Raw genomic sequence first — 51325 nt, 5'->3', positions numbered from 1 at the left:
ATGCAGGCCTGCAAGATTTGAACACTTGTAGGTCTGGACCAAAAACGATTTTTTCTAAATTAATATATAAACCATATAAAAAAAATAAACGCCATGGAGGAAAATTTAATAAGCAGAGGAACTGCAAGTAATATAACTTTTGTAACGAATACTCTTTTTGATATTTTAGGTATTGCCTTAATTGTAATAATGATTATTATTCTGATTAAGCTTTACGGTAAAGTCATTAAACTGATTGAGCAAAATTTTATGAGTTAGTTTGCTTTATTTTAAATAAAAATCCCCAATTATTTTTGTAATTGGGGATGAGTTATATTACTATTGAAATTAATAAGAAATATGCCTTATTTTTTGAATACAACGATATCCTGGTATTCTATTTTGTCAGTATTTCTTATTTCATCTTTCCAAAATCCATCTATGATGTTGGTAATTTGAAGATTGGATGCTTTGGCCATTTCGTGTAGCTTTTGTTTAGAAATAGCAATATTTCCGGACTTTACTTTTTCGTTCATCAGTCTGTAACCATCAGCTTTGAAAGGAAACCCAAACCTTTGCGCATTTGTGATATAATCTTCATCTGTATCATCATATAAGAAAAAGGTGGATAAACAAAGTCCGTCTTTGGTCAGTGTTTTTTGTATCTCTTTTAAATAATTTTGTATTTCGGTTATTCCCATATGGGTAAATACAGAAAATGAAAATATCTTATCAAAGGAATTTTCAGGGTAAGGGAAAATAAAGTCTTCTGCCGCATTTCCTGAGCTATTGTATAGATCGTTATGAAGCGGAATATAGGTAAAATTAAAATTAGAATGCTTTTTTTTAAATTTTGAGTTACACCAATCGATGCCTTCTTTAACGACATCAAAACCTTCATATTTTCCATCTTTATCTAAGTATTGGGTCAAAGAGATGGCAGTACGCCCAATGCCGCAGCCAATGTCTAAAATGGCATCTGACGGAACCAATCCGGTTTCATTTTTGAGTATTTCCAGCTGGTGATTGCTTTGAGAAATAAAATTTTGGGCACTTGCGGGAGATCCTGTAAATATTTTGCCTCTGGGAGGAACGAATTCATGGGTTTTACCTGTAAAGGCATCTAATAAGTCTTGTGGATAATAATACAATCTTCTTACTGTATATCTTTGCTTTGAAGATAAACCGTACCAGATTTTTCGTAAGATTCTGTTTTTATTCATGAGGGGCAAGTAAAAATTTATTTTTTAATCGATGCAAATTAACAACTTATTATTTTAGGAAAGCTCAGGCAATGGTAAAGATTTTGTCTTTTAGTGCCTATCTATTCCAATAAAAAAAACCTCAATTATTTTTACATAATTGAGGTTTTTAAACTTATTTATTTTGAAAATTATTCATTAACGATAACCCATTCGCCAGAAGCTAACATGCTTTCCGCTTTTTTGTATTTCATCGTTTCTGATTTTCCACTCATCACGTGTTTTATTGTTACATTGTCATTACGGTTAATCTTTGGCTGGTCTCGAACAATCGTTTCAGTCACGTGACGCTGTTGAGTTTGTCCGGCTTCATGATTACGTTCTGCAATTTCGTCGCTGTTTAAAACGTCTTCTTTGCTTTCTGTATATTTTTCTTTTGTACGAACTTCTTTTGCTTCTTGAATATTGTTGTTTTGCTGTGGCAAATCACCTTTAAGCAAGAAAGAAATGACTTCTTTATTGATGTTGTCAATCATCGTTTTAAACAAATTGAAAGCTTCAAATTTGTAGATAAGTAATGGATCTTTTTGTTCGTGAACGGCTAATTGAACAGATTGTTTCAATTCATCCATTTTACGTAAGTGTTTTTTCCAAGCTTCATCAACGATAGCTAATGTGATGTTTTTTTCGAAATCAGCTATTAATTGTTTTCCTTGGCTTTCGTAAGCACGTTTCAAATCAGTTACTACATTCAGCGACTTAATTCCATCCGAGAAAGGAACAATAATACGCTCAAAATGATTTCCTGGATTTTCGTATACATTGCGAATGATAGGGAAAGCATCTTCTGCATTTCGCTCAATTTTTTCATTGTAATGCTGTAAAGCCGCTTTGTATATTTTTCCGGTTAATTCGATTTCAGTCAATTTTGAAAATTCTGACTCAGTTACCGGAGAAGTGATAGATAAATTACGGATTAATTCGAATTCGAAATTTTTGTAATCGTTTGTTAATTTATTTTTATCGACAATTACTTCACAAGTGTCATACATCATGTTGGCAATATCCAGTTTCAGACGTTCACCATGTAAAGCGTGACGACGGCGTTTGTATACTACTTCACGTTGCGCGTTCATAACATCATCATATTCTAATAAACGTTTACGAACACCAAAGTTATTTTCTTCTACTTTTTTCTGAGCACGCTCGATAGATTTGGTCATCATAGAATGCTGAATTACTTCGCCTTCTTTCAATCCCATTCTGTCCATTACTTTTGCAACTCTTTCAGAACCGAATAAACGCATTAGGTTATCTTCCAGCGATACATAAAATTGAGAACTACCCGGATCACCCTGACGACCTGCACGACCACGTAACTGGCGGTCAACACGACGTGAATCATGGCGTTCAGTACCAATAATGGCTAAACCACCGGCTGCTTTTACTTCTGGAGTCAATTTAATATCGGTACCACGACCAGCCATATTGGTTGCAATCGTTACAACGCCTGGTTTACCTGCTTCTTCAACGATTTGTGCCTCTTGCTTGTGCATTTTGGCATTCAATACGTTGTGGGGAATGTTTCTCATTTTCAACATTCGGCTTAATAATTCAGAGATTTCTACTGAAGTTGTTCCGATAAGTACCGGTCTCCCTGCTTGAGAAAGTTCAACAACGTCTTCGATAACCGCATTGAATTTTTCACGAACAGAACGATAAATCAAATCTTCTCTGTCAACACGTGAAATACCTCTGTTAGTTGGGATTTCAACAACATCTAATTTGTAAATTTCCCAAAACTCACCAGCTTCTGTAGTTGCCGTTCCGGTCATACCAGCTAATTTGCTGTACATACGGAAGTAATTTTGTAATGTTACAGTAGCATAAGTTTGGGTTGCATCTTCAATTTTTACATTTTCTTTAGCTTCAATTGCCTGGTGTAATCCGTCAGAATAACGACGGCCATCCATGATACGACCAGTTTGCTCGTCAACAATCATGACTTTATTTTCCATAATCACATATTCGGTATCTTTTTCGAATAATGTGTAAGCTTTTAAAAGTTGTGTCAGGGTATGAATACGCTCGCTTTTTACACTGAAATCCTGGAATAAAAGTTCTTTTTGTTCCGCTTCTTCTTCTTTAGAAAGGTTTAGTTTTTCTATTCGGGCAATTTCAGTTCCGATGTCCGGTAAAACGAAGAAAGTATCATTGGTGTCTTTCGACATCGTCTGAATTCCGCTTTCGGTTAATTCTACCTGATTGTTTTTCTCTTCAATAACAAAATACAAAGCTTCATCTACTTTTGGCATTTCACGGTTGTTATCTGCCATGTATTGATTTTCGGTTTTTTGAAGTAATTGTTTAACGCCTTCTTCCGATAAAAACTTGATTAATGCTTTGTTTTTAGGCAATGCTCTGTAAGCTCTCAATAATTGGAAACCACCTTCTTTAGTGTTTCCTTCTTTAATTAAGCGTTTTGCTTCTGCTAAGAAACCGTTAGCCAACTGGCGTTGCATATTTACCAGATTGTCAATTTTAGGTTTTAATTCGTTAAATTCATGACGGTCACCATCAGTTACCTGACCTGAGATGATTAATGGAGTTCTCGCATCATCAATTAATACAGAATCGACCTCATCGACAATAGCGAAGTTGTGCTTTCTTTGAACCAAATCGCTTGGAGAATGGGACATATTATCACGAAGATAATCAAAACCGAATTCATTATTTGTACCATACGTAATATCCGCTTCATACGCTTTTCTGCGTTCGTCAGAGTTTGGCTGGTGTAAATCGATACAGTCTACTGTTAATCCGTGAAATTCGAATAAAGGTGCTTTCCAGGCGCTATCACGTTTTGCCAAGTAGTCATTTACAGTTACAAGGTGCACACCGTTTCCGGTCAAAGCGTTTAAGTACAATGGAAGTGTAGCAACCAATGTTTTTCCTTCCCCTGTCTGCATTTCGGAAATTTTACCTTGGTGCAGTACGATACCGCCTATTAATTGGACATCATAATGAATCATATCCCAGGTAATTTCTTTACCTGCAGCATTCCAAGAATTGGCCCAAACAGCAGAATCACCCACTATGTTGATATAAGATTTCGAAGCAGAAAGCTCTCTGTCTTTCGGTGTAGCTGAAACGGTAACTTGAGTATTTTCTTTAAAACGTTTTGCAGTTTCTTTAACGACAGCAAAAGCTTCAGGAAGTATTTCATTTAGTGTTTTTTCAGAAATCTCATAGGCTTCTTTCTCAAGCGCATCAATCTGTACATAAATGTCTTCGCGGGCATCGATATCCTGAATGGCTTCCACTTCCAGTTTTAAACTTTCAATTTGAGCATCTTTTTCAGCGCGTGCCTGCTTAATTTTTTGTTTGAATTCGGTTGTCTTTGCTCTTAATTCATCATGTGATAATGAACTTAAGTTACTTTCAAATGCTTTTATTTTGGTGATAAGCGGCTGAATGGCTTTGACATCTTTTTGTGATTTGTCGCCTACAAATGCTTTTAGTATACTGTTTATGAAACTCATAATAATTTTGTTTAAAAAATGGGTGTTAAATTAACCAAAAAAAAAGTCTCGATAGAGACTTTTTAGCAGGTTTTATTTCTAATATTCATCCTCGTTCCAAAGGTAATCTTCGTCAGTTGGATAATCTGGCCAAATTTCTTCCATTGATTCGTAAATTTCTCCTTCGTCTTCAATAGATTGTAGGTTTTCTACCACTTCAAGTGGAGCACCTGTTCTTATGGCGTAGTCGATCAATTCGTCTTTGGTAGCAGGCCAAGGTGCATCGCTTAAATATGATGCTAATTCTAATGTCCAATACATCTTGTTGAATTTTAATTTAATGCAAAAATAATTTTTCTACTGAAAAAATCAAGTTTTTTTTGATTTATTTTTAGGTAAAGTTAAGAACGTCTTTTTAAGTGCTCGCTTTTTAGTCATAATAACCAGTTTCTGAACACTTAAAAACTGGAATCGGTTACTTTCTGGGTATCCATTGTACTTCTTCGGCACGTAAATCATTCGTCAACTTCCGTGCCAATACAAAAAGATAGTCAGAAAGTCGGTTCAGGTACTTAATTACAAGCTCATCTGTAGGCTCCATGTCATTTAAATGGACGGCTAAACGTTCGGCACGACGGCAGACACAGCGGGCTATATGACAATATGACACTGTTGTATGGCCGCCTGGCAAAACGAAATGTGTCATTTGCGGTAACGATTCTTCCATAGTGTCGATTTCGTTTTCTAGAAATTCGATATCAGATTCCACAATACCAAGGTTTTGCAATCTTGGCTGGCCGTTTTTTAAAGTTTCTTTCTCAGGAGGAGTCGCTAGAATGGCACCAACAGTAAATAATCTGTCCTGAACTTCAATGAGGACATTTTTGTATAATGTATTTATTTCCTGATCTCGGATTAACCCGATGTAAGAGTTTAATTCGTCAACGGTTCCGTAACTTTCAATACGAATATGATGTTTTGGTACCCGGGTTCCGCCAAAAAGGGCAGTAGTTCCTTTGTCTCCGGTTTTAGTATATACTTTCATTATGTGGTTTGTTTATACGATGATTTGAAATCTAAGTACAAATTTACTTTATTAATTCTAATATTGATTTAACAAATCTTTCCTGTGAGCCATCACTTAAGTTAAAATACAAATCGGGTTCAATGCATTCGATTTCCATTAAATGCAATTCGTTTTCGATAATGATTCCGTCTACTCTGGCGTACAAAAGGTTTCCGTCGAATTGATTTACTATTTTTTGAGCCGCTTCGATTAATTCCGAAGAAGGTTGTGTCAGCGTGTATTCTCCGCCAAATTGACTTTGAACTCTAAAATCGCCTTCAATTGGTTTTTTATTGATACAGTGAGAGAATTTTTTATTAAAAAAGATAAATGATGTTTCCCCTAATGTTTGAATTTCCGGCATAAATTGCTGCAATAAGAGTTCTTTTTCAGAAGCAATAGATTGGTATTCATCATTTATTTCTGCAATAGTATCAAGTCCAAAAACGGTAGTTTGATACGCTCCTCCTGAAAAAGCAGGTTTTATAACGGCTTTTGTCCAATCAGAAGGGATTATGTCTGGAAGATTAAGATTGGTTGTTTTATCAATGAAAATTGTCGGAATAATGAGGATGCCGTTTTCCTTCATTTCACGCAAGTAAAATTTGTGTTTGTTTTCTTTGATGACTTCGATTGAATTTAAGGTTTTAACGCCTAATTTTTCAATACGGTCAAGCCAAAGATTGAATTCGGATTCTTTTTCGAAGTAATCCCAGGTATTGCGGAAGATTAAATAATCGAAATCAGTCCAATTAATCTTTTTATCATCCCAAATCACTGCTTTTGCAGCAATATTGTATTTTGCCAGTTCAGGAATTAGGAGTTGATCTGCAGAAGTTAATTCTGGTAAATTCTCGCAGGTAAGTAGGGCAATATTCATTCTTATTTTATTTGTGCGTATGGGTTATCCGATTGACATTCCGAAAAAAGCGTAAAAATTAAGAAAGGTATCAGATTAACTATTTTGAAGTATCACTTTCAATTATACCGTCACGCAGTCGGATTATTCTGTGTGCATGTGATGCAATATCTTCTTCGTGTGTAACAAGAATAACAGTGTTTCCGTTACTGTGGATTTCTCCGAAGAGTTTCATGATTTCTTCAGAAGTTTTACTGTCTAAATTTCCAGTAGGTTCATCAGCAAGAATAATAGATGGTTTATTAACCAATGCTCTTGCGATGGCTACACGCTGGCGTTGCCCGCCTGAAAGTTGATTAGGCTGGTGATCCATCCTGTCGTCAAGGCCTACTTGTGTCAGGACTTCTTCAGCCCTGGTTTTTCTATCGTTTTTGGAATAACCGGCATAAATCATCGGTAAAGCTACATTGTCTAATGCTGTTGTTCTTGGTAAAAGATTGAACGTTTGAAATACAAACCCGATTTCTTTATTTCTGATTTCGGCTAGTTCATTGTCAATCATTTGGCTAACGTCTTTTCCATTCAAAATATATTGACCGGAAGTAGGCGTGTCCAAGCAGCCTAAAAGATTCATCAATGTAGATTTTCCGGAACCGGAAGGCCCCATTAATGCAACATACTCTCCTTTATTGATCTGTAAATCTATTCCTTTAAGAACGTTAATTGTTTCGCTGCCAAGAATAAAATCTCTCTTGATATTGGTTATTCTGATTAATGAATTTGACATTTTAAGAAATTTATGTTGTTCCGGATTAGTATAACTAAAAGAGATATTGTTACACATATATTACTGAAATTGGAATTGTATGTAATTATGGAATTGATTTGGCAGTTATATTTTGAATTGGAGAAGGACAAACGTTCGTTAAAACAAGCTTTTGGTATTTCAGTAGAATGGAGTATATAGCAATAAAAAAAGCCCTTAAAAGTAATTTACCTTTAAGGGCTTTAAATTTATAAGAAATATTAAGGGTTTTGTTCGAATGACTGATCTACATTAGGTAGAGCTTCTCTAACATTTATAGCACCTCCGTTAGATCCTATAACAAAAGCTACGAAATGAAGATTAGCAGCATTAGTTACGTTAGTAGGCAATGTAAGAGTGAAATTCTTAGTTATTGTCTGACCTGTAGTTGTTCCGGTTAGAGCATCTCCATTGATACTAGTCAGTGCTTCTCTTAAAACATTGTCATGCTCGAAATTTGAAATAGTACTGGTTCCTCCGTAAAAAGAAGTATAATTTGTCTGATTGTAAACTAAATTATCTTCAACTAAATATACAACCAATTTAGTATTTGTAAGATCTTTAGCAAATTTGATTTTAACGTCAAGATTGATATTTCCGCCAGATACAGTTGAGTTCATAGCTATTCCTAATCCGGCATTATTTCTAGATAAGTTTTTTGCCTGATTGATGTGCGTATTTTCAGGATATACCCATTCTACAGTTCTATCTAGCATTCCTGTAGGATAACCTTGAATTTCTATTGGTAAAGATCCAGTATATCTCATTGGTTCTGAGGCAGATCCTCCGTGAATAGCAACAGCAACAGATTTTGTTGTAGCTGTTTTTACAGCTTCAATACTATAAGCTACTCTTGGGCACCAACCACACCATGTTCCAGTATAATCTTCGATTAAAACGTTTTTCTGAAACATTCCAGGTATTGGGTCATCGTTTACAGCAGGAGTGCTGCTTCCTTCAGATGGAGCATCATCTTTACTGCATGATGCAACTAGTAAAACAAGGGTCAGGGCAAAAAAATGCGATGTAATTTTTTTCATAATTAATTTAAATTAGTGTGTTTTTCGAGGTTTATTATGCAAATAAATACTTTTTTTTTAAATTATGCATAATTTATCTCATAATAAATTAAAAAAATGATTTTATTTGCGAAAAAAATTAAATATGAAAAACCTTTACTTCCTGGCCTTATTAATTGGCTTCAATCTGTCTGCGCAAGAACTGCCAAATCTTAACCTTCTGAATTTAGAAGGAAAATCGGTTTCTTTAAAAAATGATTTTATGGAGAAAGATAAAATCTATGTTTTCTCTTTTTGGGCAACATGGTGCGGACCATGTATAAACGAATTGGAAGAGATGAATGAGCTGCAGGAAGAATGGAAAAAAGAGATCAACATTGAAATTATAGCCGTTTCTATTGATGATTCGCGTACGCAAAAAAGAGTAAAGCCATTGGTTAAAGGAAAAGAGTGGAATTATAATGTATTGTTAGATACCAATCAGGATTTTAAAAGAGCAATGTCTATTGTAAACCCGCCTTATACAATTGTTGTGAAAAACGGAAAAATTGTACATATTCAAAATGGCTATGTTCCCGGAAATGAGAAAGATTTATATGAAAAAATTAAAACATTATAAATCTTAAAACTATGAAAAAAAGTTTGACAATACTTTTGGTATTAGCTTCCACAGTATTTTATGCCCAGGAAGAAGAGAAAAAGGATTACGGCAGAGTATTTGGTGGTTTCGAATCAAATTCCCAATGGTATCTTAACGATAAAGAATTACATACAACGCATCCGGAAGATCCTTTCCGATCCAATAATTACCTGTTTTTAAATTACAATTATAAAAAATGGACCGTTGGAATTCAAGGAGAATCGTATGAACCAAATGCCCTTTTAAACTATAACCCCGAATATAAAGGAACAAATGTGTCTACTTATTTTGTTCAATATAAATCGGATAAAATCGATGTTACTGCAGGATATTTTTACGAGCAGTTCGGAAGCGGATTAGTTCTCAGAAGTTGGGAAGACAGAGCGTTGGGGATCAATAATGCATTAAGAGGAGGAAGGGTTATATACACTCCTGTAAGTTATTTATCTTTTACGGGATTATATGGCCGTCAAAAAAGCGGTTTTAATGTGTCTGATAGTGATATATTTGGTTTCAACTCTGAAATCGGAATTTCTGATATTCTAAAAATGGAGTCTTCAGATTTGACTTTAGGATTAAGTTATGTTGGAAGAAATGAAAAAACAGCAATTGTAGATCCTAATTTTTCTGAATTGACAAATGTGTATTCAGGAAGAATTAATTTCACCCACAATGCCTTTTATATCTCAACAGAGTTTGATTATAAATCAGATGACGCCATTGTAGAGGTTCAAAAAATTGAAAATGATTTTATCAAACCGGGAACTGCATTGCTTGTTAATGTTGGATATTCCCAAAAAGGGTTTGGAATAGACGGTAGTTTCAGAAGAATGGAGAATATGAGTTTTTTCTCGGAAAGAACCGCAAAAGGGAACTTGTACAATGATAAGATTATAAATTTTATTCCCAGCTTAACGAAACAGCATCATAACAGCTTGGCTAATATCTATGTTTATCAGGCTCAGCCTTCCGTTTCTTTGCCGGATGAAAGTATATTGAAATCGGGCGAAATAGGAGGTCAGATTGATTTGTTTTATAATTTTAAGAAAGAGTCAGCTTTAGGAGGTAAAACCGGAACTAAAGTGTCTGTTAATATGTCAAATTGGTTCGGGTTAGACGGGAAATACTCTGTTTCAGATCCGAGAGATTATCAGACTGATTTCCTTGCTTTCGGAAAAAAATATTTTTCAGATTATAACATCGAAATCGATAAGAAAATCAATGATAAATGGCATACCATTTTTACTTACATCAACCAATATTACAATAAGAAATTTGTGGAAGAAACCAGTGGTTTAGTAAAAACAAACATAATTTCTGCAGAAGCAACATATAAATTTATGGAAGCTAAATCCATCCGTGTTTTAGGTGAACATCTATGGGCTGACAGCGATAAGAAAAACTGGGCAGCTTCGACAATAGAATTCAATGCAAGCAAGAAATGGTCTTTTTATTGTTCGGATTTATATAATTATGGCAACCTTGATAAAGAGAAGAGAAACCATTATTATAATGTTGGAGCGGCTTTTAGAAAAAATGCGACAAGAGTTTCATTAAATTACGGCAGACAAAGAGGCGGTTTATTGTGTGTAGGCGGAGTTTGCAGGTTTGTTCCTGAAAGCACCGGACTTTCATTGTCTTTGAACACTTCCTTTTAATTAAAATTATTGCATAACGGAACGGAATCCGAAAGGATATTACGAACGGATTATAAAATGTTCTTTTTTCTGTTCGGTTCTGAAGAATACAAAACCCCATTGAAACGTGTCAATCGTAATCGTTACTTTGGGGTTTTCTTTTATACCTTCCCAAGCATTTTCCATGTCTTCAGACCAATGAATATCATCAAAAATCCAAACGGAATCATTGGTAATTGTTGGCAATAAAAGCTCGAAATAATCCAAAGTCGCTTGTTTGGAATGATTTCCATCGAAGTAAATTATCTGGTAATTTACTGCAGCCATTGTATTGTTATTGAAATAGTTTTTAAATTCGGTTACAATCGTTTCGATATTGTCCAAATGGAACAGCTGAAATTGATTTGTTGCCACCGAAGCCGTTTGCGGACAGCCTTCAAGCGTTGTAATTTGTGACTTAAGATTTCCCAATGAAAGGGCAGAAGTGGCTAATCCTAACGAGGTGCCAATTTCCAAAATGTCCGAAGGCTGAAAATAACCTGCAATCCGACACAACAATTCAGCACGTTTTGGCGAAATTCCAGCCGTTTGGGCAATTTTAGAAACCTGGCGTATATTGGATTTAAAAACCCTTGAGCCAGCACCAAAGTCTGTTACTTCAATTGTATTTTTATTTTGTAAAAGCGAATTCCTGTAGTTTTTTAAAACGGCATATTCGGGCTTCGTTTTTTTATCGTAAAAGCATTTGGTGACCAAATCAAATACGAATGGCGAATGTACTCCATGATGGTTTTTAGAGTTCCAAAGGAATTGTATGTAGGATTTGATTTGAAATATCATAGTAAAGCGCAAGATTTTACAAAGAAGGGACGAAGATACAAAGTCATTTTATAAACATGGAATCTTTTATAAGGAAAAATAAAATCCGACTTTTTGAATGGTCGTTTTTCCTTCGTTAATCTTTGATAGTGAACCTTATTGTTGGAGGAAATTTTAAAACTATCTTTGCAGCCTCGGCAGTTTTGCCAAAAAATAGATATCTTTTTTATGATGACGTTGGATGAAACAGTACATAAGCAAGCAATAACTTCGGAAGAAATTGACAAATGCATCACTTTGCTGACGCAATTAAATATGGATACTGACCAGATATTTGATATTCCGAAGGCGCAACGAACAGCCCTGATTAAAGCAGCGGGTTTATTCTCCAGACCGGACCGCGATGAGCTTTCCCGTAGAAAAAAGGACGGAAGATTAGTTGCCAAACGTAAAAAGGAAAATAAGGATAAAACGGCTCGTAAGGAAACCGGAATCCGTAGTGCACGGGAAACGAGTGTGTTTATCGCACCTAAATTACTGGCATTTACTGATCTTGCTGACAAAGAACAATTAGAGTTGGAAACGCCAAGAAATTGTTATGTCTGCAAAACATCGTTTACTAAAATGCACCATTTTTACGATACAATGTGTACTGATTGCGGTGATTTTAATTATGCCAAACGTTTTCAAACGGCAAATGTAAAAGAGCAAATTGCGGTTATCACAGGTTCTCGTTTGAAAATTGGATACCACATTACGCTGATGCTTTTACGAGGAGGAGCAACTGTTATCGCGACGACTCGGTTTCCAGTTGACTCAGCTTTGCGTTTTGCCAAAGAACCGGATTTTATGGAGTGGGGACATCGGCTGAAAATTCACGGATTGGATTTACGACATATCCCCAGTGTAGAGATTTTCTGCAATTTTATTGAACAAAAATACGGGCGTTTGGATATTCTTATCAATAATGCTGCGCAAACCGTGCGAAGACCTGCCGGATTTTACACGCATTTAATGGAGAATGAAGAAAGACCGATTGTCTCATTGCCCAAACAAGTTCAAGAGCTGTTATTCGATCATACCGGTTGTTTGCAGGAATTAAAAGAATTGACTTCCGGAGCTTCTTCCAATCAGAATATGCCGGTAACCTGGCACGGACCTGAGCCGGGAATTGGGTTGAGGTCTTCGGCTAAATTATCTCAAATTCCTTATTCTTTCGATAACACGCTAGTGGCGAATGACGTTTTTCCCGAAGGACAATTGGATGCTGATTTACAGCAAGTAGATTTGAGAAAAACAAACAGCTGGCGTTTAAAATTAGGAGAAATAGAAACGACTGAAATGATAGAGGTGCAACTCGTTAATGCTGTGGCCCCTTTTGTATTGTGCAATCGTCTTGCTGAAGTAATGAAGAAAGACAACACAGGTCAAAAACACATTATCAATGTTTCTGCAATGGAAGGCAAGTTTTATCACGGGTACAAAGATGCCAGACACCCACACACTAATATGGCTAAAGCGGCACTGAATATGTTGACGCATACTGCTGCAGGTGCTTTGGCAAAACAAGGTATTTTTATGAATGCTGTAGATACGGGCTGGGTTACTGATGAAGATCCTGCCGAATTAGTAAAAAGAAAGCAAGAGGAAGAAGATTTTCAACCACCATTGGATATTGTTGACGGTGCTGCAAGAGTTATGGATCCTTTGTTTGACGGTATTAATACAGGAAAACACTGGTGCGGAAAATTCTTAAAAGATTATGTACCGATAGCTTGGTAATAATCTGTTTTTAAATAAAAAAACCACAACAAAATCATATCTGTTGTGGTTTTCTCCTTATTCTTGTCTCTTGCCTTTGATTTTATCCTTCAATTTTACCTGAAAGTTCAAACCAACGCTCTTCTTTGTCTTCAATCTTCTTAATTACATTTTGCAGTTCATTGGCTTTCTTTTCAATATCAGTATCTGCTACTTTACCATCTGAAAATAATTGTTCAATTTCTTTTTTCTTCAATTCCAAATCTTTGATTTCTCTTTCGATTTTCTGGAATTCTTTCTGCTCGTTAAATGTTAAGCCTGAAGTATTGTTTTGTTGCTTCCAATCTTTTTTTTCCGCTTTGTTTTCTTCTTTTTGAGTTACTTCGGCACTGTCTTCATAGGCTCTGAAATCAGAATAGTTTCCAGGGAAATTCTCAATTTGACCCTGACCTCTGAAAACAAATAAGTGGTCAACAATCTTGTCCATAAAGTAACGGTCGTGCGATACCACTAATAAACAGCCAGGGTAATCCAAAAGGAAGTTTTCCAGAACGTTCAATGTTACGATATCCAAATCATTAGTAGGTTCGTCCAGAATTAAGAAATTAGGGTTCTGAATTAAAACAGTACACAAATACAATCTTTTTAATTCGCCTCCGCTTAATTTTTCAACATAATCGTATTGCTTTTTCGAATCAAATAAAAATCGCTCAAGCAATTGCGAAGCAGAAATGATTTTTCCTTTTGCCAACGGAATATATTCACCATATTCTTTTATGATATCAATTACACGTTGCCCTGGTTTCGGATTGATACCACTTTGGGTGTAATATCCTATTTTTATGGTGTCTCCGACAATCACTTTTCCGCCATCCAGTGGAAGTGTTCCTGTCAGAAGATTTAAGAATGTTGATTTTCCCGTTCCGTTTTTTCCAATAATACCAATTCTGGCACCACGCTGAAAATCGAAAGTGAAGTTGTCTAGGATTACATGATCGCCAAATTTCTTTGAAACCTTATGAAGTTCTATAATCTTACTTCCCATGCGCTCCATGTTGATTTCGAGCTCGACAACATTGTCTTTTCGACGGCTTTCGGCTTTTTCTTTAATCACGTAAAAATCATCTTGTCGTGATTTCGATTTGGTCGTACGCGCTTTTGGCTGGCGACGCATCCAGGCTAATTCTTTTATGAAAAGATTCTGTGCTTTATCGATGCTGGCATTTTCTGAAGCAATACGCTCTTCTTTTTTCTCTAAGTAATACGAGTAATTTCCTTTGTATTGGTATAATTTTCCGTTGTCTAATTCGATGATCTCGTTACAAACGCGTTCCAAAAAGAAACGGTCGTGTGTCACCATAAACAGCGTAATATTTTCTTTGGCAAAATAACTTTCTAACCATTCAATCATTTCAAGATCCAAATGATTCGTAGGCTCATCCAAAATCAATAAATCCGGACGGTTAATCAAAATGATAGCTAATGACAAACGTTTTTTCTGTCCACCCGAAAGATTTTTCACCTTTAATTTAAAGTCTTCCAGCTTCAGTTTGAACAAAATCTGTTTGAATTGTGTTTCGAAATCCCATGCATTATGACGGTCCATATCGTCAAAAGCCTTTTGGTAGGCTTCTTCATCTTCCGGTTTTTCCAGCGCTTTTTCGTAACGCTCAATCACATGTAAAACTTCATTGTCGGAAGCAAAAATACTTTCTTCAATCGTCAGTTCGTCCTGTAAATTATGATCCTGAGATAAAAATGCCATTTTAATGTCCTTACGAACAACTACCTGACCTGTATCCGGCTCGTCTTCTCCATTGATGATTTTCATGATGCAGGTTTTTCCCGAACCATTTTTGGCAATAAAAGCGATTTTCTGGTCTTTGTTGATTCCAAATGAAATGTTTTGAAACAAGGTCCGTTCACCAAATGACTTCGATATATTTTCGACTGATAGATAATTCATGTTGTAATGGTGCCTAAATTAGGGCTTTAATGTTTTTTGAAACCCGAAGGCCTCTTGATTTTAAAAAATGAATTCATTTTGACGCGCAAAGATACCTTATTTGCACCTTACAAAAAAAGATAGCGATTACTATCTTTTTTATCAAGCAGGATCAATAAACGTTACCTTAAAATTCGAGTAACTCTTAAGGTTTTTCTTGTTATTTGCCAGTCTGATAGCGTTGCATAAAGGCATTAGCCTTACTGTCGTCACCCATGTTATGGTAAGTTAGTGCGAGGTAATAAAGTACCATTCTTTGAGATGGATTGAGAACGAGGGCTTGTTCAAACGCAGGTATTGCCGCCTTAAAATTAGCGTCTGCAGCCAATGCATTTCCGTAATTCATCCAGAGTTCTGCATTATCAGGATACGCTATTGTACCCAATTTAAACATTTCAGCGGCCTGCTTAAATTGTTTTGCAGCAAAAAATGCGCCACCAATCCTTGCGTGCGAGTTTTCATTATATATGTTGTTTTGCAGTGCTTGTTTGTACAAAGCAACGGCGCTATCAAACTGTTTTAGTTTACAATAGGTATCAGCAAGATTGAGCTTGGTTAGATCATCATCTTTTTTGATAAGCAATACCTCCTTGAACAAATTTTGAGCAGTGCTATAGTTTTGCAGATGAAAATTTGAAATTCCCAAATTAGCCTTAACGTCTACATTTTTTGGATCCAGTTTATGGGCAAGGCTTAACCTTTCAAAAGCCTTATTCAGACTGTCATAATTGTGGCCTATCGCATGGTTTAATAAAACAGTTCCGTAATTGTATTGAGCCCGGGCACTATGGGGTACATTTTTGGCATGGGCAGCAAACAATATATCATTACTCTTCCAAGCATTGTTATTATGGTAGGTTACCATCCCTAATAGTAGGGCAATTCCTAAAATAGCAACAGAGACGATGCCTGCTTTACGGGTTTTTAAGTTATCGGAGACTTCAAAACCCACATAACAGATAGCCAATAATAAACCAAGTAGGGGAATAAACATAAACCTGTCAGCCATAGTAGCCCCAATAGTGAATAAGATGTTGCTTGTAAGAAATGAGATTAAAAAGAAGAATAGGATACCAAAGCTTACTACTGGTTTTCTTTTGAAATAATAGACAGCAGCAATTAATAATGCCAATAAAACAATCAAAGCTGTCCAGAATCCTACACTTGTAAATGTAGCACAGGGTATTTGCGGATAAGAATAATCATACGATAAGCCCACTGGATAAAAAAAGTGAAGCAGGTTCATTCCCAAAATGGTAATAGCTGTCAGTTTTTGGCTTATCCAATCGCTGCAGGCTAAAATGGAATTGTCTGCATAGGTGTATCCTACGACCGGAGAACCGTTACTGATTACCCAGGTTCTGATTGACAACCAAACAGCTGCTGTTATGATTAAAGGCAGGACGGTTTTAAAGGCATGATTTAAACTTTGTTTCTTAATTTGTACCAGCAGCAAAAACCAAACCGGCAGAAATGCAATGGCACCTTCTTTAGAAAGCAACGCCAGAAAAAAGAATAAACAACTTTGCCAGCTGTAACCGTCTTTCTTTAAGAGCCAGTTAGTAGAAAGGATGAAAAAAAGCAAAGTCAATACTTCGTCCATACTTTTTATATTGGCAACTACTTCGGTATGCAGCGGATGCAGGGCAAATAACAGCGCAATACCAAAAGGCAGCCATTTATTTGTGGATGACAATAAACGCTTTAACATAGTATATAGAGCAAATACTGTAACGGTATATAGGGTTACCTGCACAAAATGGAAAAAGGCCGGTTTATCAGGAAATAATGTCCATTCTATAGTAAATACAAGCAAAGATAGGGGACGATATAAGCCACTGTTCAAATCCCAATAACCTCTCCAATAAAATGTCGTAAAGATATCACTAAAACCAGCAAAGCCTTTTTTAACAAACAGGTTTTTTGTAATCACAGCTTCGTCATCCAATACAAAGCCAAAGTTTATCGTGTTGCAGTACACAAAAAAACAACACAATAAAAGGAAGTATGGGAGGTAGGTTGCATAAGGCGCATCCTGCGGGTCGTTTTTGCTTTTGGAAATGGTCTTCATTAATGGTTGCATAAAGTGTTAATATTCAGAATAAGAGAGTTGTTTTATCCTGCAATAAGCTGATTTGACGAAATTAAATAAAAAAATTGGTAACCGATAGTTAATATGAAATTTTACGAGATATGCATTTCAGTAATCAAAACAGATTTTTTTATGGTCATTGCTTTAATCACACGTTATTATTTTTTCAATTCTTACAAAAAGCTGATATTTACACTTTGATATTCTTTTCCAACTTGTATATTACTGAATCAATAATGAAAAAACTTTCTATAATTATCCCTGTTTTTAATGAGGCCGAAACAGTTCATTTACTCCTCAACAATGTTAAAGCTACTGATTTGATAGGAGGCCTGACCAAAGAGGTTATAATAATTGATGATTGCTCGACTGATGACACAACAGCCGCGATTGAAAAATATATGTTGCAAAATCCGGAATTAACGATGTCGTTTTTTAAACATGAGAAGAATAAAGGGAAGGGAGCGGCATTGCATACAGGGATCAAAAAGGCCACAGGAGATTACATCATTATCCAGGATGCTGATTTAGAATACGATCCAAATGAGTATAATATTCTTTTACAACCTGTGCTGGATGGTCATGCTGATGTTGTATATGGTTCCCGCTTTATGGGCGGAAATGCACACAGAGTATTGTTTTTCTGGCATACGATAGGCAACAGATTTCTTACTTTTCTGTCAAATGTATTTACTAATTTGAACCTGACAGATATGGAAACTTGTTATAAGTTATTTAATGCCAAAATGTTACAGTCGTTAACGCTTAAAGAAAAACGCTTTGGTTTTGAACCCGAAGTAACCGCTAAGATTGCCCGTATCAAAAAAATAAGGATATACGAAGTAGGAATCTCTTATTATGGAAGAACATACGATGAAGGAAAAAAAATCAACTGGAAAGACGGTTTACATGCTATTTATTGTATCCTGAAATACGGTGCGTTGCGATTGTAATAGCTAAGCTGATAGCAAACAAAAAATAGCTAATGGCAGGAAACAAAGTGACCTTTGCAACTTTGCAACTTAAAATATATCTTTGAAGCATGCAATTATCCGTTATCATTCTTAATTACAACGTTCGTTATTTTCTTGAACAATGTGTTTTGAGCGTTCAAAAAGCGTTGGAAAACATAGATGGTGAAATTATTGTTATTGATAATTTTTCGGCAGATGAAAGTTGCGACATGATGAAACAACGTTTTCCAAACGTAAAACTTATCGAAAATAAAGCGAATTTAGGTTTCCCGAAAGGCAACAATATAGGTGTTGCCGAAGCCAAAGGCGAATACATCTGCATTCTTAATCCGGACACGGTTGTTGCGGAAGATACTTTTGAAAAAGTACTGGCTTTTGCCAAATCAAAACAGGATTTAGGCATTGTAGGCTGCAAACTGATTGACGGAACCGGGAATTTTCTGCCGGAATGCAAACGAGGTGTTCCAACTCCTTGGGTAGCTTTTACCAAAATTTTCGGGTTGTATAAAATATTTCCAAAAAGTAAATTATTCAATAAATATTACGCACAGCATCTATCCGAAAATCAAACAGGAGAAGTCGATATTCTTGTAGGGGCTTTTATGATAATGAAGCGCGATTTGTACCTTGAAGTAGGCGGTTTTGATGAAAAATGTTTTATGTATTCCGATGATATCGATTTGAGTTATATGGTACTGAAAACAGGAAAGTCAAACTATTATTTCCATGAAACTTCGGTGATACATTATAAAGGAGAAAGCACGGTTCGGGACGGAACTTACATGAAACGTTTTAGAGAAGCGATGCAGTTTTTTTATAAAAAGCATTTCGGAGGTTCAGTTATTTTTGACATTTTTATGAAATTAGGAGCTTTCTTTTTTGCTTTATTGAAGAAAAATCAGGGAAAACAAATTATTCTGAATATAGCGCAGTATTTTTTGGTTTCTTCTGATGAAAATCTGAAAATTAAATTAGAGAAACAACTTCAAAAAAATCTGAGTCTGGTTACTGATATTAATGAAAATGCGTTATTTTCGCAGTCGAATTCAAAAGAGGCGCCAATAGAAATAGTATTGGATAATAACCGTTTTTCCTTCAGGGAAATTATTGGTTTTCTGGAGAGAAATAAAAATAACAATTATACTTTTAAAATTATTCCTGAAAAAGCTTCTTTTATAATAGGCAGCAATAGTAGTAATGACAGAGGTGAAATAATTGAAATCAAGTAAAAATTACATTTTGTGAAATTTTAAATCAAAATAATTAGTAATTTTGCAAACCAAATACGAAAACACAACTTTAGTTTAAAGATATGGCAAAGTTTGAATTGAAATTACCCAAAATGGGAGAAAGTGTTGCTGAAGCAACAGTAACCAACTGGTTGAAAAAAGTTGGAGATAAAATTGAAATGGATGAGGCAGTACTTGAAATCGCTACAGATAAAGTAGATAGTGAAGTGCCTTCAGAAGTTGCAGGAACACTTGTTGAAATTCTTTTCAATACAGATGATGTAGTGCAGGTAGGTCAAACGATTGCTATTATTGAAACAGAAGGCGGTGCCGTTGTTACAGAGTCTGCAAAAACTGAAACTCCTCAGGCAGCTGTTGCCGATGTAGCAAAAACAGTGGAAACAGCAAAAGAAACTGCAGCTCCTGCTGATTTTTCAGCATCAGATAAATTCTTCTCTCCGTTAGTGAAAAACATTGCAAAAGAAGAAGGTGTTTCTGTGGCTGAATTAGAAGCTATTGCCGGAACAGGAAAAGAAGGAAGAGTTACTAAAGCAGATATATTAGAGTATGTTAAAAACAGAGGAAACCAGCCAGCAGTTGTAGCGACTCCAGTTGCTCAAGCTCAAAAAGCACCGGTAACGGAAGTGTCAAAAGCAGCTCCGGTTTCTGTAAATGGCGGTGACGAGATTGTAGAAATGGATAGAATGCGTAAACTGATTTCAGGTTACATGGTAGCTTCTGTTCAAACTTCTGCTCACGTTCAGTCGTTTATTGAAGTTGACGTAACTAACATCGTAAAATGGAGAGATAAAGTAAAAGCTGCTTTCGAAAAACGCGAAGGAGAAAAACTGACTTTCACACCAATCATGATGGAAGCGGTTGCAAAAGCATTAAAAGACTTCCCAGGAATGAATATCTCGGTGGATGGTGATTATATCATCAAACGTAAAAACATAAACTTAGGTATGGCTGCTGCTTTACCAAACGGAAACTTAATTGTTCCTGTAATTAAAAATGCAGACCAATTAAATTTGGTTGGAATGGCAAAAGCTGTAAACGATTTAGGAAACCGTGCAAAAGCGGGTAAACTAAAACCGGACGATACACAAGGCGGAACGTATACGGTAACGAATGTAGGAACTTTCGGTTCAGTTTTCGGAACGCCAATTATCAATCAGCCACAAGTAGGTATTTTAGCTCTTGGAGCTATTCGTAAAGTGCCTGCGGTTATCGAAACTCCGGAAGGAGATTTTATAGGAATCCGTCAGAAAATGTTCTTGTCACACTCTTACGATCATAGAGTTGTGGATGGTGCATTAGGAGGAAGTTTCGTAAAACGTGTAGCTGATTATCTTGAAGCATTTGATGTCAATAGAGATTTCTAAAAGAAACAGATAAGATTTAAAAATGACCTCAATGTTGAGGTCATTTTTTTGATGCCAATTTTTATCGATTGCAATTCTTATATTTGTATAAATTCAAAACAGAATAATGGAACTTAAATTAAACAGACCTATTTGCTTCTTTGATTTGGAGACGACAGGAATAGATGTAGCGAGAGACAGGATTGTAGAAATTGCAATCTTTAAAGTATATCCAAACGGAAATAAAGAGAGTAAAACATGGCTTGTCAATCCGGGAATGCCTATTCCGCCAAGTTCGACGGCAATCCACGGAATTACAAATGAAAAAGTAGCTAACGAGCCAACTTTTGCAGCATTATCATCCCAAGTGTATAACATGATTAAAGACAGCGATTTGGCTGGATTTAATTCAGATCGTTTTGATATTCCGCTTTTAGCAGAAGAATTGTTGCGTGCTGAGGTCGATTTTGATATGAAAAACCGTGTTTCTGTTGATGTACAGACGATTTTTCATAAAATGGAAGAACGTACTTTGAGTGCAGCTTACAAATTCTATTGTGATCAAAGTCTGGAAAATGCACATAGTGCCGAAGCGGATACAATGGCAACCTACGAAATACTAAAAGCGCAATTGGAACGTTATCCTGAGTTGGAAAACGATATGAAACTGTTGTCAGAGTTTACAACCCGCAAAAAATCAGTTGATTTTGCAGGATTTATAACAATGAATGCTGAAGGTCAGGAGATATTTTCTTTTGGAAAACATAAAGGAGCTTTGGTTGATGAGGTTTTGGATAAAGAGCCGGGTTATTTTGGCTGGATTCAAAATGCGGATTTTCCGTTGTATACAAAAAAAGTTCTGACAGCAATAAAGCTTAGAAAACTGAATAATAAATTTAATTAGGACTAACCAGTTCTGATTACTTCACTAAAACTAGAGGTTTGGTGAATGTAAACATTTGTAGTGAAAATTCTGTGATTGTGAGTGCGAAACAATAACAGATTGCATTTCGTCTTTTAGGACGAAACGATGATTAGCTACTGAGAATAGCTACTGAGATAAATTCAGCATAAAATGAAAATAATCTGTATAGGTAGGAATTATACCGAACATATAGCAGAATTGCAAAATGAGCGCCCTGACGAGCCTGTGGTTTTTTTGAAGCCGGATTCTGCGATTTTATTAAAACAACATCCATTTGTAATCCCTGAATTCAGTAATGATATTCATCATGAAGTGGAGGTTTTAGTCAGAATTAATAAAGTTGGAAAGTATATCGACGCAAAATTTGCACATAAATATTATGATGAAATTGGATTGGGTATCGATTTTACAGCCAGAGATCTTCAAAGTAAACTGAAAGAAAAGGGTTTGCCATGGGAAAAAGCAAAGGCTTTTGACGGTTCAGCGGTAATAGGTGACTTTTTATCGATAAAAAGTTTCAATTCGCTGGAAAATCTTACATTTGAGTTAACTAATAATGGTGAGACAGTTCAAAAAGGGAACACTAGTAATATGTTGTGGAAAATAGACGAGCTTATTGCTTATGTTTCACAATATTTTACGTTAAAAATCGGGGACATTATTTTTACCGGGACACCAGCCGGAGTTGCAAAAGTGAACCCTAATGATGTTTTGGAAGGGTTTTTAGAAGAAAATAAACTATTTAGAATTCAAGTAAAGTAATGGCAATACATTATAATTTAGCGAAAGTTTATGCAATTTCTGATGATGATAAAGATTTTGTATTACAGATAATCCATCTTTTTGTGGAAGAAGTTCCGGCTGATGTGCAGCAGATAAAAGTCGGGATTAATGCCAAAGATCATCCGTATGCTTACGGTTTTGCACATAAAGTAAAACCTACACTTGATTTATTAGGTATGGAAGCTGCTCATGAGGAAATTCTTCAGATTGAGCAATGGACTAAAAATCAAGGAAAGAAAAAAGAAATTAAAGAAATCTACAAGAGCTTATCTGAAAGAATTGATTTGGCTTTAGTCGAAATTAAAAAAGATTTTAATATATAATTGAAACAGCTGGTTTTAAACTCTAAACCGCTGAAGTGAATGATTGTTTTATGTTGCCGTTGTGAAAGTGATATTGTTTGTTTTTTGACGGCATTTCTAAATTCTAAATCTAAATTCCCCAATCTTCAAATTAAATGAAAGCAACCATAGTAACTGTTGGCGATGAAATCCTGATTGGACAAATTGTTGACACAAATTCTTCGTTTATAGCAAAATCACTGGATAAAATTGGTATTGGCGTTTATGAAATGTTATCCATAACCGATGATAAACAACATATTTTAAGTACACTTTCTTCTTTGCAAAATACCGTTGATGTTGTGATTGTTACCGGAGGTTTGGGACCAACAAAAGACGATATTACCAAGAAAACGTTTTGCGATTATTTTGACGACACATTGGTTGTTGATGAAAAAGTTTTAGCCCATGTTACTCAACTTATAGAAGGGTTTTTTAAGCGTCCGATAACGCAAATAAATAAAGACCAGGCATTAGTTCCGTCGCGTTGTGAAGTGTTGTTTAATCAAGTAGGAACTGCGCCCGGAATGTGGATGGAAAAGGAAAATACTGTTTTTATTTCGTTACCTGGTGTGCCTTTCGAGATGAAACATCTGATTGAAAATGCCGTAATTCCTAAATTGATTACCAAATTTGAACGGCCCTATATTGTTCATAAAACGATTTTGACTTATGGTGTAGGTGAGAGCCTGTTAGCGGAACGAATAGAACACTGGGAAGATAATCTGCCTGAATTTATTAAACTGGCCTATTTGCCTAGTCCCGGACGTGTGCGCTTGCGGCTTTCTGCTCGTGGAGCTGATGAAAACAGTTTGCATGAAGGGATTAGGGAGCAAATTGAAAAACTGCAATTGATTATTTCCGATTGTATTGTCGGTTTTGATGATGGAGAAACCATAGAAGTGGTTTTAGGAAAACTGCTGTCAGAGAAAAAAATGACCATTGCTACAGCTGAAAGTTGTACGGGTGGAAAAATAGCTTCTGTAATCACTTCAGTGCCAGGATCTTCTTCTTATTTTAAGGGAAGTGTTGTGAGTTATGCAACTGAAGTAAAAGAAACTGTTTTAGGGGTTCCTTCTGCAGTAATTGAAAAACATTCTGTTGTAAGTGCTCCGGTTGCCGAGGCAATGGCATTGCAGGCTCAGAAGATTTTTAATGCAGATTATGCGATTGCCACAACAGGAAATGCAGGTCCGGATAAAGGAGAATCTGAAGCCGAAATTGGAACTGTTTTTATCGCTGTTGCGACTCCAAAAGGAGTTTTTAGTGAAGAATTTAACTTCGGGCAGCCTCGTGAAAAAGTCATAGATAGAGCAGTAATTAAAGGATTAGAGATTATTTATAAAGAAATTACAAAAAACTTATAATATTGTTTGCTACATCCGTTTCTTTTTTGTTATTTTGCACTCTGAATTTTGAATAACGATAAAAGATAAGCATAATGTCAAGAGTTTGTGACCTTACAGGAAAAAGAGCGATGGTTGGAAATAACGTTTCTCACGCTATGAACAAGACAAAGAGAAAATTCTCTGTGAACTTGATTAAAAAACGTTTTTATCTTCCTGAGGAAGACAGATGGATTACTCTAAGAGTAGCTGCTTCTACAATTAAAACGATTAATAAAAATGGAATTTCTGCTGTTTTGAAAAAAGCACAGACAGAAGGATTTATTAAATAATCTGTTCCTATAAATATATATTAAGATGGCAAAGAAAGGTAATAGAATCCAAGTAATTTTAGAATGTACTGAGCATAAAGCTTCTGGTGTAGCCGGAACTTCTCGTTACATTACAACGAAAAACAAAAAAAATACTCCAGACAGATTGGAAATTAAAAAATTCAATCCAGTTTTGAAAAGAGTGACTGTACACAAAGAAATTAAATAATTATAAGTCATGGCAAAGAAAACCGTAGCAACTTTACAAACAGCTTCTAAGAGATTATCAAAAGCTATCAAAATGGTGAAATCTCCTAAAACTGGTGCTTACACTTTTGTTGAGGCTATCATGTCTCCAGAAGAAGTAGATGGTTTCTTGAAAAAGAAATAATCTCAAAATAAAAAATATACTAAAGCTACTTTCTTCTGAAAGTAGCTTTTTTATTTTATATTTGTGCCTATTAATTTGGAAGTACAGCTTTTAGGCTTGTATACGAATTTCGTGTCGCATTCAATAATGGTGGCAGACTATGTACAACTTTAAGGCCCTATTAATACAGTTTAATTTCTATTGGCAGCGAGCAAAGGCTGGTTCAAATTATCTGACGAAATAATCTAACAATCAAAAAAATGAGCTTTTTTAAAAGAATATTCTCTTCGGACAAAAAGGAAACCCTGGACAAGGGACTCGAAAAATCGAGCACTTCTTTTTTATCAAAATTAACCAAAGCCGTTGCCGGGAAATCGAAAGTTGACGACGATGTATTGGATAATCTGGAAGAGATCTTGGTTTCATCCGATGTTGGTGTCAATACCACTTTAAAAATTATCGAACGAATCGAAAAACGTGTTTCTGAGGATAAATACTTGGGAACTGAAGAGTTAAATAAAATACTTCGGGAAGAAATAGCATCATTGCTTTCGGAAACCAATTCGGGAGAAGAATCTGAATTTGTGGTTCCAAAAAACAAAAAACCGTATGTGATTATGGTTGTTGGAGTAAATGGAGTAGGAAAAACAACGACTATAGGGAAATTAGCCAATCAATTTAAAAAGGCCGGTTACAGTGTTGTTTTAGGTGCTGGTGATACTTTTAGGGCTGCGGCTATCGATCAATTGCAAATTTGGGCAGATAGAGTAGGTGTTCCTATTGTAAAACAGCAAATGGGAAGTGATCCTGCTTCCGTGGCTTTTGATACATTACAAAGTGCCGTAGCTCAAAATGCAGATGTGGTTATTATTGACACTGCTGGTCGTTTGCATAATAAAGTAGGTTTAATGAACGAATTAACCAAAGTGAAGCGTGTTATGCAGAAAGTAGTTGAAGATGCTCCACATGACGTTATGTTGGTTTTGGATGGTTCAACCGGACAAAATGCATTCGAACAGGCAAAACAATTTACTGCAGCTACTGAAGTTACCTCTTTGGCGGTTACAAAGCTGGACGGAACTGCAAAAGGAGGCGTGGTTATTGGTATTTCGGATCAATTTAAAATTCCTGTAAAATATATTGGAGTTGGTGAAGGAATTGAAGACTTGCAAGTGTTTAATAAATATGAATTTGTAGATTCATTTTTTAAATAAAAAACCGAATGATTAAGTTTTATAATAGTTTAAAACCGTTACACTTATTTTTGTTTGCTACAGCTTTTTTGCTTTTGGCAAGAACGGTAAAAGGAAATTTCGGAACTGAAATGGGTTGTCTTTTAGCCTCTCTGTTCACCTACGTTTTAGCTCTGATAAAATATGTAAAAGATAAAAAGAACACTCGATGAGTGTTTTTTTTTGCAGGCTCCAACACTAACATCAAGACAATAATATCCGCTGTTAAGAGGAGTTAATTCAGTACCAGAGCATATGTCCGCTTAACAATACGACTTTTATTGTTTCCGGTGCTTCTTTTTGAAAGAAGGTTTTGAATTTTAGACAGCTCCCAAAGTATACAATTGTTCCATTGTAGGAGATTTACTTCCGCCGGCAGGTTCAAGAGTAATTCCAAAAGCTTCGGCATTACCAGTATTGCTTACGGCAAAAATTCGATTGTTTTCACCTGAAAAATTATCTAATAATCCAATGCTTGTTGGCGTTAGCGATGGTTTCAATTGAAGTGACCAAACCTGGTACACCATTCCCTGAGGAGGTTCCGGTAATCCAGAAGCATCTACATAAACGGTTTGGGTTTCTTTATTCCAATATACTTTTGCAAATGATTTTGGAGCTGCTGCTTGCCCAGCCAATGTAATGACAGTGTTTTTTGAATCGCGTATTACGTTCAGGTCTTCAATGGTTTTTTTAGTTTTACTTTCGGAAGAAACGACAATTTCCTGAAGTTTTACTTTCTCGTTCTGAAGATTTAAAATGTCATTTTTAAATTGGTTTTGGTTGAAATATTGGTAACCGATTCCAATAAATAATACAGCAGAAACAGCCCATCCCAAGTACTGAAGGCGGTTGTTTTTTGGTTTCAATTCGACAACCTTAGCATGTTTAAGCTCCAGTTTGTTTTTTATTTTGGTAAAATTTTCGGCAGATAAGAAAGGGGAGAAGCTTGTTGATATATTTACAATCGATTTTTCAATTGAAATTATCTCATCATTAATTTCCTGATGTTCAATGGCCAATCGATTTACTTCTTCGTTTTCCGATTCGCTTAATAAGCCGTAAACGTAAAGTTCTAAAATCCCTGATGCTATGTATTCTTTTGTATCCATTATACTTTTAAAAAGTTCCTTAAATCATTTATACAATTTCTGTTTTGAGTTTTTACGGTTCCTAACGGTATTTCCAACTCTTCAGAAGCTTCCTGCTGTGTATATCCTTTAAAAAACAATAAATCGATAATCTGAATGCATTTTGGCTTTAATTTTTTTACAAATTCCTGAATACCAATAGTGTCAATTCGGTTAATCATTTTATTACTGTCATCTAACAGATGTACGAAATTATCGGAAGAAAGGTTTTTTTGGCTGTTATTGAATCCTTTGGAACGCAATTTATCAATAGCAGTATTTCGGGCAATATTGAGAATCCAGGTGTAAAAACGCCCTTTGCTTTCATTGTAGGAATCAATGTTCTTCCAGATTTTTACAAATGATTCTTGGAGCACATCTTCGGCTTCTTCCTGATCTCGGATTAAGTTGCTGATAACTGCAAAAAGGCTTTTAGAATACATATCATATACATAAGTAAAAGCATGACCGTCTTTTTTAAGTAACAAAGGTAGTAATTCTTCCTGGGTCATAATGTAATGATTTGTTACACAAACTTATACAATATTTCCAAGAAACACTATTTTTATAGGATTTAACTCATTAAATAACAGGTGCTATTCGGAAGAGAATACAATGGAGATTGTTTCGGATTAAATAACATAGTTTAAGCAGAAAAAAGGTATGGTTTATTTTTGAGCATAAAAAAACCACACAATTAAGTGTGGTTTTTACAATTTGTTATTTTGAGATTAAATAGCTTCTGCAATTGCTACAAAATCATCGGCTTTTAATGCGGCTCCTCCGATCAATCCTCCGTCGACATCCGGTTTAGAGAAAATTTCTCTGGCATTATCGGGCTTTACACTTCCGCCATATAAGATGGAAACTGTATCAGCGATAGTGCTGCCGTACTGTTTTCTAACGATTTCACGTATAAATTCATGCATTTCCTGAGCTTGCTCCGGCGTTGCTGTTTCTCCGGTACCGATAGCCCAAACTGGTTCGTAAGCTAAAACGATGTTCGCCCATGCGCTTTCCGGAAGATTAAATAAACCATCTCTTAATTGATTTTCAACAATATTGAAATGACTTTTTGTACTTCTGTCTTTAAGCTCTTCTCCGAAACAGAAAATAACTGTCATGTCATGTTTTAATGCTGTTTCTACTTTATTAGCCAGCAAAGCGTCTGTTTCATGAAAATAAGCACGACGCTCAGAGTGACCGATAATTACAATGTCTACACCAATGCTTTTTAGCATATCTGCTGAAATCTCTCCGGTAAAAGCACCACCTTCAGCCTGATGCATGTTTTGTGCGGCTACGCGGATGTGGGTAAATTCAGTATGATCAACTGCCGAAGCCAAATTGACAAATGTCGGAGCGATAATTACAGTTGTTTCTAAATCAGTTGGTAATTTGTCAATTAATTCATTGATTAAATCTTCAGTTTCTTCTGAATTTTTATTCATTTTCCAATTACCGGCTACTATTTTTTGTCTCATTACTGTAAGCTTGTTAATAAAGATTTTACTTGTTCGTGATCCGTTTCAATGGCTTTGTATAAAGCAACTTTACCTTTTTTGTCTATAACGATATATCTTGGAATCCAATTTAAATCGATAGATTTTCCAAAAGCTCCTTTCATACCGTCAGGAATAAGGTAGTGATCGCCGATTAATTCGTGTTTCTCGATTCCACTTTTCCAAGTCTCCATTGTTCTGTCGCAAGAAAGGAAAACGAAATCTACATTTGTATTTTCAGATTGTAATTCCTTAAGTTTAGGCATGTTTTTTACACAATCGCCACACCAGGAAGCCCAGATTTCAATGACAACGGTTTTGCCTTTGTGTTTTTTGATAATATCCTGAAAAGTGATTTGTGACCCTTCAGCAGTAGTTAAGCTGCTGTTTAAAGCTTCAGTCGAAAATTTACTTTGAGCACTGGAACATGAAATGTTTAGTAGCACAAAAGAGAATAAGCAAAGTAGTTTTTTCATTTCTTTCTTTATTTAATTGATTTTACTTTTTTGAGGTTAATTCTGAATATGATTTGCTGATTAATTTCTGATAATCAATTGGATCGAATTTTTTATCTGTAATACCATTGTAGTATTTGTATGTATTCCCATTCCATAAATACTTAACTCCCGGGGTATCGGTTTTTGGCCCCAATAAATTCCAGAAAGGGATAACTTCCACTATTGTGTAAGGATATTCAGCACCGGCTTCTTTAAAAAAGGCAGGAATCAAATCTGCTTCTTCATTCATGAAAATGATGGAAACGTCCGGGAAATCTGTATTTTTCTGTTTTAATTCGGTTAGTTCTTTAGCGGCTTCACGGCAATGGTCGCATCCTGGAACAAAAAAGCAAAGAGTTTTTCGACCTGTATCGATTTTAGAGAAAAATTTAGTGTAACCGGATTTGTGCGGAGCAGGCTCATTTTTTGGTTGGACTTCGGCAATTTTTTGCGCTGTTTTTTCAGGTTTTCCATTTTTTACAGAATCCTTTTTTATTATTTTTTCAACAGAATCTATTAGGGCAGTTGAATTGTTGTTTTCGATTGTTAAACTATCAGCTTCAGAAGTGATTTCAGAGGATGGTAATTCTAAAGCACTCTTGGGTTGGATAGGAGCCAGCATAAATAAGGCCAGTATGGAAGCCAGAGTCATTGTTGCCAAAAACCAAAAATTTCTGTTTCCGTTTGAATCCTTTGGAAGTAAGTAAAGCAGATAAACCAATAGGGCTATAGCAACTACGTTTTTGATGATTGCCTCGATAGGAGTCATAGGCAATAAACTTCCGAAACATCCGCAATTACCCGAATTTCCTCCATCCTGAATAGTAACAATGGTAAGATGTGTCGTGAAAACAGCTAATAATAGTATTGTTGCCGGGATAATGATTTTGCGTAAAAAGTTGTTTTGAAGAATCAGGATTCCCAATGCTAATTCGATTCCGATTAAAAATCTGGAAAAAAACGGGGCTAACGTATCTGAAAAACCTAACGGATACAATTGTTTTACTTCAAAAGTAGAAATAGCAAAATAAGGAGACGGATACATTTTGGCAATAGCTGAAATGATGAATAAGAAAGAAATTATGATTCTTAAACTCCAAGGCAGAAAACTTTTTGCTTTTTCCATTTTTATTGAATATTTTTTGTTTTAGTAGTATTTGACCAGTCTTCAAAGGTCATTTCAAATTTTGTTTCTTTTGTTCCATGCAGTCCGGCTTCGGTCCAGCCTATTTTTTTATAAAATCCTTCTGCTCGTGTCCCAAATGCGGTTCCTAACCAGACTTTTTCTTTCGTTTGGCTAAAATACCAGTCCATCATCATATCGTGCAGTTTTTTGCCGATACCTTGATTTTCAAATTTCGGATCCAAAAACAAAGCCCAGATATTATTTTCTTTTAAATCGGCAATGGCAAATCCAATGATTTTGTTGTTAATTTCACAAACCCAGCCTTTGCCTCTTTCAAACATAAACTCTTCGCAATCTTTATCGGTAACTAAATCCGGATTGGATAAAGTGTTTTCTGTTACAGAATTCCGTACAATCTGTATTTGCCTTATATCGTCAATTTTGGCTTCTCTAAAAATCATGTTATTTTTTAAAATCCATTAAAATTAAGGCAAAAACAGCATAGTTGATCATGTCTTGGTAATTAGCATCAATACCTTCCGAAACTAATGTTTTTCCTTTGTTATCTTCAATTTGTTTTACCCTGAGGATTTTCTGTAAAATTAAATCCGTTAATGAACTCACACGCATATCACGCCACGCTTCACCGTAATCGTGATTTTTATTTTCCATTAAATCTTTGGTGAGTTTGATTTTTTCGTCATACAATTGTACGGCTTCAGTGACATCGAGGTCAGGTTGGTCAGCAACACCTTTTTCCAACTGAATCAGTGCCATAACGGAATAGTTAATAATCCCAATAAATTCTGAAGTTTCGTCTTCATTTACTTTTCTGACTTCATTTTCCTGTAAACTGCGAATGCGTTGGGCTTTGATAAATATCTGATCTGTAAGTGATGGCAACCTTAAAATACGCCAGGCACTTCCGTAATCTTTCATTTTGTTGCTGTATAAGTTCCGGCAGATAGAAATTATAGCATCATATTGTTGTGCCGTATTACTCATTATTAATTTATATTTGTATCAAATTTGTTCAAAAATAGCCTTTTTTGTTTACAATTTATTTAAAAAAAAGATAAAAATGACCATCAACTGCAAAGGACAACTTATCGATTTATCTACTCCAAAAGTAATGGGGATCCTGAATGTAACTCCCGATTCTTTTTATGATGGAGGAAAATATATTTCAGATAAAGGTATTTTGACACAAGCAGAGAAAATGCTGAATGAAGGTGCTTTTTTTATTGATATCGGAGGACAATCCAGTAAACCAAGTGCAGCAGTTGTTTCGGTTGAAGAAGAATTGAATCGAATTGTTCCCGTGATTGATTTAATCTTGAAAAATTTCCCTCAAGCATTGCTTTCTATCGACACATTTAACAGCAAAGTGGCAGAAGTTTGCATTGAACACGGATCCGCAATGATTAATGATATTTCTGCCGGAAGTTTAGATGCAAAAATGTTTGAAACCATTGTTAAAATGCAAGTGCCATACATTATGATGCATATGAGAGGAACTCCTCAAACCATGCAGCAGCTTACAGATTATAATGATTTGGTCAAAGAAATAGTATTTTATTTTTCAGAAAAAGTATTTCAAGCGAGACAATTGGGGATTAACGATCTAATTATTGATCCGGGCTTTGGATTTGCAAAAACAGTAACCCAAAATTTTGAACTTTTGCATAAACTAGAATTATTTCAGTTTTTGGAATTGCCTGTTTTAGCCGGAATTTCCCGCAAATCAATGATTTACAAAACGCTTGAGACAACGGCTGAAAATGCCTTAAACGGCACTTCGGTTTTAAATACGATTGCACTCACAAAAGGAGCTAATATTCTTCGGGTTCACGACGTGAAAGAAGCCGTAGAGTGTGTGACATTGTTTGGGGCGACTCGTTTTTAATTTCCTGAACTAGTGCTTATAAAACTTTCTATTTGAGGAATGGTATCCGGAGCGACAGGCCTTCCGTTTTTAATGGCTACTCCAGTTACTTTGGCAGATAAAATGAGTTTGTCATCAGCAAGTTTGATAATGTTTTGATGAAAAACGACTTTTAAATTGCCTTCTTTTTCAGCATGGACTTCAATTTTGAATTTATCGCGGCTGACCAAGGAGTTTTTAAAATTCATTTCAATGTTTTTCACTAACAGCATAATATTGTTTTGGGAAAATTCCACAAAATCAATACCATGATAGTGTAAAAACTCATGGCGGGCATGTTCGAGGTAATTTTGGTAAACCGAATTGTTAACAATTCCCTGTACATCCAGTTCGTAGTCTCTTACGACTAATTCAATTGAAAATTTCTGCATTTTTGTATAGTTTAGATTTCTTCTTTGTGATTTACAAATTGCGAATCGTAAAGCTTTCTGTAATAACCGTTTTCTTTTTGTAATAGCTGGTTGTGGGTACCTTCTTCAACAACCAATCCTTTGTCTAAAACAATAATTTTATCGGCATTAATTACAGTTGCCAATCGATGAGCAATAACGATAGATGTTCTGTTTTTTGTTATGGTATCCGTTGCTTTTTGAATTAATTCTTCTAAATGTGCATCGATAGAAGATGTGGCTTCATCCAAAATCAAAATACTTGGACGACTTACATAAGCACGTAAAAAAGCAATCAGTTGGCGTTGGCCGGAAGACAACATGTTTCCTCGTTCTTTTACATTATAATCATAGCCTTCGGGTAAACTCATAATAAAATCATGGGCTCCAATTTCTTTGGCAGCAACAATAACTTCTTCTTTGGAAATATGTGGATTATTAAGCGTGATATTATTATAAATTGTGTCAGCAAAAAGGAAAACGTCCTGTAAAACAACAGCAATTTGTGTACGTAAACTTTCCAAAGTATAACTTCTGATATCAGTGCCATCGATAGAAATAGTACCTGATTTTATTTCGTAAAAACGGTTGAGTAAATTAATAATTGTTGATTTTCCTGCTCCCGTTGCACCAACAATAGCGACCATTTCTCCTTCATTTGCAGAGAGATTGATCCCTTTTAAGACATCTTCATCCGGGTTGTAGCCAAAAACAACGTTATCAAAAGTAATTTTTCCTTTAAAATTAGGCGCTTTTTGAGTTCCCTTATCCTGAATGTGACTTTGCGTATCTAAAACTTCAAAAACACGATTGGCAGCAATCATTCCCATTTGCATCTCGTTGAACTTATCTGCTATTTGACGCAGTGGCGTAAAGAAAATGGCGATATACATATTAAAAGCCAATAAATCTCCAAATTCTGTTCCGGTATCTTTAGCTAATAATAGTTTGGCGCCGAAATAGACAATAAAACTTAATGTTAATGATGAAATGATATCAGCAATCGGGAAAAAAATAGAGTTGTACCAAACATTTTTTACCCAGGCTTTTCGGTGTTTGTCATTAATCTCTTTAAATTTTGCAAGTTCAATATCTTCCCTTATAAATAACTGTACGATTTTCATTCCGGTTACTCTTTCCTGAACAAAAGTATTCATGTTGGCAATTTGATTTCGGACTTCTTCAAATGCGACTTGCATTTTTTTCTGAAAAACGCGCGTAACATAAATTAAGATAGGCATGGAAACCATAACGGTAAACGATAATTTCCAATTGATGAAAAACATGAAAATCAGAATTACCAGCATTTTAAGAATGTCACTGATAATCATAAATAATCCCTGGCTGAATATCCTGGCAATCGATTCAATATCAGAAACAGAACGGGTTACTAATTTGCCCACAGGCTCATGATCAAAATAACTCATTTTGAAATTTGTCATGTGTTTGAAAAGCTTAATCCGAATGTCTTTAATGATATCCTGTCCGAGCCAGTTTGTCCAATAGGTAAAATAAAATTGAGCTAAGACTTCAAGAATCAAAGTGATACCCATTAAACAAACCATTAAGATGAATCCGCTATAATTCTTTTTAATTACATAACCATCTATGATTTCTTTAAGCAAATACGGGCGCAAAGCTGCAAATAAAGACAGTAAAACAGCCCAAACAATTACGCTGTAATATCTCCTTTTATAAGGCTTGGTGTATTCTAAAATTCTTTTAAAAAGTTTAGTATCAAATGCTTTCATGCTTGTTCAGGTACGGATAAGAAATTTGTGTGAGATATAAGCCGTGAGCCGGCACTGAAAACCCGGCATTTTCTCTACTTCGGTCTTCAATAATTTGGATAAAATCCTGAATTGTTATTTTGTGTAAACCTATATTTATCAAAGTTCCTACGATGGCTCGAACCATATTCCTTAAAAAACGGTCAGCTGAAATGGTAAAAACAAGTTCCTCCTTTTTTGCAGTCCAAAATGCTTCAGTAACTTTGCAGTTGTAGGTGTTTACATCTGTGTTTGATTTGGAGAAGCACTTAAAATCGGTATAATCCAACAGTAATTTTGCGGCTTCATTCATGGCTTCCATGTCTAGATTTTGACCAAATTGCCATGCCAGTTCTTTATTAAACACGTTTTTATAGGTTGAAATATGATAATGATATGTTCTTGATGAGGCATCAAAACGCGCATGAGCTTCATCGTGAACCAGCATAATATCATAAATCACAATGTCTTTTGGTAAAAACGAATTGGCTTTGTGAATAAATAGCGGAGTGTCAATTTTTTTTTCAGAATCAAAATGACCAAACATTTGTTTTGCATGTACACCGGCATCGGTTCTGCCAGCTCCCATAATATCAATTTCTTCTTGCAAAAGTGTCGAGAAAACCTTGTTTAAAGTTTCCTGAACCGAAGAAGCGTTAGGCTGGTATTGCCAACCATGATAATTTGTTCCGTTGTATGCAAATTCGATAAAATATCTCAAAGCTAAATTTGATTTTTTTACAAAGATAAAATAAAACTATTGGCTATTCTATATAAAAAAACAGAGAACTTTAAGTCCTCTGTTTTTCTTGTTCTAAGGGGGTAAATTATCCTCTTCTGTGTCCGTTTCCGTGTCCGTTTCCGTGTCCGTTTCCATGACCACCGTGATGATTTCCATGATTGTGATCGTTATCGTGTTCTCTGTGTCTTGGAGCAGCTACTGCATAATTACTTCTTCTGTGATGTCCAGGACCATAGTACTCCTGACGGTAGTTTCTGTAATTGTTACGGAAATATTTCACTTTATGGTGCTTGTGATAAGCATAAGGAGAATGTCCGTGGTAATCAATAGCTACTTTATATCCATGATCTAAATCGTAATCATGGCAGTAATTAGGCAAATAAGCAGAACGAACCCAACCTCTTGGACCTAAATAGATGAATACCGCCGTATTTACATCGTAATAAGCTTCAATTTCCGGAAGATAAAAATATTCAACATCGTCTTCATAGTGCCCACACCATTCAGGACGTGAACCAATGTTTACATTTACGGATACTTGTGCGTTTGATTGTAATGTAAAAAACAATATGAATGCTCCAATAATTAATTTTAAATTTTTCATAATCTTAGGTTTTAGTTATGGGTTTTATTATAACGATTTTATTTGTTTAATAGTATCCAATAACTGTGCCAAAAATGAATAATCTGAATTATTAAAGGGTAAAATTCAGTAAATACTGATATACTTTTTCGGTAGGCAATCCTACAACATTAGTATAAGAACCTTCTATTTTTGAAATGCCAACCAAGCCAATCCACTCCTGAATTCCATAGCTTCCGGCTTTGTCGAAAGGTTTGTAATTGTCAAGATAGTAAGCGATAGCTTCATCTGATAAATGATTAAAAGTTACTTTGGTAATTTCATTAACAATTTCAATTTTGTCTTTGGTTTTAAAGCAAACGGATGTAATCACTTCATGTGTTTTATCCGATAAATCCTGAAGCATTTCAAAGGCTTCCTGATGCCCTTTTGGCTTGCCTAAGGCTTTTTCGTTGAGCCATACCAAAGTATCACTTGTTACCAGTAATTCGTTTTCAAGCAATTCGCCTTCAAACGCATTGGCTTTTAAAACAGCCAGATAATCGGTGATTTCTAATGATTGCAATGTTTCCGGGAAAATTTCTTCTATTTCTTTCAGTCGGATTTCAAAATTCAAATCCAAATCTTTAAAAAACTGTTGCCTCCTTGGAGACCCGGAAGCTAAAATGATCTTTATGTTTTCGAATTTCTTATGCAGCATAATATTTCATATTTAATCCAATTACAGCTATGGAGATAATTCCGAAAAAAACAACCAATTTCAAGACGTTGCTTAAATGATGGAAGTCGATTTTCGATTTAGCCGACCAAATTTTAATGGTAAAATAGAGTAGTGGACCAATAATAAATCCTAAGAGATAAATCGTGGCATAGGTTAAATGAAAGATATAATTGTATATATAATATAAAATACAAATAACAGGAATAAAACTCAATCCAAATACCAATTTCGTTGTTCTCGAGATGCCAAAAACAATAGGTAATGTCTGCATTCCTTGATTGTAATCGCCTTTTACGTCTTCTAGATCTTTTACGATTTCACGGATAAAATTGAGGATGAATGCAATGATAGCAAAATCAGATAAAACCGAAATAACGGTTTGCATTTGAGGTTTGTTTACTTCGTCAATCGCTGGCAAAATCATAAAAATGGCAATGATTAGAATACTAAAAGAAAGCATTACAGATACAATTATGTTGCCTATAACCATCATTTGTTTTAAACTTGTGGCGTAAACATATAATAGAGCCGCTGGAAGTATAAAAAAGAGTAAAAAATTGGGTCTTAAAACGAGATTCGATAAATAGAATCCAATGCAAACTCCCACTAAAGTGAAACCTACATAAATGTTGTAAGCTCTTCCTTCGGAAACTGATTTGCCCACAATAACATCATTTGGTTTATTAATGTTGTCTGTGTTTTGATCAAAAATATCATTGATAATATAACCGCCAGCCGCAATACAAACTGTGGATACAACTAATAAAATATATTGCCAAATAGTCAATGCTAAACCAATATCTTGGAGTTTTAAAAAGCCATAAAGTATAATCAATTGCATTAAAGCAATCATCAGTAAATTTTTGTAACGTATCAGATTGAGGTATTTCATTTTCTATTTAATCGTTTAATCTTTGAATTGTTTTTTTGGAAAAAAGTAATTAGTCAAAATTTCCATTATAGTACAAGTGCCATTTTTCCTGTACTTTCATTACTTGTTCAATAACATCACGTACAGCGCCTTTCCCTCCGTTTTTATGTGAAATATAATTGGAAATAGCTTTAATTTCAGGACTGGCGTCTTGTGGGCAAGTTGGCAAACCGACTAATTGCATTACGTGGTAATCCGGAATGTCATCTCCCATATACAAAACTTCTCCAGGCTTGATATTGTATAATTCGATGTATTCTTTGAATGTTTCTACTTTATTTGGAGTGGCTAAATGGATGTCTGTAATGCCTAGATTTCTTAATCGAATACGGACACCTTCGTTGCTTCCGCCGGAAATTATACAGACGTGATAACCGCTTTCTACTGCAGCTTTCATTGCAAATCCATCACGAATATTCATTTCGCGAAGCATTTCACCTGTTTGGGAAACGTGAACGGTTCCATCTGTTAAAACACCATCAACATCAAAAATAAAAGTAGTGATGCCGTTCATGATTTCTTTATAGCTTTTTGCCATTATCGATAATTGATTTGGTTAATATTTTATAAATTTCTTTTTGAGTTGAATCAGATAGAAACGATAAATGTGTATTTATGGTTTGAGTATCGTTTCGGACTGCAGGGCCTGTTTGAGCTTCTTTTGGTGAAAGCGAATTGATTTTAGCGGCTGTTTCCCGGATTAATGGATACAAAATTTCGAATGGTATATTGTTTTCGATGCAAATTGTATCGCCAATCTGGTACAGATGATTGACAAAATTATTGACAAAAACGGCCGCCACATGCAATGCTTTTCTTTGTTCAGAATGAATATTGAAAACTTTATCCGAAATTGATTTAGCTACCTTTTCCAGAAGCTTATAATCCGATTCATCTTCAGTTTCCAGACAAAAAGGAATTCCTTTAAAGTCAACTTCTTTTGATTTTGAAAATGTTTGCAGCGGATAAAAAACACCCCTTCGGTTTTCAGAATTTAAATCGGTCATGGCAACAGTTCCCGAAGTATGAACCACAAGTTTGTTACTAAAAGGCAGATTTTGGGAAACTTCGGTGACAGCATTATCCGAAACGGAGACGATATACAAATCAGCAACTGCAATTTCGGAGTAAGAGCTGATGATTTTAGCCGTGTCAATATGCTGGGAAACCGTTTCCGGATTTCGGGCAAAAACCTGAATAACATCTACAGAATCGCTTTTGGCGAAAGCCGAAATTAAATGGTTGGCCACATTTCCTGAGCCTATTAGTACAACTGAAATCATTTGGCTAAAATAGTAAATTTTCCAGTAGCTGAAATGTATTATGCATTATGAATTAGGAATTGAAAAGAATGATTTTAAGGTAACTTGCTGTATATGATTTGTTTATGTTGTTTTGGCAAAAATAAAGAAGATTGTATTTAGGGTTCAAAGAACTAATAAAGCGTTAGGTAGTACCGATAAAGGTTTCCCGAAAACGGAGGTGAAAAAGAGCAAGCTGAAAATCAGGGAAAAGAGAATTAATTACTCAGTTTACAATAAATTAATTTTTTTATTCAAGTAAAATTATATATTTGCCACAACCAATTACTATAAAAATAATAAGATGAAAAAATTATTCACAGCGGCGCTTTTATTGTTAAGCGTATTGTCTTTCGGACAAATTAAAGTATTAGAAACTACACCTTTAGAGAGATTAGGTAGAGTAGGCATAAATGATGTTTATGTGCAAAAAGAAGGATCACAGTATACTTTTTTCTATAAAAACGTTGAAAACGTAGAAGATACTTCAATAAGAAACTTTACTTTCAAGAATGTAGAAAACGATTACGAAAACTTTTTCAAAATCATCATGAACGGATTTAATGCGTCGCCGATGTATGATATTAAATTAGAATTGCCTAACGATTATGTTTGGTTGCATTATTCAAAAACCGGAACTAAATCAGGTGTTCAGTTTATGACAACAAATAAAGTTACTGCATCTACAGGAATTTCAGGATTCTTAACTATGGAAGATGTTAAAAAATTATTTGAAAGAAGCTAATTTCTGTTTAGATAGAATAAAAAAAGCGAAACTCAAAAGGGTTTCGCTTTTTTTATTGCTTTATGTGAGGATTATTTCTGCTGATTGTAATCGTAATTTACCATCCAGTGAATACCGAATTTATCGGTAAACATTCCGAAAAACGCTCCCCAAAAAGTTTTATCCAATGGCATTTTGACTGTTCCTCCCGCTGAAAGTGCATTGAAAAGTTTTGTAGCTTCTTCTTCAGATTCAGTGTTTATAGAAAGAGAAATATTATTCCCCATTACAGTGGCTTGACCAAAAGATTCCGAGCTGTCGCTTCCCATTAATGTTGTTTCCTTGCTTATTGGCAGTGAAACGTGCATGATTTTTTCCCCATCTTCCGGTGGGCAATGTCCTACTTCTGTTTGAGGCATGTCTTTGAATTTTCCGATATATGGAAATTCGCCGCCAAAAACAGATTTGTAAAAAAGAAACGCTTCTTCGCAGTTTCCGTTAAAAGTCAGATAAGCATTAACTGTAGCCATAATATAGTTTGTTTTCCCAAATTTATAAAATTTTCCGTTTAGAATGGATTTCCTTAATTAATTCTTAAAACCGGGGATGAATTTATAAAGTAAACATTTTTAAATTACTTTTGTACGACCAAAAAAACGAAATTCCCACACCATGGATAAAAAAATATTCTCATTCCTGTTTTCGACACGTTTAATGGCTTTTCTGTTTATTGCTTTTGCCGGTGCAATGGCAGCAGGAACATTTATTGAAGACTCTTACAATACAGATACTGCTCGTATTATTGTTTATAATTCCTGGTGGTTTGAAGCTATTATGGTATTTTTCATGATTAATTTCTTGGGAAACATCAAGAGATACCAGCTTTATAAAAAAGAAAAATGGGCGACTTTAACGTTGCATTTGGCTTTTATCCTAATATTATTGGGTGCTTTTGTGACCCGTTACATCAGTTATGAAGGAATGATGCCCATCCGCGAAGGCGCTACTGAAAATCAGGTTTTTTCAGATAAAACATTCTTAACAGTTTTGATCGATGGCCAATATAAAGGAGAATTAAAGCGTAAAACGATTGAAAAAGCAGTATTGTTTTCTCCAGCGGTTAATAATAATTTTAGTATTTCGGATAATTTTGACGAAATCCCGTTTGAAGTAACCTATGAGGATTTTATCATGGGTGCTACAGAAACTATCAAAAAAGATGATAAAGGGGTTTTGTACCTTAAATTGGTGGAAGCTGGTGGCGGAACTCGTCATGAGCACTATTTAAAAGAAGGAGAAATACAAAGCATTCATAATGTTCTTTTTGCTCTGAATAAATTTACGGCAGGAGCAATTAATATTGCCGTAAAAAATGATGTTTACACGATTCAGACGCCATTTGACGGGAACTTTATGCGAATGGCTGACAAACTGCAGGGCAAAGTAAACAAGGATAAAACAGAACCTTTAATGATGCGTTCATTGTATAATTTAGGCGGAACCCAGTTTGTTTTTCCTGAATTAGCGATGAAAGGAAGTAAGTCATTTGTATCGAATAATGATTATAAAGACAAAAAAACGGATGATGCACTTGTTTTGAAAATTTCCAATCAAGGGAAAGAAAAAACGCTCACTTTAATTGGTTCCAAAGGAAAAATGGGAGAACCTTATGTGTTTAAGCAAGGCGATTTGGAATATACTGTTTTTTACGGAAGCAAGGTATATGAACTGCCTTTCAAAATTAAATTGAATAAATTTATTGCTTCAAAATACCCGGGTACGGAAAAAAGCTATTCTGCTTTTGAAAGTCAGGTAACTGTTGAAGACACCAAACCTTTTGATGCCAGGATATTTATGAATAACGTATTGGATTACCAAGGATATCGATTTTTTCAGGCCGGATTCGATGAAGATGAAAAAGGAACTAAACTGTCTGTCAATCATGATTTCTGGGGAACTTGGATCACTTATATTGGATATTTCTTATTGTATTTTGGTATGCTCGCTATTTTGTTTACCAAACATTCCCGTTTTGCTGATTTGAAGAAAAAACTAGATAAGGTAAGAGTTAAAAAATCAAAAATAATTACTGCTTTATTGTTTTTCTTCTCTATTGCCGGCTTTTCACAAAGTCACAAGCAAGACCATATGCGAAATAAGCCAACCGAAAAACAAGTCGATTCATTGCTAACAAAATACTTGGTAAGCGAAGACCATGCAGCCCAATTTGGACGTTTGGTTATTCAGGATGAAGGAGGTCGTATGAAGCCTGTAAACACTTTTGCATCCGAATTATTACGAAAAGTGAGCAAAAGCGATACCTATAAGAATATGAATCCGGATCAGGCTTTTATTTCGATGACACAATTTCCGCAGGTTTGGTATGAAGTGCCACTAATTTACCTAAAATCAGGCAATGACAGCATCCGTAAATTAATCGGTATTGCTTCTGATATAAAACGTGCATCCCTAATTGACTTTTTTGACGAAAGAGGGAATTATAAATTATCAAAACAATTGGATGAAGCCTATAAAGAAGCGGTGCCAAACCAGTTTCAAAAAGATTTCATTGAAGCCGATAAAAGAGTAAACCTATTATATTCGGCGTTGAGCGGGCAAATATTGAAAGTTTTTCCAAAGCCTTATGATAAAAACAACAAATGGGTTTCCTATCTTGAAGTAAATCATCCTACGAATAGTGCTTTGGATACGATTAAAAACATTTTGCCTTTTTATCTAAATTCGCTTGATAAAGCAGCCGTTACCAAAGATTACAAACTGGCTAACAGCTTACTTATTGGTTTGGATAAATACCAGAGAAAGTATGGCTACAAGGTAATGCCATCCAAGGAGAAAATAGATTCCGAGATTTTATACAACAAATACGACGTTTTCAAAAAGCTCTTTTCATGGTATATGTATGCTGGGGTTTTGATGTTTGTATTTGTAATCGTTAATATTTTCAGCAAAAAGAAATGGGTTATTTATACGGTAAAAACTTTTCATGTAATTATTGGATTGCTATTTATCTTACATTCTTTAGGCTTGATTGCCAGATGGTATATTTCCGGTCACGCTCCTTGGAGTAATGCTTATGAATCAATGATTTACGTAGGTTGGTCTATCATGCTTTTTGGATTGGTTTTTGGAAGAAAATCACAGCTAACAGTAGCCTCAACAGCTTTTGTAGCCTCCATGATTTTAATGATTGCCCACTGGAATTGGTTGGATCCGGCTATTGCTAATTTACAGCCTGTGCTTGATTCTTATTGGCTTATGATTCACGTTGCTGTTATTGTAGCCAGTTACGGTCCTTTTGCCTTAGCAGCGATTTTAGGATTAGTAGCAATGTTCCTGATGCTTTTTACCACAAAAGCCAATAAAAAAATAATGGATTTAAACATCAAGGAAATTACTTACATTAATGAAATGGCCCTAACGGTTGGTTTAGTCATGTTAACCATAGGGAATTTTCTAGGTGGTCAATGGGCAAATGAAAGCTGGGGTAGGTATTGGGGCTGGGACCCTAAGGAAACCTGGGCATTCATTAGTATTATGGTCTATGCTTTCGTAATTCATATGCGATTTGTACCTGCTTTAAGAGGGAAGTTTACTTACAACTTTATGAGTGTATTAGCATTTGCATCGATCTTAATGACCTATTTTGGAGTCAATTTTCACCTGAGCGGGCTACACTCTTATGCTACAGGGGAAAAGCAAAATGTTAAAATATACATTATAGTACTAATTATTTTTGTTATATTTTCAATAATTGTTTACATTCGGCGCAGACAAATCGATAAAACTTAATGATTATGAGAAAAATTTTACTTATTATGTTAATGGGGGTTGCTACATTCAGCTGTAAAAACCAAGAGGATAACATTAAAAACCGAACTTCACATATGGCCGACATACAGGAAAATATGGAAGGGGAGACAATTTATCAATTTAAGGTCACAGACATTGAAGGAAAAGAATTTGATTTTGCTTCTTTGAAAGGGAAAAAAGTAATGATTGTCAATACAGCTTCAAAATGTGGATTAACACCACAGTATGAGCAATTGCAAGCATTATATGATGAGTTTAAAGCTGATAATTTTGTTGTTGTTGGTTTTCCTTCAAACAGTTTTGAAGATCAAGAGCCTGGAACTAATGCAGAAATTTCTACTTTCTGTAAAAAAAATTACGGAGTGTCATTTCCAATGATGGGAAAAGTTTCTGTTAAAGGAGCCGATATGGATCCTTTGTACCAGTTCTTAACTCAAAAATCTAAAAATGGTCTTGAGGATAATACTGTAAAATGGAATTTTCAAAAATACTTGATTAATGAAAATGGTCACCTTGACAAAATTATTGCTCCTCAGGTTGTTCCTATTGACGAAACAATCATGGATTGGATCAAATAAGAAGTTAAAAAAGCACATTAAAAGGGACAACATCGTTGTCCCTTTTTTTTATTAAAGAATTATTAAAAAGAAGTGATCATTATGAGTTGTTTTATTTGTTTTGATTAATTTTATAAAAATAAAAATCATGAAACCACAATCAATACATCAATTTATAGTTGAAGATATTTCAGGAGGAAAATTTGATTTCTCCGAATTAAAAGGGAAAAAACTAATGGTGGTAAATACAGCATCCGAATGCGGATTGACGCCACAATACGAGCAATTGGAAGAGCTGTATAATGAATTTAAAGACGATAATTTTATCATTGTAGGTTTCCCAGCCAATAATTTTGGAGCGCAGGAACCTGGAGAGAATAAGGAGATTGCTGCCTTCTGTACCAGGAATTATGGGGTAACTTTTCCTATGATGGGTAAAATTTCAGTTAAAGGCGACGATATTCATTCCTTGTATCGGTTTTTAACGCAAAAATCAAACAATGGATTTGCAGACAGTGAAGTAGAATGGAATTTTCAGAAATATTTATTGGATGAAGATGGCCGTCTGGCAAAAATAATACCTCCGGCCACTTTACCGATTGACGAATCCGTAATTCAATGGATTAAATCATAAACAAGATACATGCACTCTATTATTATTGATACAGTGCATTTATTTTTTGCCATAAAACATCGTCAAAATCTGAAAGAGCAAGATTGGAAGCATCTGCAGCATCACCCATCCTAATGACAACCATTTTTTTGCTTGGAATGACATAGATTTTTTGATCATTTTTCCCCAATGCCATAAACATATCATTTGGACCTGCAGGTATAATACTTCCGTTAAACTGAAACTGACTTTGTGGTAAATGGTAACTCGATTTCCCGTTCAGCCACCATAAATAGCCATACGACTGATTGATAGCTTGAGAAGTGTTAGTCGCTTCGGTAAAGTAATTCTCATTTAAAATCTGACTGTTCTGCCATTTTCCTTTGTTGAGCATCAGTAAGCCAAAACGAGCCATACTTCGGGTATCGCTCCAATAAACACTTAAATCTCCATTAGGAATCCAAAGCCCATTCATCCCAATTTTATCTCTTAATTTAGTATTAAAATAAGCCGAAAAGCTTTGCCCTGTAGCAGCCGCAATAACATCCTGTAATTTTACATAGACATTATGATAAGCCCATCGGGTTCCTGCATCGGCTGTATATTGAAGGTTTGCCGGTGAAACATCATCCCCTAAAGCATCATTAAGACCTGAATTCATAGAAAGCAAATTTTTGCAGGTAATCAGATTTTCTTTTGCTAGAGGCGCACTGGTCCATCCCGTGTTTAAATAATCTGAAACTTTATTGTCAATGTTTAAAAAACCTTCTTGCTGGGCAATTCCAGTTGTTGTTGCAGTTAAGGTTTTCCCGGCACTTGCCCAATACCAATTGGAAGTTGATGTATGACCATTGAAATAATTTTCCATTACAATTCGGCCATTCACTAATAACAGGAATGATTTGGTATGTTTTAATTCTAAATAATCCAAAAGGGGTTGTTGTGCCGAAGGATTCCATTGCAAAGATTCTATGCTTTTAGTTTCCCATGTTGTGCTTCCTATTGAAGGAAAGTACATTGTTTCGGTCGGAGTTTCGGTTGAAGAAGATTCGCTCGAACTGCAGTTCACAAACAGGGTCAGGCTCAGAGCAGCTAATAAAATAGGTTTCATAGGAAAAGATTATATTCTAAATTTAGACAACATTATTTCAAAAAGGTTTAACGGATTATCCTTATTTTTACAAAATGAAAAAAAGCATACTACTAGTCCTGTTCACGATGGTGTTTGTGAGTTGTTCCCAAAAAGCAGATCTTTCACAGATAGGTTTTATTAATGGTTATTGGCAAATCAGTAAAGTGACTGATCTTGATGGAAATAAAAAAGAATATCCTATTAACGAAGTGTATGATTTTTTTGAAATTAAGAATAATAGCGGATTTCATAAAAAAGTAACGTGGCAACCTGACGGCACTTTTCTCGTTAATGATTTGCAGGAAAATGTAAAAATTACTATTGTAAATGAAGAAGTAATGCTTGATTTTTCTTCAAAATACGGGAAGCACAGCGAAAACCTGGAATCTGTTTCAAAAGATGAAATGGTGTTGGTTTCTAAAGATCAGATCAGGTTTATTTATAAAAAAGTGGATGTAAAATCTGAATAATGGCGAAGCGTATAAATAACGAAAGTGCTATTGGCGATATTCTTAACGAAATTATCAAAGCAAATAGGCTGGAAAAGGGATTAAACCAGATTTCAGTCGCTGATGCATGGAAAAATTTAATGGGAAATGGAGTTAACAATTACACCAGAGATGTACTTCTGAAAGGAAGTACACTTTATGTTGAATTAACTTCAGCGGTTTTACGTGAAGAATTGAGCTATGGAAAAGATAAAATTATCAAAATGATTAACGAAGAACTTGGAAAAGAAATCGTCAAAGAAGTTGTCTTGAGGTAGTCTAACCGTATTTTTCCATTAGCGACTGAACTACTTTATCAGTTGCTTCATTGCGTAATTTTCTTTCCAATTTTTTAGGAGGAACAACGCGTTCTGCACAATCAGCCATAGCACATGATTCGCAAGTCACACCAACTCTTCGTTTCTTTATTTCAGGATTATTCAGGAATTGTATTTTTCCCTGCGAATGAGGAGAAATCATGATGCCTAAAGCAATGCTTCTGTAATAACCGCTTCTGAAAGGATCTTTTGTCGCTGATGAAATTACAAAATATTCATTATCCGTATGATTGTAACTGGAGATTTGGGATTCAAATAAATGGTTTTCTTTTGATGCCGGGATTTCCTTTAAGGTTTTTATCGAAATCCATCTTCTGCAATAATGCTCGTTGTTTTCATTTCCGTGAGGTTCAAGCAAGTTGGTGATATGCAATTCTTTTGTCAGTTGGAAATCATTTCGTTCCGGTTTGTAATTAAATCTCAAAAAGAAAATGTTTTTCAAATTGAAATCTTTCGGTAAAATGTTGGTGAGGCGTTGGTAAAAAGTTTCTGGTGAATCAGTGAATTTAGCAATTAGCGCTTTAAAACTTTGGGTTTCGAAGGATTTCTTCTCAAAAATGGATTTCAGTTCTTTTACTAACTCTTTTCGTGGAATCAACAATGCTCCGGCAAAATAAGAAGCAAAAAAGTTATTTAAAACCTGATCAAAGCTCTCAAACTTAATCCATGAAAAGGTGTATAACCTGTCCGTGATTTCCAGATAATTATAAGCGATTTCTTTGGCATAAATAAACATTCGTTGAGAAGTGTCAGCATCTTTGGAAATTAACAACGTTTTCGATTTCTGTACAAAAACAGATCGAAGATAAATAAGTTCTTTATGAGTCGTCAGCTCTTCGTTATTGATGGTGTAGCCATATTCTTCAATCAGAATTTCCTCTAAATCTTCCACCTTCAGTTTTTTAGATAAATCTATTGAATAGGCTTTTGCGAATTTCTCTACCTGAAGTTCCAAGTCTTCAAAATAGTTATTATGCGCTTCCTGATAGGATCGTAAAGCAGCTAAGAAAAAGCTTTCTCTGGTTAAATTATAATGTTTGGCAATTTCAAATAGCGTACTGATGAATGCATTTACTTTAAGCGGTGCTTCGGCGATAATGTCAATCAGGTTGCTTTCTTTTATTCCGAAAATTTCCAGTGGAATCTCTTTCAAAATTCTTGATTGAAGAATTTCTCCTATGGGAGCGAGGTTTTTATCTAATTTAAGCGAAACCATCTGATCATAAGTTGCATCGAGTGCTTCGGCAAGTAGGATGATTTTGTCTCGTTTTGGATATTTTTTTCCTTTTTCGATTTCATTCAGATACGATTTGGAAAGACCGGTTATTTTGGCTAATCCAAACAAAGAAAGATTTTTTTCGGCTCTGATTTGTTTCAATTTTAAACCAAAAATCAATCTGATGTATTCTTCTTCTATCATTTTGAGGGTATTTCTTTTGTTTGATGAAATTGATTATTCTTCTGAATCCATTTTAAACAGTGGGTTTTTCAATGACACAAATATAATATAAAAATTTAAAACTGTTCGTTATAAAAATATTTTAAATATTTAGCGAACGTTCGCTTGTTTTGTGTTTTTATTTTTTATAATATTGTCTCATCAAAAACAAATCGTATGGAAACAATAGAAAAAAAGGCTGTTCAGTTTCAGAATAAAGTTGATATTGGAAAAATAGTAACTCCGGAAGCTTTGGAATTTCTTCAGGAATTACATTCAAATTTCAACCATAAAAGAAACGAGCTGCTAAAAAAAAGAAGCGAATTGCAGGCGGAATTCGATAAAGGAGTATTGCCTGGATTTCCAAAAGAAACAGCTGAAATTCGAAATTCAAATTGGACTGCAGCACCAATTCCTGAAGCTCTTGTAGACAGGAGAGTGGAGATTACGGGTCCTGTAGACAGGAAAATGGTCATTAATGCGTTGAATTCGGGAGCAAAAACGTTTATGGCAGATTTTGAAGACAGCTGTTCGCCAACATGGAATAACTTAATTGAAGGCCAGCAGAATTTAAAAGATGCAGTAAATGGGACTATTTCTTTGGAACAAAACGGGAAAAAATACCAATTGAATGAGACTGTCGCGACACTTCTGGTAAGACCAAGAGGATTGCATCTGGAAGAGAGAAACTTGATGGTTGGAAACGAAAATTTTTCTGCTTCGTTAGTTGACTTCGGATTGTTTTTCTATCACAATATCACAGCGCTTCTCAATCAGAATAAAAGTACTTATTTCTATTTGCCTAAATTGGAACATTACCTTGAAGCCAGATGGTGGAATGATGTTTTTGAATTTTCTCAGGATTATTTTAAAATTCCGCAAGGAACAATTAAAGCGACTGTTTTGATTGAAACAATTACTGCGAGTTTTCAATTAGATGAAATCATTTTCGAACTTAAAAATCACATTGCAGGCTTAAACTGTGGTCGCTGGGATTATATATTTTCATACATCAAAAAATTAAAAAATCATTCCGGTTTTATGGTTCCTGATAGAGATCAGGTTACAATGACCAGCCCGTTTATGAGCGCTTACTCGCTAAGGGTTATCCAAGTTTGCCACAAAAGAAATATTTTGGCAATAGGAGGAATGGCTGCTCAAATTCCAATCAAAAATGATGATTTGGCCAATCAGGCCGCTCTTGAAAAAGTAAAAGCGGATAAAGAACGAGAAGTTAAAAACGGGCATGATGGTACATGGGTAGCACATCCTGGATTGGTTCCGTTGGCGATGAAGGTTTTTAATGAAAATATGATGACAAAAAATCAGATTCATATTAAAAGAAACGAACTAAATATAACCGAAGAGCAATTATTGGAACTTCCTAAAGGAAATGTTACAGAAAACGGTATCAGAAAAAATATCAATGTAGGTATTTTATATATAGAATCATGGCTAATGGGAATAGGCGCTGCTGCCATTTACAATTTGATGGAAGATGCTGCAACAGCTGAAATTTCCAGAGCTCAATTGTGGTTGTGGCTGAAAAAAGGAGTGATTTTGGAAGACGAGAAACAATGCACAAAGCCTTTTTACGAAACATTAATCAAAGATGAGTTGGTTAAGATTAAAGAATATGTGGGAACAAACAGATTCGAATCAGGGAAATTTGAATTGGCAACTCAATTATTTTCAGGAATGATTTTCAATGAGGAATTAGATGAATTTCTAACACTTGAAGCTTATAAATACATATAAAAAACTGCTGAATGCGGGAACATTCAACAGTTTAAAATCAATAATTAATTAAATAACTATCAAATTCAACACAAATTTATGAAAACGGAAGAAAGAATTCAAGAATTAATCACAGATTGGACAACTAATCCAAGGTGGAAAGGAATTGAAAGACCGTACACTGCAGAAAAAGTAGTGACTTTGCAAGGCTCTTATCAGATTGAACATTCAATTGCCAGAAGAGGAGCTGAAATTTTATGGAAAAAATTGCACACTCAGGATTGGGTTGCGGGATTAGGTGCGCTAACAGGAAATCAGGCTATTCAGGAAGTTGAGGCTGGGCTGGAAGCTATTTATCTAAGCGGATGGCAAGTTGCTGCAGACGCAAATGTGGCAGGCGAAATGTATCCGGATCAATCGCTTTATCCAGTGAACAGTGTTCCGCAAGTTGTAAAAAGAATAAATAACGCTTTACTTCGTGCTGATCAGATTCAGAATGTAAATAAAGTTGAAAATAAAAAAGATTACCTGGTTCCTATTGTTGCTGATGCCGAAGCTGGTTTTGGCGGAAATTTGAATGCTTTCGAATTAATGAAAAGCATGATCGAAGCAGGAGCGGCCGGAGTTCATTTTGAAGATCAATTATCTTCAGCAAAAAAATGCGGTCATTTGGGAGGGAAAGTTTTGGTTCCAACACAGGAAGCTATAAATAAATTAATAGCTGCTCGTTTAGCCGCTGACGTAATGAATGTGCCTACTTTAATTGTAGCAAGAACCGATGCGGATGCTGCAAATTTAATTACAAGTGATGTAGATGAGCGTGACAGAAAATTTATAACGGGAGAAAAAACGTCAGAAGGATTTTTTTATGTGAACTGCGGTATTGAGCAAGGTATTGATAGAGGATTGTCTTATGCTCCTTACGCTGATTTGGTCTGGATGGAAACTTCCACACCTGATTTAAAACAAGCACGACAATTTGCTGAAGCAATCCATGCTCAATATCCTGATACATTGCTGGCTTATAATTGTTCGCCTTCTTTCAACTGGGCAGCAAAATTATCTGTTCAGGAAATGGAAACATTCAGAGAGGAACTGGCTGCAATGGGTTATAAATTCCAATTCATCACTTTGGCTGGTTTTCATGCTTTGAATACTTCGATGTTCGAATTGGCTTTGGCATACAAACGCAAAGGAATGGCCGGTTATTCTGAATTGCAGGAAAAAGAATTCTTGCTTCAGGCAGAAGGTTTTAAAGCAATTAAGCATCAGTCATTCGTTGGAACAACTTATTTTGACGAAGTACAGAATGCGGTTACTGCCGGACTTGCATCCACGGTAGCTATGAAAGATTCTACTGAAACTGCCCAGTTTAAATAGGGATAGTTTTTAGTTTGTTTTTTTTGCAAAAAAATCCCGATGTACTGCATCGGGATTTTTATTTTTTATTCTGATTGAATATTAGAACTGCTCTCTTCCTGCAAAATGGAAAGCTGACTCAATAGCAGCATTCTCATCACTGTCAGAACCGTGTACAGCATTTTCTCCAATAGC

At 35.2% G+C, this 51325-nt stretch carries 52 protein-coding genes and 1 pseudogene; 24 read left to right on the top strand and 29 right to left on the bottom strand.

Features of this window, described 5'->3' with window-relative positions; all coding sequences use genetic code 11:
* Positions 1 to 93 precede the first annotated feature (93 nt).
* Entirely contained in the window at positions 94 to 258 is a 165-nt protein-coding gene (locus tag ACRDEC_RS13790) for a hypothetical protein (protein WP_431498940.1), read from the top strand.
* Between the two features lie 86 nt (positions 259 to 344).
* On the opposite strand, the gene ACRDEC_RS13785 is transcribed toward ACRDEC_RS13790, so the two are convergent.
* The 7 genes from ACRDEC_RS13785 to ACRDEC_RS13755 form a co-directional block, all read right to left on the bottom strand.
* Positions 345 to 1202 (bottom strand): class I SAM-dependent methyltransferase, encoded by an 858-nt coding sequence (locus ACRDEC_RS13785; RefSeq protein ID WP_431498939.1) that lies wholly within the window; start codon positions 1200 to 1202, stop codon positions 345 to 347.
* Positions 1203 to 1372: 170 nt separating this feature from the next.
* On the bottom strand, positions 1373 to 4723 hold the full coding sequence (gene secA / locus ACRDEC_RS13780) for a preprotein translocase subunit SecA (RefSeq protein WP_431498938.1): 3351 nt from the start codon (positions 4721 to 4723) through the stop codon (positions 1373 to 1375).
* Between the two features lie 78 nt (positions 4724 to 4801).
* Positions 4802 to 5023: a DUF2795 domain-containing protein gene (locus tag ACRDEC_RS13775; RefSeq protein WP_002986941.1), complete on the bottom strand. Its 222-nt coding sequence runs from the start codon at positions 5021 to 5023 to the stop codon at positions 4802 to 4804.
* Between the two features lie 154 nt (positions 5024 to 5177).
* Entirely contained in the window at positions 5178 to 5747 is a 570-nt protein-coding gene (locus ACRDEC_RS13770) for a cob(I)yrinic acid a,c-diamide adenosyltransferase (protein ID WP_431498937.1), read from the bottom strand.
* A gap of 43 nt (positions 5748 to 5790) precedes the next feature.
* Entirely contained in the window at positions 5791 to 6648 is an 858-nt protein-coding gene (locus tag ACRDEC_RS13765; RefSeq protein ID WP_431498936.1) for an ATP-grasp domain-containing protein, read from the bottom strand.
* 79 nt (positions 6649 to 6727) lie between these two features.
* Positions 6728 to 7414, bottom strand: coding sequence for an ABC transporter ATP-binding protein (locus ACRDEC_RS13760; protein ID WP_431498935.1), 687 nt, complete (start codon positions 7412 to 7414; stop codon positions 6728 to 6730).
* Positions 7415 to 7653: 239 nt separating this feature from the next.
* Positions 7654 to 8472, bottom strand: coding sequence for an Omp28-related outer membrane protein (locus tag ACRDEC_RS13755; RefSeq protein ID WP_431498934.1), 819 nt, complete (start codon positions 8470 to 8472; stop codon positions 7654 to 7656).
* A gap of 124 nt (positions 8473 to 8596) precedes the next feature.
* Here ACRDEC_RS13755 and ACRDEC_RS13750 point away from each other — a divergent pair, with 124 nt between their 5' ends.
* Together ACRDEC_RS13750 and ACRDEC_RS13745 are read left to right on the top strand one after the other, a co-directional pair.
* The gene (locus ACRDEC_RS13750) at positions 8597 to 9070 is read left to right on the top strand and encodes a TlpA family protein disulfide reductase (RefSeq protein ID WP_431498933.1); all 474 of its coding nucleotides are present in this window, start codon (positions 8597 to 8599) and stop codon (positions 9068 to 9070) included.
* Positions 9071 to 9081: 11 nt separating this feature from the next.
* Complete coding sequence (locus tag ACRDEC_RS13745; RefSeq protein WP_431498932.1) at positions 9082 to 10749, top strand: DUF6029 family protein; 1668 nt, start codon at positions 9082 to 9084, stop codon at positions 10747 to 10749.
* Positions 10750 to 10788: 39 nt separating this feature from the next.
* On the opposite strand, the gene ACRDEC_RS13740 is transcribed toward ACRDEC_RS13745, so the two are convergent.
* The gene (locus ACRDEC_RS13740; RefSeq protein WP_431498931.1) at positions 10789 to 11568 is read right to left on the bottom strand and encodes a class I SAM-dependent methyltransferase; all 780 of its coding nucleotides are present in this window, start codon (positions 11566 to 11568) and stop codon (positions 10789 to 10791) included.
* A gap of 207 nt (positions 11569 to 11775) precedes the next feature.
* On the opposite strand from ACRDEC_RS13740, the gene ACRDEC_RS13735 reads away from it, so the two are divergent.
* Positions 11776 to 13329 (top strand): SDR family oxidoreductase, encoded by a 1554-nt coding sequence (locus ACRDEC_RS13735; RefSeq protein ID WP_431498930.1) that lies wholly within the window; start codon positions 11776 to 11778, stop codon positions 13327 to 13329.
* A gap of 82 nt (positions 13330 to 13411) precedes the next feature.
* Here the strand turns inward: ACRDEC_RS13735 and ACRDEC_RS13730 are convergent, their stop codons facing one another.
* Both ACRDEC_RS13730 and ACRDEC_RS13725 read right to left on the bottom strand, forming a co-directional pair.
* Positions 13412 to 15274, bottom strand: coding sequence for an ABC-F family ATP-binding cassette domain-containing protein (locus tag ACRDEC_RS13730; RefSeq protein WP_431498929.1), 1863 nt, complete (start codon positions 15272 to 15274; stop codon positions 13412 to 13414).
* Positions 15275 to 15473: 199 nt separating this feature from the next.
* On the bottom strand, positions 15474 to 17396 hold the full coding sequence (locus ACRDEC_RS13725) for a tetratricopeptide repeat protein (protein ID WP_431498928.1): 1923 nt from the start codon (positions 17394 to 17396) through the stop codon (positions 15474 to 15476).
* Between the two features lie 245 nt (positions 17397 to 17641).
* Between ACRDEC_RS13725 and ACRDEC_RS13720 the strand changes: the two genes are divergently transcribed.
* From ACRDEC_RS13720 to ftsY, 11 genes are all read left to right on the top strand, one after another.
* Positions 17642 to 18358, top strand: a complete 717-nt coding sequence (locus ACRDEC_RS13720) for a glycosyltransferase family 2 protein (RefSeq protein ID WP_431498927.1) — start codon at positions 17642 to 17644, stop codon at positions 18356 to 18358.
* 89 nt (positions 18359 to 18447) lie between these two features.
* On the top strand, positions 18448 to 19608 hold the full coding sequence (locus tag ACRDEC_RS13715) for a glycosyltransferase family 2 protein (protein ID WP_431498926.1): 1161 nt from the start codon (positions 18448 to 18450) through the stop codon (positions 19606 to 19608).
* Between the two features lie 83 nt (positions 19609 to 19691).
* Positions 19692 to 20993, top strand: a complete 1302-nt coding sequence (locus ACRDEC_RS13710; protein WP_431498925.1) for a dihydrolipoamide acetyltransferase family protein — start codon at positions 19692 to 19694, stop codon at positions 20991 to 20993.
* Positions 20994 to 21099: 106 nt separating this feature from the next.
* Positions 21100 to 21876 carry an exonuclease domain-containing protein gene (locus ACRDEC_RS13705; protein ID WP_431498924.1) on the top strand — a complete coding sequence of 259 codons (777 nt, stop codon included), beginning with the start codon at positions 21100 to 21102 and terminating at the stop codon, positions 21874 to 21876.
* 171 nt (positions 21877 to 22047) lie between these two features.
* Positions 22048 to 22659 (top strand): fumarylacetoacetate hydrolase family protein, encoded by a 612-nt coding sequence (locus ACRDEC_RS13700; protein ID WP_431498923.1) that lies wholly within the window; start codon positions 22048 to 22050, stop codon positions 22657 to 22659.
* The gene (locus tag ACRDEC_RS13695; RefSeq protein WP_431498922.1) at positions 22659 to 23003 is read left to right on the top strand and encodes an Hpt domain-containing protein; all 345 of its coding nucleotides are present in this window, start codon (positions 22659 to 22661) and stop codon (positions 23001 to 23003) included. Before ACRDEC_RS13700 ends, ACRDEC_RS13695 begins: the two co-directional genes overlap by 1 nt.
* Positions 23004 to 23137: 134 nt before the next feature.
* The gene (locus tag ACRDEC_RS13690) at positions 23138 to 24388 is read left to right on the top strand and encodes a competence/damage-inducible protein A (protein ID WP_431498921.1); all 1251 of its coding nucleotides are present in this window, start codon (positions 23138 to 23140) and stop codon (positions 24386 to 24388) included.
* Between the two features lie 74 nt (positions 24389 to 24462).
* Positions 24463 to 24699 carry a 50S ribosomal protein L28 gene (gene rpmB, locus ACRDEC_RS13685; RefSeq protein ID WP_135526203.1) on the top strand — a complete coding sequence of 79 codons (237 nt, stop codon included), beginning with the start codon at positions 24463 to 24465 and terminating at the stop codon, positions 24697 to 24699.
* Positions 24700 to 24724: 25 nt separating this feature from the next.
* A complete protein-coding gene (gene rpmG / locus ACRDEC_RS13680; RefSeq protein ID WP_011963553.1) occupies positions 24725 to 24907 on the top strand; it encodes a 50S ribosomal protein L33 in 183 nt (60 codons plus the stop codon).
* Positions 24908 to 24916: 9 nt separating this feature from the next.
* The gene (locus tag ACRDEC_RS13675; RefSeq protein ID WP_431498920.1) at positions 24917 to 25069 is read left to right on the top strand and encodes a DUF4295 domain-containing protein; all 153 of its coding nucleotides are present in this window, start codon (positions 24917 to 24919) and stop codon (positions 25067 to 25069) included.
* 239 nt (positions 25070 to 25308) lie between these two features.
* Positions 25309 to 26262: a signal recognition particle-docking protein FtsY gene (gene ftsY, locus ACRDEC_RS13670; protein WP_431498919.1), complete on the top strand. Its 954-nt coding sequence runs from the start codon at positions 25309 to 25311 to the stop codon at positions 26260 to 26262.
* 338 nt (positions 26263 to 26600) lie between these two features.
* Here the strand turns inward: ftsY and ACRDEC_RS13665 are convergent, their stop codons facing one another.
* From ACRDEC_RS13665 to ACRDEC_RS13635, 7 genes are all read right to left on the bottom strand, one after another.
* Positions 26601 to 27389 (bottom strand): anti-sigma factor, encoded by a 789-nt coding sequence (locus ACRDEC_RS13665; protein WP_431498918.1) that lies wholly within the window; start codon positions 27387 to 27389, stop codon positions 26601 to 26603.
* Entirely contained in the window at positions 27389 to 27919 is a 531-nt protein-coding gene (locus ACRDEC_RS13660; RefSeq protein ID WP_431498917.1) for an RNA polymerase sigma factor, read from the bottom strand. Before ACRDEC_RS13660 ends, ACRDEC_RS13665 begins: the two co-directional genes overlap by 1 nt.
* Before the next feature lie 219 nt (positions 27920 to 28138).
* A complete protein-coding gene (gene tpiA / locus ACRDEC_RS13655) occupies positions 28139 to 28891 on the bottom strand; it encodes a triose-phosphate isomerase (RefSeq protein WP_431498916.1) in 753 nt (250 codons plus the stop codon).
* A complete protein-coding gene (locus ACRDEC_RS13650) occupies positions 28891 to 29385 on the bottom strand; it encodes a TlpA family protein disulfide reductase (protein ID WP_431498915.1) in 495 nt (164 codons plus the stop codon). The genes tpiA and ACRDEC_RS13650 overlap by 1 nt, the downstream gene beginning before the upstream one ends.
* Positions 29386 to 29407: 22 nt before the next feature.
* Positions 29408 to 30532: a MauE/DoxX family redox-associated membrane protein gene (locus ACRDEC_RS13645; protein ID WP_431498914.1), complete on the bottom strand. Its 1125-nt coding sequence runs from the start codon at positions 30530 to 30532 to the stop codon at positions 29408 to 29410.
* A gap of 2 nt (positions 30533 to 30534) precedes the next feature.
* Positions 30535 to 30993 (bottom strand): GNAT family N-acetyltransferase, encoded by a 459-nt coding sequence (locus ACRDEC_RS13640; protein ID WP_431498913.1) that lies wholly within the window; start codon positions 30991 to 30993, stop codon positions 30535 to 30537.
* Position 30994: 1 nt separating this feature from the next.
* Complete coding sequence (locus ACRDEC_RS13635) at positions 30995 to 31537, bottom strand: DUF1599 domain-containing protein (RefSeq protein WP_431498912.1); 543 nt, start codon at positions 31535 to 31537, stop codon at positions 30995 to 30997.
* A gap of 76 nt (positions 31538 to 31613) precedes the next feature.
* On the opposite strand from ACRDEC_RS13635, the gene folP reads away from it, so the two are divergent.
* Positions 31614 to 32438 carry a dihydropteroate synthase gene (gene folP / locus ACRDEC_RS13630; RefSeq protein ID WP_431498911.1) on the top strand — a complete coding sequence of 275 codons (825 nt, stop codon included), beginning with the start codon at positions 31614 to 31616 and terminating at the stop codon, positions 32436 to 32438.
* On the opposite strand, the gene ACRDEC_RS13625 is transcribed toward folP, so the two are convergent.
* From ACRDEC_RS13625 to ACRDEC_RS13590, 8 genes are all read right to left on the bottom strand, one after another.
* Complete coding sequence (locus ACRDEC_RS13625) at positions 32435 to 32848, bottom strand: acyl-CoA thioesterase (RefSeq protein ID WP_431498910.1); 414 nt, start codon at positions 32846 to 32848, stop codon at positions 32435 to 32437. The genes folP and ACRDEC_RS13625 overlap by 4 nt on opposite strands.
* 11 nt (positions 32849 to 32859) lie before the next feature.
* Positions 32860 to 34617: an ABC transporter ATP-binding protein gene (locus ACRDEC_RS13620; protein WP_431498909.1), complete on the bottom strand. Its 1758-nt coding sequence runs from the start codon at positions 34615 to 34617 to the stop codon at positions 32860 to 32862.
* Positions 34604 to 35356: a tRNA pseudouridine(38-40) synthase TruA gene (gene truA, locus ACRDEC_RS13615; protein WP_431498908.1), complete on the bottom strand. Its 753-nt coding sequence runs from the start codon at positions 35354 to 35356 to the stop codon at positions 34604 to 34606. The genes ACRDEC_RS13620 and truA overlap by 14 nt, the downstream gene beginning before the upstream one ends.
* A gap of 106 nt (positions 35357 to 35462) precedes the next feature.
* Positions 35463 to 35981 carry a hypothetical protein gene (locus tag ACRDEC_RS13610; RefSeq protein ID WP_431498907.1) on the bottom strand — a complete coding sequence of 173 codons (519 nt, stop codon included), beginning with the start codon at positions 35979 to 35981 and terminating at the stop codon, positions 35463 to 35465.
* 91 nt (positions 35982 to 36072) lie between these two features.
* The gene (locus ACRDEC_RS13605; RefSeq protein ID WP_431498906.1) at positions 36073 to 36660 is read right to left on the bottom strand and encodes a Maf-like protein; all 588 of its coding nucleotides are present in this window, start codon (positions 36658 to 36660) and stop codon (positions 36073 to 36075) included.
* On the bottom strand, positions 36650 to 37573 hold the full coding sequence (locus ACRDEC_RS13600) for a geranylgeranylglycerol-phosphate geranylgeranyltransferase (RefSeq protein ID WP_431498905.1): 924 nt from the start codon (positions 37571 to 37573) through the stop codon (positions 36650 to 36652). The genes ACRDEC_RS13605 and ACRDEC_RS13600 overlap by 11 nt, the downstream gene beginning before the upstream one ends.
* A gap of 49 nt (positions 37574 to 37622) precedes the next feature.
* Positions 37623 to 38150 carry a KdsC family phosphatase gene (locus ACRDEC_RS13595; RefSeq protein WP_431498904.1) on the bottom strand — a complete coding sequence of 176 codons (528 nt, stop codon included), beginning with the start codon at positions 38148 to 38150 and terminating at the stop codon, positions 37623 to 37625.
* Entirely contained in the window at positions 38134 to 38895 is a 762-nt protein-coding gene (locus tag ACRDEC_RS13590; RefSeq protein ID WP_431498903.1) for a Rossmann-like and DUF2520 domain-containing protein, read from the bottom strand. The genes ACRDEC_RS13595 and ACRDEC_RS13590 overlap by 17 nt, the downstream gene beginning before the upstream one ends.
* A 322-nt stretch (positions 38896 to 39217) precedes the next feature.
* Between ACRDEC_RS13590 and ACRDEC_RS13585 the strand changes: the two genes are divergently transcribed.
* Complete coding sequence (locus tag ACRDEC_RS13585) at positions 39218 to 39658, top strand: hypothetical protein (RefSeq protein ID WP_431498902.1); 441 nt, start codon at positions 39218 to 39220, stop codon at positions 39656 to 39658.
* A 71-nt stretch (positions 39659 to 39729) separates the two neighbouring features.
* Here the strand turns inward: ACRDEC_RS13585 and ACRDEC_RS13580 are convergent, their stop codons facing one another.
* Positions 39730 to 40167, bottom strand: a complete 438-nt coding sequence (locus tag ACRDEC_RS13580; RefSeq protein WP_431498901.1) for a VOC family protein — start codon at positions 40165 to 40167, stop codon at positions 39730 to 39732.
* 142 nt (positions 40168 to 40309) lie between these two features.
* Here ACRDEC_RS13580 and ccsA point away from each other — a divergent pair, with 142 nt between their 5' ends.
* From ccsA to ACRDEC_RS13565, 3 genes are all read left to right on the top strand, one after another.
* Positions 40310 to 43447 carry a cytochrome c biogenesis protein CcsA gene (gene ccsA, locus ACRDEC_RS13575; RefSeq protein ID WP_431498900.1) on the top strand — a complete coding sequence of 1046 codons (3138 nt, stop codon included), beginning with the start codon at positions 40310 to 40312 and terminating at the stop codon, positions 43445 to 43447.
* A gap of 5 nt (positions 43448 to 43452) precedes the next feature.
* On the top strand, positions 43453 to 44046 hold the full coding sequence (locus tag ACRDEC_RS13570; RefSeq protein WP_431498899.1) for a glutathione peroxidase: 594 nt from the start codon (positions 43453 to 43455) through the stop codon (positions 44044 to 44046).
* Between the two features lie 127 nt (positions 44047 to 44173).
* Positions 44174 to 44659 carry a glutathione peroxidase gene (locus tag ACRDEC_RS13565; RefSeq protein WP_431498898.1) on the top strand — a complete coding sequence of 162 codons (486 nt, stop codon included), beginning with the start codon at positions 44174 to 44176 and terminating at the stop codon, positions 44657 to 44659.
* Positions 44660 to 44681: 22 nt separating this feature from the next.
* On the opposite strand, the gene ACRDEC_RS13560 is transcribed toward ACRDEC_RS13565, so the two are convergent.
* On the bottom strand, positions 44682 to 45749 hold the full coding sequence (locus ACRDEC_RS13560; protein ID WP_431498897.1) for a serine hydrolase domain-containing protein: 1068 nt from the start codon (positions 45747 to 45749) through the stop codon (positions 44682 to 44684).
* A gap of 74 nt (positions 45750 to 45823) precedes the next feature.
* Between ACRDEC_RS13560 and ACRDEC_RS13555 the strand changes: the two genes are divergently transcribed.
* Together ACRDEC_RS13555 and ACRDEC_RS13550 are read left to right on the top strand one after the other, a co-directional pair.
* Entirely contained in the window at positions 45824 to 46240 is a 417-nt protein-coding gene (locus ACRDEC_RS13555) for a lipocalin family protein (protein WP_431498896.1), read from the top strand.
* Complete coding sequence (locus ACRDEC_RS13550; RefSeq protein ID WP_431498895.1) at positions 46240 to 46536, top strand: DUF721 domain-containing protein; 297 nt, start codon at positions 46240 to 46242, stop codon at positions 46534 to 46536. The genes ACRDEC_RS13555 and ACRDEC_RS13550 overlap by 1 nt, the downstream gene beginning before the upstream one ends.
* A 1-nt stretch (position 46537) precedes the next feature.
* Here ACRDEC_RS13550 and ACRDEC_RS13545 read toward each other — a convergent pair whose 3' ends face one another.
* Positions 46538 to 48016 (bottom strand): helix-turn-helix domain-containing protein, encoded by a 1479-nt coding sequence (locus ACRDEC_RS13545; protein ID WP_431498894.1) that lies wholly within the window; start codon positions 48014 to 48016, stop codon positions 46538 to 46540.
* A 195-nt stretch (positions 48017 to 48211) separates the two neighbouring features.
* Between ACRDEC_RS13545 and aceB the strand changes: the two genes are divergently transcribed.
* Positions 48212 to 49792 carry a malate synthase A gene (gene aceB, locus ACRDEC_RS13540; RefSeq protein WP_431498893.1) on the top strand — a complete coding sequence of 527 codons (1581 nt, stop codon included), beginning with the start codon at positions 48212 to 48214 and terminating at the stop codon, positions 49790 to 49792.
* Positions 49793 to 49870: 78 nt separating this feature from the next.
* A complete protein-coding gene (gene aceA, locus ACRDEC_RS13535; protein WP_431498892.1) occupies positions 49871 to 51151 on the top strand; it encodes an isocitrate lyase in 1281 nt (426 codons plus the stop codon).
* A gap of 81 nt (positions 51152 to 51232) precedes the next feature.
* Here the strand turns inward: aceA and ACRDEC_RS13530 are convergent.
* Positions 51233 to 51325, bottom strand: a pseudogene (locus ACRDEC_RS13530) (nucleoside-diphosphate kinase); the annotation flags it as partial.

Origin of the sequence: Flavobacterium sp., from assembly GCF_050696275.1 — a bacterium.
Taxonomy (GTDB): domain Bacteria; phylum Bacteroidota; class Bacteroidia; order Flavobacteriales; family Flavobacteriaceae; genus Flavobacterium.
This window is presented reverse-complemented; position numbering and strand designations above follow the sequence as displayed.

Bases quoted from the DNA above. Each gene is read 5' to 3' on its own strand.
- ACRDEC_RS13790 (WP_431498940.1), top strand. From the start codon at position 94: ATGGAGGAAAATTTAATAAGCAGAGGAACTGCAAGTAATATAACTTTT.
- ACRDEC_RS13785 (WP_431498939.1), bottom strand. From the start codon at position 1,202: ATGAATAAAAACAGAATCTTACGAAAAATCTGGTACGGTTTATCTTCA.
- secA (WP_431498938.1), bottom strand. From the start codon at position 4,723: ATGAGTTTCATAAACAGTATACTAAAAGCATTTGTAGGCGACAAATCA.
- ACRDEC_RS13775 (WP_002986941.1), bottom strand. From the start codon at position 5,023: ATGTATTGGACATTAGAATTAGCATCATATTTAAGCGATGCACCTTGG.
- ACRDEC_RS13770 (WP_431498937.1), bottom strand. From the start codon at position 5,747: ATGAAAGTATATACTAAAACCGGAGACAAAGGAACTACTGCCCTTTTT.
- ACRDEC_RS13765 (WP_431498936.1), bottom strand. From the start codon at position 6,648: ATGAATATTGCCCTACTTACCTGCGAGAATTTACCAGAATTAACTTCT.
- ACRDEC_RS13760 (WP_431498935.1), bottom strand. From the start codon at position 7,414: ATGTCAAATTCATTAATCAGAATAACCAATATCAAGAGAGATTTTATT.
- ACRDEC_RS13755 (WP_431498934.1), bottom strand. From the start codon at position 8,472: ATGAAAAAAATTACATCGCATTTTTTTGCCCTGACCCTTGTTTTACTA.
- ACRDEC_RS13750 (WP_431498933.1), top strand. From the start codon at position 8,597: ATGAAAAACCTTTACTTCCTGGCCTTATTAATTGGCTTCAATCTGTCT.
- ACRDEC_RS13745 (WP_431498932.1), top strand. From the start codon at position 9,082: ATGAAAAAAAGTTTGACAATACTTTTGGTATTAGCTTCCACAGTATTT.
- ACRDEC_RS13740 (WP_431498931.1), bottom strand. From the start codon at position 11,568: ATGATATTTCAAATCAAATCCTACATACAATTCCTTTGGAACTCTAAA.
- ACRDEC_RS13735 (WP_431498930.1), top strand. From the start codon at position 11,776: ATGATGACGTTGGATGAAACAGTACATAAGCAAGCAATAACTTCGGAA.
- ACRDEC_RS13730 (WP_431498929.1), bottom strand. From the start codon at position 15,274: ATGAATTATCTATCAGTCGAAAATATATCGAAGTCATTTGGTGAACGG.
- ACRDEC_RS13725 (WP_431498928.1), bottom strand. From the start codon at position 17,396: ATGCAACCATTAATGAAGACCATTTCCAAAAGCAAAAACGACCCGCAG.
- ACRDEC_RS13720 (WP_431498927.1), top strand. From the start codon at position 17,642: ATGAAAAAACTTTCTATAATTATCCCTGTTTTTAATGAGGCCGAAACA.
- ACRDEC_RS13715 (WP_431498926.1), top strand. From the start codon at position 18,448: ATGCAATTATCCGTTATCATTCTTAATTACAACGTTCGTTATTTTCTT.
- ACRDEC_RS13710 (WP_431498925.1), top strand. From the start codon at position 19,692: ATGGCAAAGTTTGAATTGAAATTACCCAAAATGGGAGAAAGTGTTGCT.
- ACRDEC_RS13705 (WP_431498924.1), top strand. From the start codon at position 21,100: ATGGAACTTAAATTAAACAGACCTATTTGCTTCTTTGATTTGGAGACG.
- ACRDEC_RS13700 (WP_431498923.1), top strand. From the start codon at position 22,048: ATGAAAATAATCTGTATAGGTAGGAATTATACCGAACATATAGCAGAA.
- ACRDEC_RS13695 (WP_431498922.1), top strand. From the start codon at position 22,659: ATGGCAATACATTATAATTTAGCGAAAGTTTATGCAATTTCTGATGAT.
- ACRDEC_RS13690 (WP_431498921.1), top strand. From the start codon at position 23,138: ATGAAAGCAACCATAGTAACTGTTGGCGATGAAATCCTGATTGGACAA.
- rpmB (WP_135526203.1), top strand. From the start codon at position 24,463: ATGTCAAGAGTTTGTGACCTTACAGGAAAAAGAGCGATGGTTGGAAAT.
- rpmG (WP_011963553.1), top strand. From the start codon at position 24,725: ATGGCAAAGAAAGGTAATAGAATCCAAGTAATTTTAGAATGTACTGAG.
- ACRDEC_RS13675 (WP_431498920.1), top strand. From the start codon at position 24,917: ATGGCAAAGAAAACCGTAGCAACTTTACAAACAGCTTCTAAGAGATTA.
- ftsY (WP_431498919.1), top strand. From the start codon at position 25,309: ATGAGCTTTTTTAAAAGAATATTCTCTTCGGACAAAAAGGAAACCCTG.
- ACRDEC_RS13665 (WP_431498918.1), bottom strand. From the start codon at position 27,389: ATGGATACAAAAGAATACATAGCATCAGGGATTTTAGAACTTTACGTT.
- ACRDEC_RS13660 (WP_431498917.1), bottom strand. From the start codon at position 27,919: ATGACCCAGGAAGAATTACTACCTTTGTTACTTAAAAAAGACGGTCAT.
- tpiA (WP_431498916.1), bottom strand. From the start codon at position 28,891: ATGAGACAAAAAATAGTAGCCGGTAATTGGAAAATGAATAAAAATTCA.
- ACRDEC_RS13650 (WP_431498915.1), bottom strand. From the start codon at position 29,385: ATGAAAAAACTACTTTGCTTATTCTCTTTTGTGCTACTAAACATTTCA.
- ACRDEC_RS13645 (WP_431498914.1), bottom strand. From the start codon at position 30,532: ATGGAAAAAGCAAAAAGTTTTCTGCCTTGGAGTTTAAGAATCATAATT.
- ACRDEC_RS13640 (WP_431498913.1), bottom strand. From the start codon at position 30,993: ATGATTTTTAGAGAAGCCAAAATTGACGATATAAGGCAAATACAGATT.
- ACRDEC_RS13635 (WP_431498912.1), bottom strand. From the start codon at position 31,537: ATGAGTAATACGGCACAACAATATGATGCTATAATTTCTATCTGCCGG.
- folP (WP_431498911.1), top strand. From the start codon at position 31,614: ATGACCATCAACTGCAAAGGACAACTTATCGATTTATCTACTCCAAAA.
- ACRDEC_RS13625 (WP_431498910.1), bottom strand. From the start codon at position 32,848: ATGCAGAAATTTTCAATTGAATTAGTCGTAAGAGACTACGAACTGGAT.
- ACRDEC_RS13620 (WP_431498909.1), bottom strand. From the start codon at position 34,617: ATGAAAGCATTTGATACTAAACTTTTTAAAAGAATTTTAGAATACACC.
- ACRDEC_RS13610 (WP_431498907.1), bottom strand. From the start codon at position 35,981: ATGAAAAATTTAAAATTAATTATTGGAGCATTCATATTGTTTTTTACA.
- ACRDEC_RS13605 (WP_431498906.1), bottom strand. From the start codon at position 36,660: ATGCTGCATAAGAAATTCGAAAACATAAAGATCATTTTAGCTTCCGGG.
- ACRDEC_RS13600 (WP_431498905.1), bottom strand. From the start codon at position 37,573: ATGAAATACCTCAATCTGATACGTTACAAAAATTTACTGATGATTGCT.
- ACRDEC_RS13595 (WP_431498904.1), bottom strand. From the start codon at position 38,150: ATGGCAAAAAGCTATAAAGAAATCATGAACGGCATCACTACTTTTATT.
- ACRDEC_RS13590 (WP_431498903.1), bottom strand. From the start codon at position 38,895: ATGATTTCAGTTGTACTAATAGGCTCAGGAAATGTGGCCAACCATTTA.
- ACRDEC_RS13585 (WP_431498902.1), top strand. From the start codon at position 39,218: ATGAAAAAATTATTCACAGCGGCGCTTTTATTGTTAAGCGTATTGTCT.
- ACRDEC_RS13580 (WP_431498901.1), bottom strand. From the start codon at position 40,167: ATGGCTACAGTTAATGCTTATCTGACTTTTAACGGAAACTGCGAAGAA.
- ccsA (WP_431498900.1), top strand. From the start codon at position 40,310: ATGGATAAAAAAATATTCTCATTCCTGTTTTCGACACGTTTAATGGCT.
- ACRDEC_RS13570 (WP_431498899.1), top strand. From the start codon at position 43,453: ATGAGAAAAATTTTACTTATTATGTTAATGGGGGTTGCTACATTCAGC.
- ACRDEC_RS13565 (WP_431498898.1), top strand. From the start codon at position 44,174: ATGAAACCACAATCAATACATCAATTTATAGTTGAAGATATTTCAGGA.
- ACRDEC_RS13560 (WP_431498897.1), bottom strand. From the start codon at position 45,749: ATGAAACCTATTTTATTAGCTGCTCTGAGCCTGACCCTGTTTGTGAAC.
- ACRDEC_RS13555 (WP_431498896.1), top strand. From the start codon at position 45,824: ATGAAAAAAAGCATACTACTAGTCCTGTTCACGATGGTGTTTGTGAGT.
- ACRDEC_RS13550 (WP_431498895.1), top strand. From the start codon at position 46,240: ATGGCGAAGCGTATAAATAACGAAAGTGCTATTGGCGATATTCTTAAC.
- ACRDEC_RS13545 (WP_431498894.1), bottom strand. From the start codon at position 48,016: ATGATAGAAGAAGAATACATCAGATTGATTTTTGGTTTAAAATTGAAA.
- aceB (WP_431498893.1), top strand. From the start codon at position 48,212: ATGGAAACAATAGAAAAAAAGGCTGTTCAGTTTCAGAATAAAGTTGAT.
- aceA (WP_431498892.1), top strand. From the start codon at position 49,871: ATGAAAACGGAAGAAAGAATTCAAGAATTAATCACAGATTGGACAACT.